Below are 45,935 nucleotides of genomic sequence, written 5' to 3' on the forward strand. Positions count from 1 at the left end.
ACCCGCGTAGCTGGACTCGATGACGCCCGCCGGGGGGATGGTCGGATGCAGGTAGATCGGCGCCTGCAGGGCGGCCGCGCGGTCCAGGATGGGCTCGAAGAACGGGTCGTCCAGATAGCGGCCGCGGCTGTGTCCGTTGATCACCGCGCCGGGGAAGCCCAGCCCGCGCACCGCGCGCTCGAGTTCGTCGGCCGCCTGGTCGGGTGCGCTGGTGGGCACGGTGGCAAAGCCCGCCAAGCGGTCGGGGTAGCGCTGCACCGCCGCCGCGAGCTGGTCGTTGCAATCCCGGGCCAGCCGCACCGCCTCGTTCGGATCCAGCTGCTCAACCCCGGGCGCGGCCAGCGACAGCACGGCCAGGTCCACCCCGGCCTCGTCCATCGCCGCGATGCGGCCGTCGCCGAGATCGCTGGCGGGTTCGACGATGCCGGCTCGCGACGCCAGCCAGGTGCCCGGGCCCTGCAGGAATTCCATTGTGGCGTAATGCTCTTCGAGGGCGATGACACGCATCTGGGTTATCCTTCGAGGACTCGGGCGGCCGCGCTCCAGTACGGCAACTCGTCACGGTTGGCGGCCAGGCGGATGGTTTTGGTGTAGCCGTACTCGGCCAGCGTCTCCTGGGCGTGCTCGCGGCCGAACCCGCTGTGGCCCACGCCGCCGAATCCGCTGCCGATGGCCACCCGCGCGTAGTTGTTGACGAAGACGGCTCCGGCCCGGATCTGCCGGCTCACCCGCAGCGCCCGGTCGCCGTCGGCGGTGAACACCGCGGCGACCAGCCCGTAGGGGGTGCCGTTGGCGATCCGCACCGCCTCGGCCTCGTCGCTGAACCGGATCAGGGCGACCACCGGACCGAAGATCTCCTCCTGGGCCACCCGCATGTCCGGCGTGACGCCGGTCAGCACGGTCGGCGCGACGTAGAAGCCGTCCGCGAGCCGCGGATCCTGCGGCAGCGGTGCCTGGGCGGCGATGCGGGCGCCTTCGGCGACGCCGATGTCGAGGTACTCCAGGACCTGCTTGCGCTGCGCCCGGGTGACCTGCGGCCCCACGTCGGTGGCGGGATCGGCGCCGTCGCCCACCCGCAGCCGGCGCACGGCGGCGCACAGCTTCTCCTCGAACTCGGCATAGACGTTGTCCTGCACCAGGATTCGCGACGATGCGGTGCACGCTTCGCCCTGGTTGAAGAAGCCGCCGTCGATGGCGGCCAACAGCGCCTCGTGCAGGTTGGCATCGTCGAACACCAGCAGCGGGTTCTTGCCGCCCAGTTCCATCAACGCCGGCGTGAGGTTGCCGGCCGCGGTGCGCAGCACCGCCGAACCGGTGAGCGGGGACCCGGTGAAGGAGATCTTGCCCACCAGTTGATGCTCGGCCAGCGCGGCGCCCACCTCGCCGCCGCCGGGCACGGCGTGCACCACCGGGTCGGGCAGCACCGACTGGATCAGCTCGACCAGTCGCAGCACCACCGAGGGCGTCTGCTCCGGCGGTTTCAGCACGACGGCGTTCCCGACGGCCAGCGCGGGAGCGACCTTGCCGGCGGTGTGGATCGGCGGCCAGTTGAAGGGCACGATGCCGGCGATCACGCCGTAGGGCTCCAGCGTGGTCACGTCGAACACCGGCCCGTAGTCGCGTGCCTGGCTGGGCAGCACCTCGACCATGCCGGCGAAGTAGTCGAAGATCCCGATCGCGGCTTCCACGTCGAAGCTGCGGGCCTGGCTGATCGGCTTGCCCATCTCTCGCGACTCGAGGGCGGCGATCTCGTCGGCGTGTTCGCGAATGACGTCGGCGATCTGCCGCAGGTAGCGGCCGCGTTCGCGGGCCGGAAGAAGCTTCCAGTGCAGGTGCGCCGCGTGCGCGGTCCGCACGGCCCGATCCACCTCCGCGGTGCCGGCCCCGTGCACGACGGTGACGACCTGTCCGGTGGCGGGGTTGTCCACGACGAAGCGGTCGTCGGGCGACGCCGACGACCAGGGGGTGCGGATCGTGGTGGGGGCTTGCTGATCCATGGGCATTGTCACGGTATGCCCCGCGGTTTGATCAGCACCAACGATATCTTCTGATGGTTCTCATCACCGGCGGTGATAATCGCTGGTGTGGAGCTTCGTCACCTCGAGTACTTCCTGGCCGTGGCGGATAGTCGAAGCTTCACCGGGGCGGCCCAGCGGCTGCACGTCGTGCAGTCAGGAGTGTCGGCCACCATCAAGGCGCTCGAGCGCGAACTGGGCGCCGAGTTGTTCGTCCGGGGCCCGGCCGGCGTGGCGCTGAGCCCCGCCGGCGAAGCGCTGCGACCCCACGCCCGGACCACTTTGGACGCCGCCCGCGCGGCCAAGGACGCGGTGAGCGCCGCCCGGGGCACGGTGCGCGGCACCGTCACGGTGGGGACGTTGACTTCGGTGAGCGTCATCGACGTGCCGACCGTGCTGGCCGAACTGCACGCCCGTCATCCCGACGTCGTGGTCCACCTGCGCGCGGCCAGCTCCGGGTCGGCCGGGCTGGCGGCCCAATTGCGCGACGGGGATCTCGACGTCGCCTTCCTGGTTTTCACCGGACCGCCCCCGGCCGACCTACACACCCGGCTGGTGGCCTCGGTGCCGCTGCTGCTGGTCGTCCCCGAGGGCCACCCGCTGGCCCGGCGCACGGCGGTTTCGCTGGCCGAGCTCGCGGGCATGCCGTTCGTCGACGGGCCGCCGGGCTACGGGAACCGCGCCGTGGTGGACACCGCGTTCGCGGCTGCCGGGGTCGAGCGGACCGTCGCGGTGGAGGTCGCCGACATCGGCACGGCGGCGGTCTGCATCCGCAAGGGGCTGGGGATCGGTTTTCTGAGTTGGTCCATCCTCAAGGGCATCGACAGCTCGGGTTTGGTGAGCCTCCGGATCACCGGGCACGACCTGCAGTGGCGGCTCTACGTCGCGACCTCGGCGAACCGGCAGGCCAGCGCGGCCACCCGGGCACTGCTGGCGCTGATAGAGGAGGTTGCCGGGGGCGCCCAGAATTCTTCGGCGACCCGGGAACAAGGCGGGACCGACCGCCGTTAGCATTATCGACAAGTTGAGCGAACCACACTCAATACTGGGTTGACAGCCCATCGCCCCAGGGGCAGGCTTGAGCGGGGTTCACTCAGCATAGTGGCACCAGACAAGCTCTACATATTCAGGAGGAATCACTATGGCTCGTGCGGTCGGTATCGACCTCGGGACCACCAACTCCGTCGTCGCAGTCCTCGAGGGCGGTGACCCGGTCGTCGTCGCCAACTCCGAGGGTTCGCGGACCACGCCGTCCATCGTCGCGTTCGCGCGCAACGGGGAGGTGCTCGTCGGCCAGCCCGCCAAGAACCAGGCGGTCACCAACGTCGACCGCACCATCCGTTCGGTCAAGCGGCACATGGGCACCGACTGGTCCATCGAGATCGACGACAAGAAGTACACCGCTCAGGAGATCAGCGCCCGCGTGCTGATGAAGCTGAAGCGCGACGCCGAGGCGTACCTGGGTGAGGACGTCACCGACGCGGTCGTCACCGTGCCGGCGTACTTCAACGACGCCCAGCGTCAGGCCACCAAGGAAGCCGGCCAGATCGCCGGCCTCAACGTCCTGCGGATCGTCAACGAGCCGACCGCGGCGGCGCTGGCCTACGGCCTGGACAAGGGCGAGAAGGAACAGACCATCCTGGTCTTCGACCTCGGTGGCGGTACGTTCGACGTCTCGCTGCTCGAGATCGGCGAGGGTGTGGTCGAGGTCCGCGCCACCAGTGGTGACAACCACCTCGGTGGGGACGACTGGGATGACCGCGTCGTCGAATGGCTGGTCGATAAGTTCAAGGGCACCAGCGGAATTGACCTGACCAAGGACAAGATGGCGATGCAGCGGCTGCGTGAGGCCGCCGAGAAGGCCAAGATCGAGCTCTCGAGTTCGCAGAGTACCTCGATCAACCTGCCCTACATCACCGTCGACGCGGACAAGAACCCGCTGTTCCTCGACGAGCAGCTGACCCGCGCCGAATTCCAGCGCATCACACAGGATCTGCTGGACCGCACCCGCAAGCCCTTCCAGTCCGTGATCAAGGACGCCGGCATCTCGGTGTCCGAGATCGACCACGTGGTCCTGGTGGGTGGTTCCACCCGGATGCCCGCGGTGACCGACCTGGTCAAGGAACTCACCGGTGGCAAGGAGCCCAACAAGGGCGTCAACCCCGATGAAGTTGTAGCCGTGGGAGCGGCTCTTCAGGCCGGGGTTTTGAAGGGTGAGGTGAAAGACGTTCTGCTGCTTGACGTTACGCCGCTGAGCCTGGGCATCGAGACCAAGGGCGGCGTGATGACCAAGCTCATCGAACGCAACACCACGATCCCCACCAAGCGGTCGGAGACCTTCACCACGGCCGACGACAACCAGCCGTCGGTGCAGATCCAGGTCTACCAGGGTGAGCGCGAAATCGCTTCGCACAACAAGCTGCTCGGCTCCTTCGAGCTGACCGGCATCCCGCCGGCTCCGCGCGGCGTCCCGCAGATCGAGGTCACCTTCGACATCGACGCCAACGGCATCGTGCACGTCACGGCCAAGGACAAGGGCACCGGCAAGGAGAACACGATCAAGATCCAGGAGGGCTCCGGCCTGTCCAAGGAGGAGATCGACCGGATGATCAAGGACGCCGAGGCGCACGCCGAGGAGGACCGTCAGCGTCGCGAAGAGGCCGACGTTCGCAACCAGGCCGAATCGCTGGTCTACCAGACGGAGAAGTTCGTCAAGGACCAGCGCGAGGCCGAGGGCGGCTCGAAGGTCCCCGAGGACACGCTGTCCAAGGTCGACGCCGCGATCGCCGAAGCCAAGACCGCCCTGGGCGGCACCGACATCGCCGCGATCAAGGCGGCGATGGAGAAGCTGGGCCAGGAGTCGCAGGCGCTCGGACAGGCGATCTACGAGGCCACCCAGGCCGCCGGCGAGCAGGCCGGTGGCGGCGCGGCGGGCGACGGGTCTGGCTCCGCTGACGACGTCGTGGACGCGGAGGTGGTCGACGATGACCGGGAGTCCAAGTGACGGAAAGCAATCCACACGAACAGGTGACGGTTACCGACAAGCGGCGAATCGACCCTGAGACCGGTGAAGTGCGGCAGGCCCCTCCCGGCGACACGCCGGGAGGGGCCCCGGCCGGCGAACCGGCGGAGCAAGGCGACGGCAAAGTCGCCGAGCTCACCGCCGATCTGCAACGGGTGCAGGCCGACTTCGCCAACTACCGCAAGCGGGCGCTGCGCGATCAGCAGGCCGCGGCGGACCGGGCCAAGGCCGCCGTCGTCAACCAATTGCTGGGCGTGCTCGACGATCTCGACCGCGCCCGCAAGCACGGCGATCTGGAGTCCGGACCGCTGAAGTCGGTCGCCGACAAGCTGGAAAGCGCACTGAACGGCCTTGGCCTGACGGCGTTCGGCGAGGAGGGCGAGGACTTCGACCCGGTGCTGCACGAAGCGGTGCAGCACGAGGGCGACGGGTCCCGGCCGGTGATCGGCACCGTCATGCGGCAGGGTTACAAGCTGGGTGATCAGGTGCTGCGTCACGCCCTGGTCGGTGTCGTCGACACGGTCGCCGACGAGGATGGAGCGGCTGCCGCACCCGAGTCCGCCGAAAGCGAACCGGCCGACACGGACGACAACGCTGACGCGTCCGGTGAATAAGGCAGACAATCAACACAACAGAAGAAAGGTGAGGGGGTGACGCGACATGGCCCAGCGTGAATGGGTCGAAAAGGACTTCTATAAGGAGCTGGGCGTCTCCTCTGACGCCAGCCCAGAAGAGATCAAACGCGCCTACCGCAAGTTGGCGCGCGATCTGCACCCGGACGCGAACCCCGACAACCCGGCCGCCGGTGAACGCTTCAAAGCGGTCTCCGAGGCGCACAACGTCTTGTCGGATCCGGCCAAGCGCAAGGAATACGACGAAACCCGAAGGCTGTTCGCCGGCGGTGGATTCGGCGGGCGCCGGTTCGACAGCGGCGGGTTCGGGGGCTTCAACGTCGGTGGCGATGGCGCCGAGTTCAACCTCAACGATTTGTTCGACGCGGCCGGCCGAAGCGGCGGCACCAACATCGGTGACCTGTTCGGCGGGCTGTTCGGGCGCGGTTCGGGTGCCCGGCCCAGCCGGCCCCGCCGCGGTAACGACCTCGAGACCGAAACCCAGCTGGATTTCGTCGAGGCCGCCAAGGGCGTGGCGATGCCGCTGCGGCTGACCAGCCCGGCGCCGTGCACCAACTGCCATGGCAGTGGCGCGCGGCCGGGCACCAGCCCGAAAGTGTGTCCCACCTGCAACGGTTCCGGCGTGATCAACCGCAACCAGGGCGCGTTCGGATTCTCCGAGCCCTGCACCGATTGCCGGGGCAGCGGCTCGATCATCGAGCACCCCTGCGACGAGTGCAAGGGCACCGGCGTCACCACCCGGACCCGCACCATCAACGTGCGGATCCCGCCGGGCGTCGAGGACGGACAGCGCATCCGGCTGCCCGGCCAGGGTGAGGCGGGGTTGCGCGGTGCGCCCTCGGGTGACCTGTACGTGACGGTGCATGTGCGCCCGGACAAGGTGTTCGGCCGCGACGGCGACGACCTGACGGTGACGGTGCCGGTCAGCTTCACCGAGTTGGCTTTGGGCTCAACCATTTCGGTGCCCACCCTGGACGGCAAGGTCGGTGTCCGGGTGCCCAAGGGCACCGCCGACGGCCGCATCCTGCGGGTGCGCGGGCGTGGCGTTCCCAAGCGCAGCGGCGGCAACGGCGACTTACTGGTGACCGTAAAGGTCGCTGTACCACCGAATTTGGAGGGGGCCGCCCAGGAGGCGCTGGAGGCGTACGCCGCCGCCGAGCGCGCCAGCGGCTTCGACCCCCGGGCCGGATGGGCAGGCAATCGCTGATGGCCAAGGGCTCGAGCAATTCACGAAAAGAGGACGCCCGGACCTTCATGATCTCGGTGGCCGCCGAGCTGGCCGGCATGCACGCCCAAACGCTGCGCACCTACGACCGCCTCGGGCTGGTCAGCCCGCGCCGGACTTCCGGTGGGGGACGGCGGTATTCGGAGCACGACGTTGACCTGCTGCGCGAGGTGCAGCGCCTGTCGCAGGACGAGGGCGTCAACCTCGCCGGCATCAAGCGGATCATCGAGCTGACCAATCAGGTCGAGGCGCTGCAGGCCCGGGTCAAGGAGTTGACCGAGGAGCTTTCGCAGGTCCGCGCCAGCCAGCGCCGCGACGTGGCGGTGGTGCCCAAAAGCACCGCGCTGGTGGTGTGGCAGCCGCGCCGGGGACGCTGACTTTCGGTCGGTTTCCCTTGCGCCCCAAGGGGTCTGTCTCCGACACGCATACGACCTTCGCAAAAGCGCTAGCAGATGTGCTAGCGCTTTTTGCAATCACCTGATGACCACCAGACAGCGGCAGTGACCCGAGTGGTCACGGTGAGCCCACCCGGATCGAAAATTGCGTGACGGCCCGCTCGCCCGGTAGCGCGCAGCGGTAGCCGCCCCGGCGCAGCGCGTCGGTCGGTGCGGTCATCGGCTCGAAGCACACGATCGTCTTCGTGGGGTCGTCGGGCGCCGGCGCGAAAATCTGCGCCGCCGGATAACCCTGCTCGTAATGCACCTCGATGCGCCGACCGCCGCCGGACACCGCGAACACCGCGCCGTCGGCCACCCCGTCGTAGGCGTCGTCGAACGTGTTGTCGCCCAATGCCTCTCGCCGGGCCGGCTGGGGCTCGGAAGCGCCGGTGGGCAGCCCGATGTCGTCGAGGCCCAAATGCCGCAACGGCGGTGTCTCGATGACCCAGTCGGCCCGCGGGGCGTCGGGCAGTTGCAGGTAGGGATGAAACCCGAAGCACAGCGGCACGGCCCGATCCCCGGTCGCGTCCACCGTGGCCCGAACCGTCAGCGTCCGGTCGGCCAGCCACACCGCGACCGTCAGCACGTGCGGATACGGAAAGCTGGCCAGCAATCGGGGATCGGCCCCGAAATCCAGTTCGGCGGTCAGCTCGCTGGCGGTCTCGGCGGTCACCCGCCAACCCGGGTAGGCGGCCAGGACGCCGTGGATGGGTAGCCCGTTGGGGTCGGCGCGCACGCCGTTTTCTCCCGGGGTCAGGGTCACGGTGACTTCCTGGGCGGTATAGGTGTTCTCGCCCAACCGATTTGCCCACGGGTACAGGATCGGGATCCCCATCGTCTTGCCATCGGAGACGTAGGCGTCCAGGCCGCGGCGCTGGCCCAGCAGCTCCACACCGGCGTCGCGCAGCGACGTGCCGATCATCCCCGCCTCGGGAACGAACTGCGCGACCAGCGGCGACGACGGATCGCGCAGAGTGACGACGTGCATGGCTACCTCCATAGCGGGTCATGCTGAATGCGTTCGGGCGGAGCGCCTTTGGCGATCAGGGCATCCTTGGTGGCGCTGACCATCGCCGGCCCCCCGCAGACCAGGATCTGCCGGTCACCCCAGCCGCCGTACTTGGTCACCACGTCGGGCAGCCGCCCGATCTGATGCACGTGCAGGCCGCGCGGCGGCGTGACGTCGGGATAGTCCGCGGCCCAGGACGGGTCGCTGTTGTACTCGGAGACGGGAGACACCGACAGCCACGGATTGTGCGAGGCGACCTGCCACAGGGTCGGCAGATCGTAGAGTTCGCAACGGTATCGGGCGCCGAAGAACAGATGGATGCGCGGGTTCACCGCGAACCGGGACAGGTCCATGATCAGCGCCCGCAGCGGCGCCAGGCCCGTGCTGCCGGCGACCATCAGCACGTCGCCGCCCTCGCGGTCGACCCGCAGGCCGCCGTGCGGGCTGGACAGCCGCCACCGGTCGCCGATGCGGGTTTCGCCGACGATCGCGGTGCTGACCAGGCCGCCGGGAACCAGGCGGACGTGGAACTCGATGCCGCCGCCCGGGTCGGCCGGAATGGCGGGACTCAAATACCGCCAGCGGTGCGGGCACTGCGGCACGTGGACGTCGACGTACTGGCCGGGGTGGTAGTGCATCGGCTGGTCGAGTTGCAGCCGCACGACCGCGAGATCGCGCGACACCCGCATGTGTTCGATGACGGTGCCGTCCCACCAGGCGGGGCCCTCCTCGGCGTCCGCGGCGCCGCTCATCACCCCGGTGATCAGGTTCAGCGACTGCCGGGCCGCCGCCTCCACGGCGTCGGTCCACGCCGCACCGACGTGCGCGCGCAGCGTCGAGAGCAGCGCGCGCCGCAGGGTCTCGTAATGGGCCGGCAGCACACCGTATTTGCGATGGTCGCGGCCGAGCTGGGCCAGAAAAGCCACCGGCTCCTGCGCGCGCCGGGCGACCAGCTCGCCGAACACCCAGTGCAGCGCGCGCCCGAAAGCGAGCCGCTGGGCGGCCATTTCGGGCGGGAACAGATCACGCACCGAGCCGTCGAGGGCGAACCACTGGGTGTAGAAGCGATGGACGAGCGCGGAGTCACCGGCCGAGTCCGCGGGCGCGAAGGCGTCATGCAGCACCCGCAGCGCTTCGGCGTCCTCCAGGCTCACGGGCCCCGATTGTAGGCTCGGCCGCCGCCGGGTCAGCCCTGTCGGACGACGTTGGCCGTCCCGACGTTGGCGATCTTGGGTGAACCCCAGTGGTAGAGAACGACGTTGTCGTTCCCCGACGCGCTGACCGCGTCGGTGCTGTCGACGGCGACGTGGTTGCCGCTGCCGGAGACGCTGACGCTGGTGCAGTGCCCGGTGAGGGTGACGGTGTTCTGCTGCCCGCTCACCGACAAATAACCGGCGTGGCAGGGCAGCGTCTTCGTCATGCCCGTCCCGCTGACCTGCAGCGTCCCGGCCTGCGGGACCGCCGACGGGCTACCGCCGCTGAGATCGGTGTGGAACCCGACCGCCAGCAGGCCGGCGCACGCCAGGGCGGCGGCCACGGCGGCCAGCCACACGCCGGCGCTGCGGCGCGGCCGTGTCTCCGGGTCGGGGTCGGCCTGGTCGGGGGGTTGCATCGTCTGCGTCATCGCTACGGGGGTACCCCCTACGCCGCAGTGCTCAAAACTCGTTAGACTTGAGCGGAACAGACTCAACCTTGACGGCGTTGAACAAGCCGAGAAGCATTTTCCCTACCGACGAACGGAGGTGTCGTGGACTCTTTCAACCCGACAACCAAGACCCAAGCGGCACTGACTTCGGCACTCCAGGCCGCCTCGGCGGCGGGTAACCCGGAGATCCGGCCCGCCCATCTGCTGATGGCGCTGTTGACGCAGGCCGACGGCATCGCCGGTCCGCTGCTGGAGGCTGTCGGCGTCGAGCCCGCCACCATCCGCTCCGAGGCCCAGCGCCTGCTGGACCGGCTGCCCCAGGCCAGCGGGGCCAACTCGCAGCCGCAGTTGTCCCGCGAATCGCTGGCCGCGATCACCACCGCCCAGCAGCTCGCGACCGAGATGGACGACGAATACGTGTCCACCGAGCACCTGCTGGTGGGCCTGGCCACCGGGGATTCCGACGTCGCCAAGCTGCTGACCGGTCACGGCGCCTCACCGCAGGCCCTGCGCGAGGGCTTCGTCAAGGTGCGCGGCAGCGCCCGGGTCACCAGCCCGGAGCCCGAGGCGACCTACCAGGCGCTGGAGAAGTACTCCACCGACCTGACGGCCCGCGCCCGCGACGGCAAACTCGACCCGGTTATCGGGCGGGACAACGAGATTCGCCGCGTCGTGCAGGTGCTGAGTCGGCGCACCAAGAACAACCCGGTGCTGATCGGCGAGCCCGGCGTCGGCAAGACCGCGATCGTGGAGGGCCTGGCCCAGCGCATCGTCGCCGGCGACGTGCCCGAGAGCCTGCGCGACAAGACCGTCATCAGCCTGGACCTGGGCTCGATGGTGGCCGGCGCGAAGTACCGCGGCGAGTTCGAGGAACGGCTCAAGGCCGTCCTCGACGACATCAAGAACTCCGCCGGGCAGATCATCACCTTCATCGACGAGCTGCACACCATCGTCGGCGCCGGCGCGACCGGCGAGGGCGCGATGGACGCCGGCAACATGATCAAGCCGATGCTGGCCCGCGGCGAGCTGCGGCTGGTCGGCGCCACCACGCTCGACGAGTACCGCAAGTACATCGAGAAGGACGCCGCGCTGGAGCGCCGCTTCCAGCAGGTGCTGGTCGGCGAGCCCTCGGTGGAGGACACCGTCGGCATCCTGCGCGGGCTGAAGGACCGCTACGAGGTGCACCACGGCGTGCGCATCACCGACTCGGCGCTGGTCGCCGCGGCGACGCTGTCCGACCGCTACATCACCGCGCGGTTCCTGCCGGACAAGGCCATCGACCTGGTCGACGAGGCCGCCAGCCGGCTGAAGATGGAGATCGACTCCCGGCCCGTCGAGATCGACGAGGTCGAGCGCTTGGTGCGCCGCCTCGAGATCGAGGAGATGGCGCTGGCCAAGGAGGAGGACGAGGCGTCCAAGGAGCGGCTGGAGAAGCTGCGCTCCGAGTTGGCCGACCAGAAGGAGAAGCTGGCCGAGCTGACCACCCGCTGGCAGAACGAGAAGAACGCCATCGACGTCGTCCGCGAGCTCAAGGAGCAGTTGGAGGCGTTGCGCGGGGAGTCCGAGCGCGCCGAGCGCGACGGCGACCTGGCCAAGGCCGCCGAGCTGCGCTACGGCCGCATCCCCGAGGTCGAGAAGAAGCTCGACGCGGCGCTGCCCCAGGCCGAAGCGCGGGAGAACGTCATGCTCAAGGAGGAGGTTGGGCCCGACGACATCGCCGAGGTGGTGTCGGCGTGGACCGGCATCCCCGCCGGCCGGATGCTCGAGGGCGAGACCGCCAAGCTGCTGCGCATGGAGGAGGAGCTGGGCAAGCGCGTCATCGGGCAGAAGAGGGCCGTGACGGCCGTCTCCGATGCCGTACGGCGTTCCCGGGCCGGCGTCGCCGACCCCAACCGGCCCACCGGCTCGTTCATGTTCCTCGGGCCGACCGGTGTCGGTAAGACCGAGCTGGCCAAGGCGCTGGCGGAGTTCCTGTTCGACGACGAACGCGCCATGGTGCGCATCGACATGAGCGAGTACGGCGAGAAGCATTCCGTCGCGCGGCTGGTCGGCGCCCCGCCGGGATACATCGGCTACGACCAGGGCGGTCAGCTGACCGAGGCGGTGCGGCGGCGTCCCTACACGGTGATCCTGTTCGACGAGATCGAAAAGGCCCACCCGGACGTGTTCGACGTGCTGCTGCAGGTGCTCGACGAGGGCCGGCTGACCGACGGGCAGGGCCGCACCGTCGACTTCCGCAACACCATCCTGATCCTGACTTCCAACCTGGGATCGGGTGGCAGCGAGGAGCAGGTGATGGCCGCGGTGCGCTCGGCGTTCAAGCCGGAGTTCATCAACCGGCTCGACGACGTCATCATCTTCGATGGCCTCGAGCCCGGCGAGCTGGTGTCGATCGTCGACATCCAGCTGGCCCAGCTGCAGAAGCGGCTGGCGCAGCGTCGCCTCACGCTCGAGGTGTCGCTGCCGGCCAAGCAGTGGCTGGCACATCGCGGATTCGACCCGGTCTACGGCGCGCGGCCGTTGCGCCGGCTGGTGCAGCAGGCCATCGGTGACCAGCTGGCCAAGATGTTGCTGGCCGGCGACGTGCACGACGGCGACACCGTTCCGGTGAACGTCAGCCCCGACGGTGACTCGCTGATTCTGGGCTAAGCGCGCAGAGGCGTCGACTTGTTGCGGGTATTTCGCACCAACCGCCGCAACAAGTCGACGTTCGGCGCTTATGCGCCCGGGCGGGCGCAGCAAACCTTGATTGGGTTGTGACCTGGTCGCCTTCTGTGTTCCGGGCCAATAGCAGATACCCTGTTTTGGATGGTCCCCCTCTGGTTCACGCTCTCCGCGCTGTGCTTTGTCGGTGCGGGGGTGTTGCTGTACGTCGACATCGATCGGCGGCGCGGGCGCAGCAGGCGCCGCAAGTCGTGGGCGCGATCGCACGGATTCGACTACGAGCCTGAATCGACCGACATCCTCAAGCGCTGGAAGCGCGGCGTGATGTCGACGGTGGGCGACGTCGCCGCCCAGAACGTGGTGCTGGGCCAGATTCGCGGTGAGGCCGTCTACATCTTCGACCTCGAAGAGGTCGCCACCGTCATCGCGCTGCACCGCAAGGTGGGCACCAACGTGGTGGTGGACCTGCGCCTCAAGGGGCTCAAAGAGCCACGGGAGAGCGACATTTGGCTGTTGGGAGCGATCGGGCCGCGGATGGTGTACTCCACCAACCTCGACGCCGCCCGCCGGGCCTGCGACCGCCGGATGGTCACCTTCGCGCACACCGCACCGGACAGCGCCGAGATCATGTGGAACGAACAGAACTGGACGCTGGTGGCCTTGCCGATCACCAGCACGCGCACCGAGTGGGACGAGGGCCTGCGCACCGTACGCCAGTTCAACGACCTGTTGCGGGTGCTGCCGCCGCTGCCGGAGGAGGCCCCGCAGGAGGCCGGGCCGCCGTCCGGACTGCGCAACGCCTCACCCAGCCGGCCGCTGGCGCCCGCGGGCCGCGCGGAGCTGCCGCCCCGGCGCGCGCAGCAGGACGTGGCGGGGCTGCTCGGCCCCGACCTGCCGCCGGGTCGCCGCGCCGCCGAGCCGCTGCGCCGCGACCAGCCCCAGCCCGCCGACGGGCGTTCGGAGACCATCCGCCGCCCACCGCCGTCCGGGCGCAACGGCCAGCAGGCCAGCAACTATCAGCGCTGACGGCGGGCCCCGGGTGGCCGCAAGGCCGGTGCTGCCGACGTCATTAGGATGTCGCTCATGCCTCGCCCCGTCGCCCTGATCACCGGGCCTACGTCCGGAATCGGCGCCGGGTTCGCGCGACGCTATGCCAGCGACGGTTACGACCTGGTCCTGGTCGCTCGCGATGTCGACCGCCTGACCAGACTGGCCGAGGAACTGCAGCAACACTCCGGTTCCGTCGAGATCCTGCCCGCCGACCTGGCCGATACGGCCGGCCGTCAGCGCGTCTGTGACCGGCTCGCGGCCGGGGGAGTGCGCGTCCTGGTCAACAATGCCGGCTTCGGCACCTCCGGCGACTTCTGGTCCGCCGACCCCGCGCTGCTGCAGTCCCAGCTCGACGTCAACGTCACCGCGGTCATGCACCTGACCCGCGCCGCGCTGCCCGCCATGCTGGCGGCCGGCGCGGGCACCGTCGTCAACATCGCCAGCATCGCCGGGCTGGTGCCCGGGCGCGGGTCGACGTATTCGGCGTCCAAGGCGTGGGTGATCTCGTTCAGCGAGGGCCTGTCGGTGGGCCTGCAGGGCACCGGGGTGTCCGTGCACGCCGTGTGCCCGGGCTACGTGCACACCGAATTTCACGACCGCGCTGGGATCGACATGGCCAAGTCGCCGTCGTTCATGTGGCTCGAGGTCGACGATGTGGTCAGCCAGAGCCTGGCCGATATCGCCCGCGGCAAGGTGATCAGCATTCCGGGCCTGCAGTACAAGGCGATCATCGCCGCCGAGCGCCTGCTGCCGCGGACCCTGATGCGGGCCGTCACCAAACGAATCGGGAGTGGCCGTGGCCGGACCTGACCTCGAAGAGCTGGCGGAGCTGGTGCGGCGCCTGTCGGTGGTGCACGGGCGGGTCACGCTGTCCTCCGGCAAGGAGGCCGACTACTACGTCGACCTGCGCCGGGCCACCCTGCACCACCGCGCCTCGGCATTGATCGGCACGCTGATGCGCGACCTGACCAGCGACTGGGACTACGCCGTCGTCGGCGGCCTGACGCTGGGTGCCGACCCGGTGGCCACCGCCGTCATGCACGCGCCGGGCCGGCCGATCGACGCCTTCGTGGTGCGCAAGTCCGCGAAAACCCATGGGCTGCAACGCCTTATCGAAGGCTCCGAGGTATCCGGCAAGCGGGTGCTGGTCGTCGAGGACACCAGCACCACCGGCAACTCGGCGCTGACCGCGGTGCGCGCCGTACAGGAGGCGGGTGGCGACGTGGTGGGGGTGGCCACGGTGGTGGACCGCGCCACCGGCGCCGCCGAGGCCATCGAGGCCGAGGGGCTGCCCTATCGAAGCGTGCTCGGGCTCGCCGATCTGGGGCTGAGCTAGTTGCCGGCTGATCTTCGTAGCCCGAGCCGCTGAATCATGCGTAGCGCCCTCGCGATGCTCGCGTGCGTGGTGGCCTGCCTGGCCGGCTGCTCGTCCTCCAGCCAGCCGGTGCGTCCCTACGGCGCCCAGGGCGCGCGGCTCGGTGAATCGCTGGCGCTGCTGGGCTGGAACATGTCGGTGTCGAATCTGCGCTGGGACGGCGACTACGTGCTGGTCGACGTCGACGCCAGCCCGGCCTCGGCCAAGGACCCGCACGCCAAAGCCGAGGACATCCGCTTCGGGCTCTACGGCGCGCTGGCCCACCCCCTCGAGACCGCGGGCCTGGGCAGCTGTGACAAATCCTTTCAAGCGAAGACCACCAATGTGCGCGACGTCCCCGCGCCGCTCTCGGCGTCCCGCGACCGGCTTACCGGCACGGTTTGCCTTGGGCCGCTGAAGGATCGAAGCCAGGTGCGCGGCGTCTACGGCTACTCGCCGCGCGACCGGATCCCGGACAGCTCGTCGGCCTACCCGGTCGCCTTCCCGGTGGGGCTGCTGCCCACCAACCCCAACGACAGCGGCGGGTTGGCGGTCAAGACCGCCAGCCTGTCGGCATGGCGCGCCGACGGCAAGCCGGTGACCAAGATGCAGCTGGGTGATCCGGGAGCGTTCACCGGCAACGGCTACATGCTGTTGGGGTTGGAGGCCACCGCCGTCGCGGCCCGCTACCGCGACGAGTCCGTCAAGCGCGGCGGGCCGATGATGCTGCTGGCCTCGCCGACCCTGCCCGCCCCGGGACTGAACCCGGCCTGCTCGACCTACGGGTCGTCGGTGCTGATCCTGCCCGACGCGTCGTTGGATGCGGTGCACGTCAACGCGTCGCTGTGCACCCAGGGCGAGATCAACGACGCGCTGCTGTACGCGACGCTGGCCATCGACGGCACGCACGCCGGGGTGTGGACGCAGCGATGAGCGGACCTGGGCCCACCGAATGGTCCGCGACCCCGCCCGCTGGCGTCGGCCCGTGGCGGGGCGAGCTCCCCGAAGACCCGCGCTATGACCCAATCCTGTTGCGCGAGGGCGACACTCGCAACGTCGTCGACGCCTACCGGTACTGGACGCGCGAGGCGATCATCGCCGACATCGACCGGCGCCGGCATCCCCTGCACGTCGCGATCGAGAACTTCGGCCACGACGCCAATATCGGTTCGGTGGTGCGCACCGCCAACGCCTTCGCGGTGCACACCGTGCACATCGTGGGGCGGCGGCGATGGAATCGCCGGGGCGCCATGGTCACCGATCGCTATCAGCGGTTGTGCCATCACGACAGCACCGCCGAGCTGCTCGCCTTCGCGGCCGACGCCGGCCTGACGGTGGTGGCCGTCGACAACGTGCCGGGCGCCGCGCGCCTAGAGGAGGCCACGCTGCCACGCGAGTGCCTGCTGGTGTTCGGTCAGGAGGGCCCCGGCATCACCGACGACACCCGCACGGGCGCAACGCTGACGGTGTCGATCGCGCAGTTCGGCTCGACGCGCAGCATCAACGCCGGCGTCGCCGCCGGCATCGCCATGCACGCCTGGGTCAAGCAGCACGCCGATCTGTCCCAGGCCTGGTAGCCCGACGCCGTACGCGCACAGGCAACCGGGTGCGGCAGGATCGACAGGTATGGATCAGCTCTGGGTCAACCGCGCGGCCAGCAGCGAAGCCGCTGTCACGCAACGACACCTGAAACGCCTCTGGGGACTTCCCGCGACGCAGCTGGGGGTGGTCGCCTGGCCGGCGACGCGGCGCGACCGCTGGTTCGGCACCTGGCACTACTGGTGGCAGGCGCATCTGCTCGATTGCCTGGTCGACGCCCAGCAGCGGGATCCGCAGCCGCACCGCCACACCGAGATCAACCGGCAGGTCCGCTCGCACCGGCTGCGCAACAACTTCTCCTGGGTCAACAGCTACTACGACGACATGGCCTGGCTGGCGCTGGCGCTCGAACGCGCCGCCCGGATCGCCGGCGTGCAGCGCCGCCGCGCCCTGCCCAAGCTCGCCGCGCAGTTCGTCAAGGCCTGGGCGCCCGAGGACGGCGGCGGGATCCCCTGGCGCAAGTCCGACCAGTTCTTCAACGCCCCGGCCAACGGCCCGGCCGGGATTTTCCTCGCGCGTTACGGCGACCACCTGAAACGCGCTGAGCAGATGGGGAATTGGATCGACCAGACGTTGATCGACCCGGAGACCCACCTGGTGTTCGACGGCATCAAGGCCGGTTCGCTGGTGCGCGCGCAGTACACCTACTGCCAGGGCGTGGTGCTCGGGCTGGAGACCGAGCTGGCCGCCCGCACCGCGGTCGAGGTCAGGCAGCGTCACGCCGCCCGGGTGCACCGCCTGGTCGCGGCGGTGGACGAACACATGGCGCCGGCGGGCGTGCTGGCCGGGGCCGGCGGCGGGGACGGCGGTCTGTTCGCCGGGGTGACCGCCCGCTACCTGGCGCTGGTGGCCACCACGCTGCCGGGGGAGTCGGCCGACGACGCGCTGGCGCGCGACACCGCCCGGCGGATCGTGCTGGCCAGCGCGAAGGCGGCCTGGGACAACAGGCAGGCGGTGGACGGGCTGCCGGTGTTCGGCCCGTTCTGGGACCGCGACGCCCAGCTGCCCACGGCGGGTGGCAAAGAAGCGGAATTCGTCGAGGGCGCGGTGATGGCCTCCGAGGTCGCCGAGCGGGACCTGTCGGTGCAGCTGTCGGGGTGGATGCTCATGGAGGCCGCCTGTAACGTCTCCGCCGAGTCGAAGAACGGGAGCACCCTGTGAGCAATAAGGTTCACCACGACGCAGAGTCGGCTCTGCACGGCCTGCTGAAGGACGGCATCACCATCGCCGCTGGCGGATTCGGTCTGTGCGGCATTCCGGAGAAGCTGATCCAGGCCCTGGTCGACAGCGGCATCAAGGACCTCACCATCGTCGGAAACAACGCCGGCGTAGACGATTTCGGCATGGGACTGCTGCTCAAGGGACGCCAGGTGAAGAAGGTGATCGCGTCCTACGTCGGCGAGAACAAGGAATTCGAGCGCCAGGTGCTGGCCGGCGAGCTGGACCTGGTGCTGACGCCGCAGGGCACGCTGGCCGAGAAGCTGCGCGCCGGCGGCGCGGGCATCCCCGGCTTCTACACCCGCACCGCGTTCGGCACCAACCTCGCCGAGGGCAAGGACACCCGGGTCTTCGACGGCATCGAATACGTTCTGGAAGAAGGCATCCGGGCCGACGTCGCGATCGTCAAGGCGTGGAAGGGCGACACCGCCGGCAATCTCGTGTACCGCAAGACGGCGCGCAACTTCAACCCGATGATCGCCACCTGCGGCGCGGTCACCGTCGCCGAGGTGGAGGAGCTGGTCGAGGTCGGCGAGCTGGATCCCGACCTGATCCACACCCCCGGCATCTACGTCGACCGCATCATCGAGGGCACCGGCTACGAGAAGCGCATCGAGTTTCGCACCACCAGCGGCGGCGCCGCGCTGAAAAGCGACAGCCCCCTTCGCGAGCGAATGGCCCAGCGCGCCGCCCAGGAACTGCGCGACGGCTTCTACGTCAACCTGGGCATCGGCATCCCGACGTTGGTGGCCAACTTCATTCCCGACGGCATCAAGGTCACCCTGCAATCGGAGAACGGCCTGCTCGGCATCGGGGCCTACCCGAGCGAGGACACCGTCGACCCCGATCTGATCAACGCGGGCAAGCAGACCATCACCAGCCTGCCCGGGTCGAGCTTCTTCTCGAGCGCCGATTCCTTCGCGATGATCCGCGGCGGCCACATCGACCTGTCCATCCTGGGCGCGCTCGAGGTCGCCGAAAACGGCGACCTGGCCAACTGGATGGTGCCCGGCAAGATGGTCAAAGGCCCAGGCGGCGCAATGGATTTGGTGTCGGGGGTCAAGCGCGTGATCGTGCTGATGGATCACACCGCCAAAGACGGCAGCCCGAAGATCCTCAGCCAGTGCACGCTGCCGCTCACCGGCAAGAACGTGGTCGACATGATCATCACCAACCTGTGCGTCTTCGACGTCGAACCGGGACAGGGGCTGGTGCTCACCGAATTGCAGCCCGGCGTCACGGTCGAGGACGTCCGCGCCAAGACGGGCTGCGACTTCAAAGTCGCGCTCTGATCCCGCGCCGGCGGTGGCCGGCTATTCGGCCGCCGGCAGCCGCTCGGGTTCGCGGTCCTCGGCGCTGTGCGCGTGGCGGCGTCCCCGATAGCTGCGCCAGGCGGCGACCAACGCCGGCATCAGCGAGACGAGCAGGATGGCCAGCAGGATCTTCTGCAGGTTGTGGTGCACGAACGGCACGTTGCCCAGAAAGTAGCCGGCCAGCGTCACGCCGCCGCCCCAGAGGATGCCGCCGACGATGTCGAAGCCCAAAAACACCGGGTAGCGCATGTAGGACACCCCGGCGACCACCGGTGTGAACGTCCGGATGAACGGCGCGAACCGGGCCAGGATGATCGCCCAGGGGCCGTACTTCTCGAAGAACGCGTGCGACTCGGTCACATGGTGCTTCTTGAAGAACCGCGAGTCTTCCTTCTTGAACAGCGCCGGGCCGATGCGCCGGCCGATGAAATACCCGGTCTGGTCGCCGAGGATCGCCACGGTGGCGACGGCGGGGGCCAGCACCCAGATGCTGGCCGGCGGATTGGGGTGCGCCGCCAGCAGGCCGCCGGTGAACAGCAGCGACTCGCCCGGCAACAGCGGAAACAGCAGCCCGGTCTCGATGAAGACGATGATCAGGATGCCGGGCAGCACCGCCGAACCGAAGACGCCGTTGGCGCCCAACCAGTACATGGGGTCGAAGATGTCGGGCAGGGCCGTCACGGCGGTGCTCATGATTCCTCAACATACCGGCGAAACGACCCCGGCCCGCACGGACCGGACCTTAAGGCCCGTACTAACCCGCGCCGCGCTTCGCCGGGTAGCTGTCGACCACGCATCCGTGGTTGGGTAGGACCAGCCGTCAGGAGGTGTCTGATGCCCATCGCCACGCCCGAGGTCTACGCCGAGATGCTGCGACGCGCCAAGGAGGATGCCTATGCCTTCCCGGCGATCAACTGCACGTCGTCGGAGACGGTGAACGCGGCCCTCAAAGGCTTCGCCGACGCCGGCAGCGACGGAATCATCCAATTCTCCACCGGCGGTGCGGAATTCGCCTCGGGGCTGGGTGTCAAGGACATGGTGGCCGGTGCGGTGGCGCTGGCCGAGTTCACCCGCTGCATCGCCGACAGATATCCGGTCAACGTTGCGCTGCACACCGACCATTGCCCTAAGGACAAGCTGGACACCTATGTCCGCCCGCTGCTGGCCATCTCGGCCGAACGGGTCGCGGCGGGCAAAGACCCGCTGTTCGGGTCACACATGTGGGACGGCTCGGCCGTGCCGATCGACGAGAACCTGGTGATCGCGCGCGACCTGCTCAAGGACGCGGCGGCCGCCAAGATCATCCTCGAGATCGAGATCGGCGTGGTGGGCGGCGAAGAGGACGGCGTCGCCAACGAGATCAACGACAAGCTCTACACCACCCCCGACGACTTCGAGAAGACCATCGACGCGCTGGGCCACGGCGAGCACGGCAAGTACCTGCTCGCCGCCACCTTCGGCAACGTCCACGGGGTCTACAAGCCCGGCAACGTCAAGCTGCGCCCCGACATCCTGGCGCAGGGCCAGCAGGTGGCTGCGGCCAGGCTGGGACTGCCCGCCGAGGCCAAGCCGTTCGACTTCGTCTTCCACGGCGGGTCCGGGTCGCTGACGTCGGAGATCGAGGAGGCGCTGCGCTACGGCGTGGTCAAGATGAACGTCGACACGGACACCCAGTACGCGTTCACCCGCCCGATCGCCGGTCACATGTTCGCCAACTATGACGGCGTGCTCAAGGTCGACGGCGAGGTCGGCGTCAAAAAGGTCTACGACCCCCGCAGCTACCTCAAGAAGGCCGAGGCGTCGATGTCCGAGCGGGTGGTGCAGGCCTGCACCGACCTGCATTGCGCCGGAAAGTCGGTGGGCTGATCAATCGCCGAGCGTGAAGTTAGTTTCACGCTCGGCGCCCAATGTGAAGCTAGTTTCACGCTCGCGGAGCGACCTGGCCTGCCTAGCCGCTGGCGGACTGGCAGACCTTCCATTGGTCGTCGCGGTACTGCAGATCCAGGCTGCGGGTCGAGCGCAGCTGCGGGTCATAGGCCATGAACGTGGTGACGTTCGCCTCGGCGTGCTGGCCGTTGACCACCACCTGGTCGATGCTGGCGATCACCGGATACTGCTTGGCCGCCGACACCCGTCGGTAGGTCTCGTCCCACGCGTGCTCGTCGTAGTCGGCGTAGCCGTCGCGGGTGGTGCCGCAGGTGATGGTGCGCAGCGTGGTCAGGTCACCGCGCTGGATCGCGACGTCGAAATTCTGGATGGTGTGACGAACCTGGTCTTCCTGCGAGACGCCGGCGTGCTTGCCGCGGGTCAGCAGCACCGTGCCCAGGATCGCGATCGCCGCCAGCGCCAGCACGATCACCACCAGCGCCAGTATCCAGCCCCAGTTGAACTGCCGCGAGGTGCGCAGCTTCCCCCCGAACCGCGGCGGAATCGATTGCGGGACAGCGGCTTTGGGCGGTGCGCCGAACTGCGTGGTGGCGTCTCCCGGCGGCGTCGCGAACACCTCGGTGGCGGGTTCGGCGGTGGTGTTGATGATCGCGGTCTCTTTGGCGTCGAAGCCGGGCGCGGTGAAGCGCCGTTCGCGCTGCGGCCCATCCGCGATTTCTTCGGGGCCGCTCTGCGGGTCGGGCCTGTTGATCACCACGGTCTCCGTCTCGGAGTCGGTGGGGACCATGGGGACGCTCTCGGTGGCGTCTTCTCCGGTGTCGAAGCCGGACTCGGCCCCCCATTCGTCGCTCGGTTCGGTGCGCGAATCGCGTGGGTCGAACCCGGGCCGTTTCGGCGCGCCGCCGCGGTCGGGTTCGGATGGGTTGGGCATGAGTACTACTGTCCTCCCGCTTCGTGGGGTAGTTGCAGAGCTTAGCGACCGAGTACCCGGCTCGCGGCGATGGCCGAGGTGCGTCACGCGGGCAAAACGAGCGAGCTGCAGAATAGAGCCATGACGCCGATGGGAGATCTTCTAGGGCCCGACCCGATCCTGCTGCCCGGAGATGCCGATGCCGAGGCGGAACTGCTCGCCGGTGAAAAGGCGGGCATCGTCGCCGCCGCGCATCCGACCGCGTCGGTGGCCTGGGCGGCACTGGCCGAGCAGGCGCTGGCCGACGACCAGGCCATCACCGCCTACGCCTACGCCCGCACCGGCTACCACCGCGGCCTGGACCAGCTGCGCAGAAACGGCTGGAAGGGCTTCGGCCCAGTGCCCTATTCGCACGAACCCAACCGCGGCTTCCTGCGGTGTGTGGCGGCCCTGGCGCGCGCCGCCGACACCATCGGCGAAACCGACGAATACTCGCGCTGCCTGGATCTGCTCGACGATTGCGACCCCGAGGCGCGCCCGGCGCTGGGGCTGTGACGCCTTAGAAGCTGTCCGAACAATCGCTGTCGTCGGGGCAGTCGATCTGCACGGTGGCGTGCTCGAGCCCGCGAGCCGACAGCACCGCCCGCGCGTCGTGCAGAACCCGGGCCGAGTCGCCGGCGCTGATCAGGTGTGCGGTGCACATGTCCTTGCCGGGGGAGAGCGTCCACACGTGCAGGTCGTGCACGTCGATCACGCCGTCGACGGCCTCGAGCGCGGCGCGCAGTTCCTCGACGTCGATGTGGGTAGGCGACGATTCGGAGAGGATCCGCAGCGCGTCGCGGGCCAGCGCGACGGCGCGGGGCAGCACCCACAGCGCGACCAGCACGGCCACCACCACGTCGGCGTAGGGCCAGTGCGTCGTCACCGTCACCACACCGGCGATCAGCACGCCCAGGCTGCCCACGGTGTCGGCGACCACCTCCATGTAGGCGCCCTTGACCGCCAGGCTGCCCGACGAGTGCGAACGCAACAGCAGCGCGACGACGAGGTTGGCGGCCAGCCCCGCCAGCGCGACCACGATCATCGGCACGCCGGGCACGGTCGGAGCTTCGCTGAGCCGCCGGATGGCCTCGTAGAGGATGAACACCGCGACGCCGATCAGCAGCGCCGCGTTGGCGACGGCGGTGAACACCTCGGCGCGATGCCAGCCGTAGGTGCGGGCGGGTGACGAGCTGCCGCGGCGGGCCAGCGTGACCGCGGCCAGCCCCATGAACACCGCGACGACATCGGTCAGCATGTGGCCGGCGTCGGCCAGCAGCGCGATCGAGTTGATCAGCAGCGAGGTGGCCAGCTCCACCACGAAGAACGCCGCCAGAATCGCTGCGGCCGCGACCATGCGCGGGATCACCCGAGCGTCGTCGGTCTCGGCCGGGGTGTGGTTGTGGCCTGCGCCCATGGCGCGAAATATATGCGCAATAGCGCATATATGGCAAGGGTCAGAACCAGCGGCTCCAGAACCGGGTCAGCGCGTTGCCCCAGGCCACCAGCACGTCCGGCACACCGGACAGGTCGAACAGCGACAGCACCAGCCCGAAGAACCACTGGTTGAGCACCGGGGCCAGCAGCAGGAACAGCAAGATGACGAAGCCCCACTGCTTAGCCGGCGCCAGCGCCCGCTGGGTGTCGCGGCTCAGGTGCGGCTCCAGGGCGTCGTATCCGTCCAGGCCCGGGATGGGCAGCAGGTTGAGCAGCACGGCGGTGAGCTGAAGGAACGCGAGGAAGGCCACGCCGGACCACAGCACGACGTGCCTTGGGTCGAAGAACAACCGCGTCACCACCAGCAGCAGCACCGCGAGCGCGAGGTTGGCCGCCGGGCCGGCAAGGCTGACCAGGGTGCGCCGGGCCGGCGTCATGAACCAGGTCCGCACGTAGACCGCCGCGCCGGGCAGGCCGATTCCGCCCAGCAGGATGACGACCATGGGTAGCGCCAGCGACAACCCGGGATGGGCGTAGCGGCGCGGGTCCAGGGTCAGGTACCCGCGCACGGAGTCATCGTGATCGCCGAACCGCCAGGCGGTCAGCGCGTGCCCGAATTCGTGCAGGCACAGCGACACCAGCCAGCCGGCGATGACGAAGACGAAGACCCCGGCGTAGGCCAGCGGCCGCGCGCTGGCCCCGGCCGACCAGGCCAGCGCGCCGCCGCCGGCCGTCAGCCCGAGCAGGCCTAGAAAGATCGGGCTGGGCCGTACCGATTCGTGTTGGGAGGCAGGGAAGCTCACCGATCGAAACTAGCGGACCAGCAGCCAGCCTTCGATGTGGCGGTAGAACGCCGATCGCCGCGCGGTGCGGCGCGCGAAGACACCGTCGCGCAGCACGGCGACGCCCGTGCTGCCCAGTTGGGCCGCGCGGCCGGTGACCCAGTGGCGCCACGGCCGGCCGACGATCGCCGCGCGCAGCCCCGGCATGGCCAGCGTTGGCTCGATCCACACCCCGGCGACGTCCCCGTCGAACAGCGTGGTGTCGTCGACCACCGCCTCGCCATGGATGGACCGTGCGTCATCCGGCGGCACCCAGCCGGCCCGCCCGACGATCACCGACCCGGTCTCGTCGCGGATCAGCGGCACCCGCCGCGGCGCACCACGCCCGGCGCGGCGCGCCGCCCGGCGCCCGGCCGGCAGGCGATAGATCCGGGTCGCGCGGGTGCGCCGGCACGGCACGTAGGCCACCTCGATGTCGAGGCGCTCGGCACGCAACAGTCGGGTCAGCACAGCGGCCAGCTCGGCGTCGCCGCCCAGCACGACCAGCCGCCGATACGGGCCGATGGCGGCGTCGACGTCGGTTTCGCCGGTGACCCGGTGGGTGTGCATGTCCCGCAGTGGTCGGTAGAGGGGCCGTCCGCCGAACACCAGGACCGCGGCGCCCCGATCTCCTTGCGTCACAGCCCATCCAATCGCGCAGTAGCCAATGTCATTGGCTCCCAACGTCTCTGGCCACATACGCACCGCGACGCCGGAAGTGCTCGTCATAACGACACAGTCACAACATGGTGTCGACTACGAAAGTTGTTGCAACGCTGCCGGTAAACAACCGGATACTTTACTCCTGCCACAGGGCCGACGTTGCGCGGAATCCCGCCACGAGTGGTTGAGGGAACGGAGAACTACCATTCGCCGATTTACCGTCGTCTTGTCAACCGCGCGAACCGCATTGGTCGCGTCGGGTGCCGGCCCCACCCGCCTCCGTTGCTGACGGGGCAGTTCCGCCGCGTCGGCGCCGTGTGGCTTTCAATTGTTCTGCTGTGCAACGGATCTGCGAAGGCCTCGGCCGACGAATCGATCGTTATCGACCTGGTGCGGCATGGGCAGTCGACGGCCAATGCGGCGGCCCTGATCGACACCGCGCCGCCCGGAGCGTCGCTCACCGCGCTTGGTCAGCAACAGGCTCAGACCGTCGCCGGCGTGCTCGCGGCGAAGGGCCCGGTCGCCGCGATCTTCGCGTCGCAGTTGATCAGGACGCAGCAGACCGCGGCGCCGTTGGCTGCCGCGTTGGGGGTGAATGTGCAGGCGCTGCCGGGGCTCAACGAGATCGACGCCGGCGCCTTCAACGGCCAGCCGCAGGTCAGCCTCGGCGGGCTGGCCTATCTGCTGGCACCGGTCGCGTGGATGCTCGGGCTGCGGATCGTGCCGATGCTGGCCCCCGGATCCACCGACGCCAACGGGTACGAGTTCCGCAGGCGTTTCAACGGCGCGCTGCAAACCGTGTACGGCAATGCCGCGACCAACGCGGGCGGCTTCAACGACGTGCTCCAGACGATGTATGCCAGTGCGGTCGCCAACCCGGTCCGCGCCGCGAACGGCAGTATCACCGAGGTGGCGTTCTCCAGCGAATTCGCCATCGGCGTCGGGACGATGATGACCGTCAGAAACCCCGATCCGTTGCTCCTGCTTTTCGATCCGCTGCCCAACACGGGCATCGTCGTGATCCAGGGCAGCCCCCGCGATGGCTGGACGCTGATCAGCTGGAACGGGAAACCGGTGCACCCGGGTTGGTCGGGCACTAAGAACGCTCGCGGCGCCAACGGCCTGTGCCTGATGTTGGACCCGTCGACCAGGACCGGCGTATGCGCGACCAAACCGCCCGCGACGGCAAGTGCGCCGGTCGCGACGTCTCCTGGCTTAAGCTGATTTGCCCGGCTCAGTCGGCCACCGGCGGCCCGCGCGGCCGCCAGGCTATGGTGGGTCACCGGCTGGACCACAATACGCAGGCGAGATCAGGTGGGAGCGTGTCATGCCGGCAATCGTCCTCATCGGCGCCCAATGGGGCGACGAGGGCAAAGGGAAGGCCACCGATTTGCTCGGTGGGCGAGTGCAGTGGGTGGTGCGCTACCAGGGCGGCAACAACGCCGGACACACCGTCGTCTTGCCCACCGGCGAGAATTTCGCGCTGCACCTGATCCCGTCGGGGGTGCTCACGCCCGGCGTCACCAACGTCATCGGTAACGGAGTGGTGATCGACCCCGGCGTGCTGCTCGAGGAGCTGAAGGGGCTCGAAGACCGGGGCGTCGACACCTCCCAGCTGTTGATCTCAGCCGATGCCCACCTGCTGATGCCCTACCACGTGGCCATCGACAAAGTCACTGAGCGCTACATGGGCAACAAGAAGATCGGTACCACGGGCCGCGGTATCGGCCCCTGCTACCAGGACAAGATCGCCCGGCAGGGCATTCGGGTCGCCGACGTGCTCGACCCCCAGGAGCTCACCCACAAGATCGAGGCCGCGCTGGAGTTCAAGAATCAAGTGCTGGTCAAGATCTACAACCGCAAGGCCCTGGACGCGACGCAGGTCGTCGACAACTTGCTGGCGCAGGCCGAGAGCTTCAAGCACCGCATCGCCGACACCCGGCTGCTGCTCAACACCGCGCTGGAGGCCGGCGAGACCGTCCTGCTGGAGGGATCGCAAGGCACCCTGCTCGATGTCGATCACGGCACGTATCCCTATGTGACGTCGTCGAATCCGACCGCCGGCGGCGCGGCCGTGGGTTCGGGCATCGGCCCGACCCGGATCACCACCGTGCTCGGGATCCTGAAGGCCTACACCACCCGCGTCGGGTCGGGCCCGTTCCCCACCGAGTTGTTCGACGAGAACGGCGAATACCTGTCCAAGACCGGCGGCGAATTCGGTGTCACCACCGGACGGCGCCGGCGCTGCGGCTGGTTCGACGCCGTCATCGCCCGCTACGCCACCCGGGTCAACGGCATCACCGACTTCTTTCTGACCAAGCTCGACGTGCTGTCCAGCCTGGAGACGGTTCCGGTGTGTGTGGGCTACCGGATCGACGGGGCACGCATCCACGAGATGCCGATGACGCAAAGCGATTTGGCGCGCGCCGAGCCCGTTTACGAGGAGTTGCCCGGTTGGTGGGAGGACATCTCGCACGCCAGGGAATTCGACGATCTGCCTGCCAAGGCGCGCGACTACGTACTGCGACTGGAAGAGCTTGCCGGAGCGCATATTTCGTGCATCGGCGTGGGCCCCGGGCGCGAACAGACCATCGTGCGCCGCGACGTGCTGGCAGCCCGCCCGTGACGGATGCGGCCCAGGATCCCAAAGACCTCGACCCCGAATACGAACACCACGGCGGCTTCCCGGAATACGGGGTGGCCTGCCCGGGCCCGGGCTTCGGGCGGTTCGTGGCGGCCATGCGGCGCTTGCAGGACCTCGCGGTGTCGGCCGACCCCGACGACGACGTGTGGGACGACGCGGCCGACCGTGTCACGGCGCTGACCGAGCTGCTCGGTCCGTTCCAGGCCGCCGTGGAGGGACAGGCGCCCGCCGGGCGCACCCCCGACCTGCCCGGCATGGGCAGCCTGTTGTTGCCGCCGTGGACGCTGACGCGCTACGAGCCCGACGGCTGCGAGATGCAGGGCCGCTTCACCCGGTTTCACGTCGGTGGCAACTACGCGGTGCACGGCGGCGTGCTGCCGCTGCTGTTTGACCACATGTTCGGGATGGTCTCGCACGCCTCGAACCGCCCGATCAGCCGCACGGCGTTCCTGCATGTGGACTACCGCAAGATCACCCCGATCGATGTGCCGCTGGTGGTCCGCGGACGGGTCACCGGCACCGAGGGGCGCAAGGCGTTCGTGTCGGCGGAATTGGTCGACACCGACGGCGCGCTGCTGGCCGAGGCCAACGGCCTGATGGTGCAGTTACTCCCAGGCCAGCCCTAGGCTAGGTGGCCCGCTTCCTCAGCACCCCGCTACGCGGGCCGCATCGTCAGCAGGCGGCTCGACCGGCGCACCACAGGAACCGACCTATCCTTGAGCCGTGACTGACGGCCTGACCGACGGACGGGACGACGAGACGACGGCGCTCGTGGTGCCCCAGCAAGCGCCGGCGCGCGCCGAAGCCCCGCCCGCGGCGCCCGCCGACGGCAGGCCCACAGTGGTGCTGCTGGGTGCCGGCGAGATCGGCCGGGAGTTGGCGATCGACCTGGGGCGCCTCGGGGCGCGGGTGATCGCCGTCGACGCGCGCCCGCACGCGCCCGCCCACGGCGTGGCCGATCAGGCGCTGGTGCTGCCGCTCAGCGACGCCGCCGAGCTGTCCGCGGCGCTGCAACGGCTGCAACCCGACTTCGTGGTGACCGCGACCGACACCGTCGCCGCCGAGGCCCTCGACCGGATCGCCACCGGATCCGGTGCCGAGCACCCCGTGCTGGTGCCCAGCGCTCGCGCCGTGCGCCTGAGCGCGGACCGCGAGGGCCTGCGCCGGTTGGCCGCCGACGAGCTGGGGCTGCCGACCGCGCCGTTCTGGTTCGTCGGGTCGTTGGGCGAACTCGAGGCGGTGGGCGCGCACGCGGGATATCCGCTGTTGGTCAAGCCGGTGGCCGGGCCCAGCGGGTCGGGCCAGTCGGTGGCGGCGCGCCGCGAGGACCTCGGCCCCGCCTGGCAGCGGGCGGTGGGCGGTCATGCGGGCCCCGGCCAGCCCCGGGTGCTGGCCGAAACCGTGGTCGAAGTGGAGTTCTACGTGACGCTGCTGGCGGTGCGCAGCGAAGGCCCGGCGGGCCCGTCGATCGAATTCTGTTCGCCCATCGGTCATCGCGGCTCCGGCGGGCAGGTGCTGGAATCCTGGCAGCCGCAGAAGTTGAGCGCTGCGGCGACCGACGCCGCGAGGTCGATCGCCGCACGGATCGTCAAGGCGCTGGGCGGCCGCGGCGTCTTCGCGGTCGAACTGATGATCAACGGCGACGAGGTGTACTTCGTCGACGTCACCGCATACCCGACCGACAGCGCCTGGGTGACGCTGCGCAGCCAGCGCCTGTCCGCGTTCGAACTGCAGGCCCGCACGGTCTTGGGCCTGCCGGTGGACACCATGATGGTGTCGCCGGCCGCCACCCGCGCGATCGAGCCGGCCGACTCCCATGACCCCGCCGCGCTGAGCGGCGCGCTGAGCGTGCCCGAAAGCGACCTGCGTGTCCTCGGACGCGGTTACCGCGCCCTGGCCACCGCGCCCGAGGTGACGGCCGCGCGGGAGCGCGCCGGCCAGGTCGCCGGCCGGCTGGCCGCGCCGCAGTCACCCGCCTGAGCGGGCCGGTACTTCGCGCGAATCCACCGCCGCCAAGCGGGTACCGCGTAGGCCTCGATACCATCTCAGGTCAGGTAATCGCTGTGGGTCCGGGGGAATCCGGCCGGGGCTTGAGCGCCCGGGCGCGGATAGTGTGGCTGACAACGCGTACGAAGAACGAGGGATACGAGCATGAGCACAGAGCGCGCACACTCCTACGCGGGCGACATCACGCCGCTGGAGGCATGGAAGCTGCTCAGCGACAACCCCAACGCCGTGCTGGTCGACGTGCGCACCGACGCCGAATGGCGATTCGTCGGTGTGCCCGATCTGTCCAGCCTCGGCCGCGAGGTGTTGTTCCTGGAGTGGAATTCGTCCGACGGACGGCGCAACGAGAATTTCGCCGAGCAACTGCGCGAGCAGGTTGCGTCGGCGCAGGCCGACGCGGAACGCCCGGTGCTGTTCCTGTGTCGCTCGGGAAATCGCTCCATCGGCGCCGCCGAGGTGGCCACCGAGCTGGGCATCACACCGGCCTACAACATCCTGGACGGCTTCGAGGGTCAACTCGACGCCAACGGTCACCGGGGCGAAACCGGTTGGCGGGCCATCGGATTGCCTTGGAAACAGGGCTGAACAGGGCTGAAACGGCGATGAAACCGGCCGACGACGGCTCCATTCGCACGCCCGCGGCGCTGCCCGACGGAGTCAGCCAGGCGACCATCGGCGTGCGCGGCGGGCTGTTGCGTTCGGGTTTCGACGAGACCGCCGAGGCGATGTATCTGACGTCGGGCTATGTCTACGAGTCCGCGGCGGTGGCGGAGCAGTCGTTCACCGGCGAGGTGGATCACTTCGTCTACTCGCGCTACGGCAACCCGACCGTGACGATGTTCGAGGAGCGGCTGCGCCTGTTGGAAGGGGCGCCCGCGGCCTTCGCCACCGCGAGCGGCATGGCGGCGGTGTTCACCTCGCTGGGGGCGTTGCTGGGGGCGGGGGACCGGCTGGTGGCATCGCGCAGCCTGTTCGGTTCCTGTTTCGTGGTGTGCAACGAGATCCTGCCGCGGTGGGGGGTCGAAACCGTCTTCGTCGACGGTGACGACCTGGCGCAGTGGGAGCAGGCATTGTCGGTGCCCACCACGGCGGTGTTCTTCGAGACGCCGTCGAATCCGATGCAGTCACTGGTGGATATCACCGCGGTGTGCGAGCTTGCCCACGCCGCGGGCGCAAAGGTGGTGCTGGACAATGTTTTTGCCACACCACTTCTGCAGCAGGGCATTCCGCTCGGCGTCGACGTGGTGGTGTATTCCGGCACCAAGCACATCGACGGCCAGGGCCGGGTGCTCGGCGGGGCCATCCTGGGCGACAAGGAGTACATCGACGGCCCGGTGCAGAAGCTGATGCGGCACACCGGCCCGGCGATGAGCGCGTTCAACGCCTGGGTATTGGTGAAAGGGCTTGAGACGCTGGCGGTCCGGGTGGAACACAGCAATTCGTCGGCGTTGCGGATCGCCGAATTCCTGGAGAGCCATCCGGCCGTGAGTTGGGTGCGCTACCCGTATCTGTCCTCGCACCCGCAATACGACTTGGCGAAGCGCCAGATGTCCGGCGGCGGAACGGTGATCACCTTCGCGCTGGACTGCCCGGACAGCGTGGCCAAGCAGCGGGCGTTCGAGGTGCTGGACAAGCTGGCGCTGATCGACATCTCGAACAACCTCGGTGACGCCAAATCCCTTGTGACGCATCCCGCGACGACCACGCACCGGGCGATGGGCCCGGAGGGGCGCGCGGCGATCGGGCTCGGCGACGGCGTGGTGCGCATCTCCGTCGGGCTGGAGGGCACCGACGATCTGATCGCCGACATCGACCGGGCGCTGAGTTAGCCGGCCTGTTTTTCGGCGGAGTCGACGTGCTCGGCGGCCGCCAGCGTCCCGTCCTGCGCTTGCCGCTCCAGCCAATCCACCACCGGGCGGGCGTAAATCATCTGGCTGGTGATGGCCATCTGGCCGCGGGTACGGCCGAGGAACGAGATGCCCCAGGCGAACATGGCGGCGATGCGGTTGCGGTGGCCGATCAGGTAGTACAGGTGCAGCACCAGCCATGCCAGCCAGGCGATGAACCCGGCGAACTCCACCTTGCCGACCTGCGCGACGGCGCTGTAGCGCGAGATCAGCGCCATGCTGCCCTTGTTGACGTACTTGAACGGCTTGCGTTCGGCCGGGTCGTCGTCGCCCTTGACCGCGCGCTTGATGACAGTCGCCGCGTATTTGGCGCCCTGGATCGCGCCCTGCGCCATGCCGGGGACGCCCGGCACCGACATCAGGTCGCCGACGACAAAGACGTACGGGTGGCCCTTGACGGTGAGGTCGGGTTCGACGATCACCCTTCCGGCGCGGTCGGTTTCGGTTCCGCTGGACTGCTCGGCGAGCATCGCGCCCAGGGAGCTGGCCTGCACCCCCGCCGCCCACACCTTGCACGCGCATTCGATGCGGCGCTCGCCGCCGTCCTGCTCCTTGACCGTGATGCCCATGTAGTCGACCGCGGTCACCATCGCGTTCAGCTGCACCTCGACGTCCATCTTCTCCAGCCGGCGTTGCGCCTTGAGGCCGAGTTTCGGCCCCATCGGCGGCAGCACCGCGGGCGCCGCGTCCAGCAGGATGACGCGGCATTCGCTGGGGGTGATGGTCCGGAAGGCCCCGGCCAGGGTGCGCTCGGCCAGCTGCACGATCTCGCCAGCCAGTTCCACCCCGGTGGGCCCGGCCCCGACCACCACGAAGGTCAGGCGGCGTTTGCGCTCGGCCGGATCCGTGGCGACCTCGGCCGCCTCGAAGGCGCCCAGGATGCGGCCGCGCAACTCCAGGGCGTCGTCGATGCTCTTCATCCCGGGCGCGAAGGCGGCGTATTCGTCGTGGCCGAAGTAGGACTGCTGTGCGCCGGCGGCCACGATCAGGCTGTCGTAGGGCGTCACCGTCTCCATGCCCATCAGGTGGGATGTGACCGTCCTGGCGGTGAGGTCGATGGCCGAGACTTCGCCCCACAGCACCCGGACGTTGCGCTGGCGGCGCAGGATCAGCCTGGTGGTCGGCGCGATGTCGCCCTCGGACAGGATGCCGGTGGCCACCTGATACAGCAGCGGCTGAAAAAGATGCGTGGTGGTCTTCGAGATCACGGTGATGTCGACGTCGGCGCGCTTGAGCGCCTTGGCCGCGGACAGTCCGCCGAAGCCGCTTCCGATGATGACGACACGATGGCGCGACATGCCTGTCCCTTCTGCGTGGGCCTGGGTGTCGATCTTCCCAGCGCATGTCCACCGTACGACGCCACCCCGCGGAAAGGCGAGCATCCGAAGGAACGGCAGCGCCCCGCACGACAGTCACACCTGACCGGCGGGCGCCGTATGACCAGACCCGTTGCAAGGCAACGGGTCTGGAGAACCTCCGGGTGTCGACGCGCGTCAAGGCGCCGCGCACCTTCCCGAAATGCTTTGTGTGGTGCAGGATCCCGGCCGGAGTCGCGCCGAGCCAGCGACCCGTGTCGCGGCCCCGGCCGGTCACCCGTTGGTCTTCGCTATGCGAAGTGTTATGCGAACGAAAAGCCACAAATTGCTTTGTGGCTTTTCGGTTACTGAGCTGCTATCCGGTGCAGGTCAAACCGGGTCCGCAGTCGATAACTAGCGGAACCGTACAAGCCGAGGTCATCGGTGCTGCGAATGCGAGGACCAAGGCGAGGACGATTTTGCCGGTACGACGTGACATAAGAACCCCCTTCGTCTGGGAGACGATTGTCTGATGCCCGACGCGGGCGAGTTTACGCGGTCAACCGCTTGGAGCTAACGGATTTCGTGAATATTGCGGCACGATTCGTCATACGGATGATTCGGCGTCACGAGCGGTATGCGGCCGCCTTGGCGGCAATGGAATTTCAGCAAAATCCGGCGGCGGTGAGAAATGGAAATATTCTGCGCCGCTATCCCGGCGAGGCTATATTGGAGCGCTATTCAACCGCTGCTCGGGGCCGGTGCGCGCACACTGGATATGAATTCAAAAGCGCGCCCAAACCGGCGGTGTCCGGGTCGCGGCGAAACCGTCGCGCCGACAATTGGTTTCACCGCCGGGCGGCGGCACCCGCGTCGGCCTAGAACGGCCACGCGTTGGCGTCGGTCTTGTACTTGGCGTTGAGGTCGCTGCAGAAGTCGGCGGCGGTGCCGGCCAGCAGGATGTAATACGTCTCGCCACGGCGGCTTTCGTACGACGTGGGCGTGGTCCAGCCGTTGTTGCACATCGCGGCTTCACCGCCCGCCGCCGACCTGCGCCAGTTGGTCTTGGCACAGGCGATCAGGCCGTCGACGTTGGGTGTGGCGCTCTTGGCCGCGACCAACATCGCGCCTCCCCACTGCCCGTCGTTGCGCCGGTAGGCGCGTGCGCCGAATCCGGCGTTGTTGGTCTGGCAGGTCAACGCCCGGCGCAGCAGCGAGAAGGGGCCCGCCAGCTGCTGGTTGGCGACCCCGGCCGCGGCGTTGATGAACTGCGCCGCGTCCGAGCCGTCCACCTCCTGCACCACGTCAGGCTTGCCAAAGCTGAAGAGCTGCTGGGAGATTCCCTGCCCGGCCGTCGAGCCGCCGCCGATGATCGGCCCGCTGCCGCTGGAGGTCATCGCCGGCAGGGCCGCGGCGGGATCGGCGCCCGCCGCGGGCAGGCCGGTGGCGGCGCCCAGGGTCAGCAGCGCGATCGTGCTGCGAAGCCGGCGCGCGGTGAGTTTCATGACTTGTATTTCAGCACGTCCGCGTAGTCGGCGCGGCGGTCGTCGGCAATCAGTCCGGTCAGCAGGTGGCGCGTCTGCAGCGCGATGTACTCATCGAGGCTGTAATTCGTCCCGAAATGCCAGTGCTTGAGCGCCCAGCCGTGGGCGAGCAGCATGACGTCGAACACGGTGAGATCGACGTCGACGTCGCGGAAGGCGCCCCGGGCGATGCCGGCCTCGATCACCGTGCGCAGCGGTGCGGCGGTGGCGATTTCGAGGTCCTTGATCTGCGTGCGACCTGGTCCCCCGAGGGTGCGGCTCTCCCGGTAGGTCAGCACCACGCCGTCGAGGTTCTCGTCGACGATCTCGATATAGCGGCGCACGCCCGCGGTCAGCTGGTCGACGACGTCGTCGCCGGCGGCCGCGATGACCGGTGCCAGTTGGTCGCGGAACGCGTCGAGGATCCGCACGATCGTCGCGAGCAGCAGGTCCTCCTTGCCGCCGAAGTACTTGTAGATCAGGCCGACGGAGACCTTGGCCTCGCGCGCCAGGTCCTGCATGGACATCTGGTGAAACCCGTTGCGGCCCATGACCTTGACCGCGGCGTCGAGCACCTGGCGGCGTCGCGAGTCGGCCCGGGCCGCGCGCACCGCCTCCTCGACGGGCAGCTCGCTGTAGTCGACGGCCATCAGATGCCCAGGTCCTTGGCGATGATCGTCTTCATGATCTCGTTGGTGCCGCCGTAGATGGTTTGGATGCGGGCGTCGACGAAGGCGCGCGCCACGCCGTATTCGCGCATGTAGCCGTAGCCGCCGTGCAACTGCAGGCAGCGGTCGGCGGTGCGCACCTGCAGGTCGGTGGTCCACCACTTGAGCCGCGCGGCGCGCGCGGCGGTCAGCTCGCCGGCCAGGTGCTGGGCCAGGCAGTCGTCGAGATAGGTGCGGGCGATGTCGATTTCGGTGGCCAGTTCGGCGAGGACGAATTGGCTGTTCTGGAAGCTGGCGATCGGTGAGCCGAACGCGGTGCGGTCCCGCACGTAGTCCAGCGTCTGGGCGAGGATGCCTTCCGCTGCGGCCACCGCCCCCACCCCGAGCGCGAGCCGCTCCTGGGGCAGGTTCTTCATCAGCTGGTAGAAGCCCTTGCCCTCGTCCTCGAGCAGATTGGCCCTGGGCACCCGCATGTCGGTGAAGGTGAGCTCGCTGGTGTCCTGGGCGTGCAGGCCGATCTTCTCCAGGTTGCGGCCGCGGGAGAACCCCGGTGTGGTGGGGTCGACGACCAGCAGCGACAGGCCGTGGTGACGGTCCGGCGAGGTGCGCACCGCGACGACGAAGAGGTCGCCGATCTGCCCGTTGGAGATGAAGGTCTTGGCGCCGTTGACGACGTAGTCGTCACCGTCGGGCACCGCCGTCGTGCGGATCCCGGCCAGGTCGCTGCCGGTGCCGGGCTCGGTCATCGCGATGGCGAGCACCGTCTCGCCGGTGACCACGCCGGGCAACCAGCGCCGTTGCTGTTCTGGGGTGGTCAGGTCGGTGAGGTAGGGCAGCACCACGTCGTTTTGCAGCGTGAAGGCGATGGCCTCGGCGGCCGCGCCCGCCCGCTGCAACTCGTCGATGACGATCGCGTTGTAGCGGAAGTCGGCCACGCCCGGGCCGCCGAGGCGCTCGGGTACGGAAAAGCCCAGCAGTCCGAGCTTTCCGGCTTCGATGAACAGCGCGCGATCCCACTGGCCGTCCCGTTCCCACTTCTCGTGATTGGGCACGACCGTCCGGTGCACGAAATCGCGTACCAATTCCCGGAACTGGTGATGCTCGGACGTGTACTCGAGGCGTGCGGCCATGGGTCTGTCGTCAGCGGAAGGCGTCGCTGCCGGTGAACGCCTGGCCGAGGACGAGCTGGTGCATCTCCGGTGTGCCCTCGTAGGTCAGCACCGATTCCAGGTTCACCATGTGCCGGATCACGGGGTATTCCAGCGATATCCCGTTGCCGCCCAATATGGTTCGTGCGGTCCGGCAGATCTTGATCGCTTCGCGGGTGTTGTTGAGTTTGCCGAAGCTGACCTGCTCGGGGCGCAGGCCCACGCTGTCCTTGAGGCGGCCGAGGTGCAGCGAGAGCAGCTGGCCCTTGTGCAGCTCGACCGCCATGTCGACGAGCTTGGCCTGGGTCAGCTGAAATCCGGCGATGGGCCGGCCGAACTGGGTGCGCTGCGTGGCGTAATCCAATGCGGCCTGCCACGCCGAGCGCGCCGCTCCCATGGAGCCCCAGATGATTCCGTACCGGGCCTCGGACAGACAGGACAGCGGCCCGCGCAGCCCCTTGGCCTCGGGCAACATCGCCTCGGCGGGCACCCGCACGTCGTCGAGCACCAACTCGCTGGTAATCGAGGCCCGCAGCGACAGCTTGTGATGAATCGTGTTGGCGGAAAAGCCCGGTGTCTTGGTGGGCACGATGAAGCCGCGAATCCCATCGTCGGTGGTGGCCCACACCACCGCGACGTCGGCCACCGAGCCGTTGGTGATCCACAGCTTGCGGCCGTTGAGCACCCAGTCCGAACCGTCTTGGCGCGCCCGAGTTTTCATCGCGGCGGGGTCGGAGCCGACGTCGGGTTCGGTCAACCCGAAGCAACCGAGCAGCTCACCGGTGGCCATGCCGGGCAGCCATTCCTGCTTCTGCTCCTCGGACCCGAAATTCCAGATCGCGAACATGGCCAGCGAACCTTGCACCGAGACCATCGACCGAAGACCGGAGTCGGCGGCCTCCAGCTCCACGCACGCCAGCCCGTAGTGCACGGCCGAGGCGCCGCCGCAGCCGTACCCCTCCAGGTGCATGCCCAGCAGCCCGAGCTGACCGAAGCCCTTGGCCAGTTCGCGCACCGGGAGGTCGCCGATCTCGAACCACTCCGCCACGTGCGGCAGCACGTTCTCGGCGCAGAATTCCCTGACGGTGTCGCGCACCGCCAGCTCGTCGCTGGATAGCGAGGCGTCGAGGCCGAGCGGGTCGTCGCGGTCGAAGGCGGGCGGTGTCTGAGTGCTCATGTCCTCAGCCTGCCACCGTCGGGCCGCCGGTTACCACCGCCGGACCGGCGGAGTGAATGGGGATTCATTGCTGACGAATCTAGGTTCACCGCGGCTGCGCGGTCAAGGATCATGCGACGTCCCGGTAGTCTCGCTGCATGCTTAGGCTCCGGCGGCCGGCCTGGCTCGCGGTGGATGTCATCGGCGTGCTGGTGTTCTGCGCCGTGGGTCGCCGCAGCCACGACGAAGGTCTCAACATCACCGGCGTCGCCGTGACGGCGTGGCCGTTTCTCACCGGCACCGTCGTCGGGTGGCTCGTCTCCCGCGCGTGGCGCCGGCCGGCCGCGGTGGCGCCGACCGGGGTCGTCGTGTGGCTGTGCACGGTGCTCGTCGGCATGCTGTTGCGCAAGGCGACCTTCGCGGGCGTGGCGGTGAGTTTCGTGGTGGTGGCGACGACGGTCACCGCGCTGTTGTTGTTGGGCTGGCGAGTGGCCGCCGGGCTGGCCCTGCGGCGGCGCTCCGGCGTCTGAGGCGACCATGGCGCAGACGGTTGACGTGGCGGTGACCGCAACTTTCGGCGCGGCCGCGCGGGCGGTGGCCACCCACCAGGGCCTGCTGAACGATCCCTTCGCCGAGCCGCTGTTGTGCGCCGTCGGGATCGACTACCTCACCCGCGCGATCACCGATCACGTGTTCGCGGCCGACGAGGGCGACGACCCGGCCATGACGGCGCTGATGGACGCGCTGGCGGCGCACACGCGGTTCGTGGACGAATTCCTGGCCGACGCCGGGCGGGCGGGCATCCGGCAGGTGGTCATCCTGGCGTCGGGCCTCGACACCCGGCCGTACCGGCTGTGGTGGCCCAAGGGCACCACGGTCTACGAGATCGATCGGCCGGAGGTGCTCGACTTCAAAGCCGAGGTGCTGCGCGGGCTGGACGCCACATTGGCCACCCACCGCTGTGCGGTCGGCATCGAGCTGCGCCAGGATTGGCCGGCGGCGCTGCGCCGGGTCGGGTTCGACGCCGCCCAGCCCACGGTCTGGGTCGCCGAGCAGCTGCTCGTCGGCTACCTGCCGCCCGACGAGCAGAACCATGTGCTCGACGCCGTCACCGCCTCGAGCGCCGCCGGTAGCCGGTTCACCGCCGATCACATGCCCACCTGGAATCCGTTGCAGCTCGGGGCCGAGCGTGCATTCGTCGACGGCTGGCGACAGCGCGGTCTAGACGTCGACCTGGCCAGCCTGACCTATCCGGGCGAATACCATTACGTGCCAGAGTATTTGGCGTCCAATGGCTGGGAGACCGCCGGGCGCGGCCTCACCGAACTGCTGGGTGCGCTGGGCCTGGGCAGGCGGCGAAGCGCCGGAGCCGGCGACTCGGAGTTCATCCCGGAATACGTCACCGCGACACGCGTTTGAGCCTTGGTGATGCCGGAATCAACCACGCCCCGCGGCCGACTGCGGTTCGTGTCGGCCACTCACGACGACCCGCTGGCGCAACCGCTGCTGGCCGAACTGGCCGTCGAGTATGCGCAACGGTACGGCGGGACACCGAGCACCCACCTGACCTGGCTGCCCGTGCCGGAGGCCGAGTTGGCGCCGCCGGATGGCGGACTGCTGATCGGCATGGTGGACGGCGAGCCGGTGACCGGCGGCGCGTTTCGCCGGTACGACGCCGAGACCGCCGAGCTCAAGCGGATTTGGACCGACGCCAGGCACCGGCGCCGCGGTTACGCCAAGGCGCTGCTGGCGGCGCTGGAGGCCGAAACCCTGGCGCGTGGGTATCGGCGGCTCTACCTGATCACCGGGAACCGGCAGCCGGAGGCCGAGGCGCTCTATGACGCGACGGGATACACCCGGATAACACCGGATCCACTGCCGTCGTGGGGCCCGTTCATTCCGATCGCCTTCGAGAAGTGGCTGGCTTGAGTTGAGTTCGGCGCCTTCGCCGTCCTCGCCTTCGCCGGTCGACGCCTTCGCCGGTCGAGTGTGAATCGTCGGTTTTCAGTGTGAATCCTGGGCGGCGACACGCCGACAACACCCGCCGTAGGTTCACACTGAAGACCCAGGATTCACGCTCAAAGCCCGATGCGACCGATTTAGCAACCGGCACAACGCCTCTCCACTACTGAGCCAGCGAGATGGCGCGCGCAGTCGCTTCCCGGATCGGGCCGCGCCACACGTCGCCGTGACCGGGTAGCAGCACCTCGGTGTCCAGCAGTGCCAGCGCGTCCAGGCTGCGCAGCGAGTTCTGCTGGCTGTGGCTGAACACCGCGGGCAGCAGCTGCGGCCCACCCCGACGCAGCAGTGGGTGCCCGGTGATCAGCGCGTCGCCGCTGACCAGCACCCCGTCCACCACGTACGAGCAGTGCCCGCTGGTGTGCCCGGGGGTGAACACCGGCCGCGGGTGCCCCGGCAGCCCGGCGGCCACCTCGGCGGTCAGCGGCCGGGTGGAGGGGATGCCGTCGCGGATCAGGCCGCCGCTGCGCAACACGTGCAGGCCCCACGCCGCCCAGCGCGGCCGCCAAATGCGCAGGGCCACATCGAAAACCGACGCCTGTTCCAGGTATTCGCGTTTGGCGTGGCCCACTTCCTCGGCGTGGCAGTACACGGCGGTGCCGTATTCGTTGGCGAGCCAGATCGCCGAACCCAGGTGGTCGATGTGGGCGTGCGTGAGCAGGACGGCCCGCACGTCACCGGGGCCGTAGCTCAGCTCCCGCAGCGACGACAGCACGTCCTCGCGGTCGCCGGGATATCCGGCGTCGATCAGCAGCACGCCGGTGCCGTCGACGACCAGCGTCCAGTTAACGGCCTCGCCCCGGGCGAGGTAGACCGTGTCGGTCACTTGGACGAGGGTTGGCGCCGATCCCATGCCCGCGAGTGTAGAAGCCGGGGCGTAGCGGGTCGCGACCATCAGCACAGGAGCGATCGCAAGCGCGGCGAAGCCGGGCGCAGCGGGTCGCGACCGTCAGCACAGGAGCGATCGCAAGCGCGGCGAAGCCGGGCGTAGCGGGTCGCGACCGTCAGCACAGGAGCGATCGCAAGCGCGGCGAAGCCGGGCGTAGCGGGTCGCGACCATCAGCACAGGAGTAGAAAGAACGAGTGGCTGAACTGAAACTCGGATACAAAGCGTCCGCTGAACAATTTGCACCGCGCGAGCTCGTCGAACTCGCTGTCGCCGCCGAGGGGCACGGCATGGACAGCGCAACCGTCAGTGACCACTTCCAGCCGTGGCGGCACGAGGGCGGACACGCGCCCTTCTCGCTGGCGTGGATGACCGCGGTCGGCGAGCGCACCAAGAGGCTGGTGCTGGGCACCTCGGTGCTCACCCCGACCTTCCGCTACAACCCCGCCGTCATCGCGCAGGCGTTCGCCACGATGGGATGCCTGTACCCGGACCGCATTTTCCTGGGCGTCGGCACCGGCGAGTCGCTCAACGAGATCGCCACCGGTTACGAGGGCGAGTGGCCGGAGTTCAAGGAACGCTATGCCCGGCTGCGCGAATCGGTGCGGCTGATGCGCGAGCTGTGGCTGGGCGACCGGGTGGACTTCGAGGGCGAGTACTACCACACCAAGGGCGCCTCCATCTACGACGTGCCCGAGGGTGGCATCCCGATCTACATCGCCGCGGGGGGTCCCCAGGTGGCCAAGTACGCGGGCCGCGCCGGCGACGGCTTCATCTGCACCTCCGGCAAGGGCGAGGAGCTGTACAAGGACAAGCTGATGCCGGCCATGAAGGAGGGCGCGGAGGCGGCCGGCAAGAATCCCGACGACATCGACCGGATGATCGAAATCAAGATCTCCTACGACACCGACCCGGACAAGGCGCTGGAGAACACCCGGTTCTGGGCGCCGCTGTCGCTGACGGCCGAGCAGAAGACCAGCATTCACGACCCGCTGGAAATGGAGAAGGCCGCCGACGAGCTGCCGATCGAGCAGGTGGCCAAGCGCTGGATCGTGGCGTCGGATCCCGACGAGGCGGTCGAAAAGGTCGGCCAGTACGTGAAATGGGGCCTCAACCACCTGGTGTTCCACGCGCCCGGCCATGACCAGCGCCGGTTCCTGGAGCTCTTCGAGAAGGACCTGGCGCCGCGGTTGCGGCGGCTGGCCTGAGCGGTCTGCGGCGCCGTGCCCGTCCAGTGACAGCGATCTATATCGCGGCCCCCGAGCCGGAGACCGGCAAGTCGACGATCGCGCTGGGGCTGCTGCACCGGTTGACCGCCACGGTCGCCAAAGTCGGTGTGTTCCGCCCGATTACGCGCTCCGACGACGGCGAGGACCGCGACTACATCCTGGAATTGCTGCTGTCGCGGACCACCGCGGGTCTGACCTACGAGCAATGCGTCGGCGTCACCTATGCGCAGCTGCACGCCGACGGTGACGCGGCCATCGCCGCCATCGTCGACGCCTACCACGCGGTGGCCGAGGCGTGCGACGTGGTGGTGATCGTCGGCAGCGACTACACCGACGTGACCCGGCCCGCAGAGCTTTCGACCAACGCGCGCATCGCGGTCAATCTCGGTGCGCCGCTGTTGCTGACGGTCAGTGGCAAGGGGCGCACGGCCGCCGAGGTCGCCAGCGTCGTCGAGGTCTGCCTCGCCGAGCTGGACGCCCAGCACGCCCACACCGCCGCCGTGGTGGCCAACCGCTGTGAGCCGGCCGAGCTGACCGAGGTCGCGCAGGCCCTGCGCAAATTCGCCCAGCGCAGCTACGTGCTGCCCGACGCGCCGCTGCTGTCCGCGCCGACGGTGGCCGAGCTGGAAAAGGCCGTCGGCGGGGCGCCGGTCAGCGGCGAAGAGTCACTGCGCGAACGCGAGGTCACCGGCGTGCTGGTCGCCGGGATGACCGCCGACCACGTCCTGGAACGCCTGCGCGACGGCATGGCGGTCATCACCCCCGGCGACCGCTCGGACGTAGTACTGGCCGTGGCCAGTGCCCATGCGGCCGAAGGCTTTCCGTCGCTGTCGTGCATCGTGCTCAACGGCGGTTTCCAGCTGCATCCGTCTATCGCCGACCTGGTCGCCGGGCTTCGGCTGCGCCTGCCCATCGTCGCCACCGCGCTGGGCACCTACGACACCGCCAGCGCGGCGGCGTCGGCCCGGGGCCGGGTCACCGCGACCTCGCAGCGCAAGATCGACACCGCGCTGGAGTTGATGGACAGCCACGTCGACGTCCCCGATCTGCTTGCCCAGCTTGCGATTCCGATTCCCACCGTGGTCACGCCGCAGATGTTCATTCACCAGCTGACGCTGCAGGCACGCGCGGACCGCAAGCACATCGTGCTACCCGAAGGCGACGACGACCGCATTCTGCAGTCGGCGGGCCGGGTGCTGCAGCGCCGCGTCGCCGACCTGACCATCCTGGGCGACGAAGCCCAAATCCGCCAGCGCGCGGGAGAACTCGGGGTGGACCTGGGCGACGCGACCGTGATCGATCCGCGCAGTAGCCCGCTGCGCGACGAGTTCGCCGACCAGTACGCGCAGTTGCGCAAGGCCAAGGGTGTCACGGTCGAGCAGGCCCGCGAGGCCATGCGCGACGCCACGTATTTCGGCACCATGCTGGTGCAGAACTCCCATGTCGACGGCATGGTGTCCGGCGCCGCGCACACCACGGCGCACACCGTTCGGCCGGCATTCGAGATCATCAAGACGGTCCCGGACGTCTCGACGGTGTCCAGCATCTTCCTGATGTGCCTGCCGGATCGGGTGCTGGCCTACGGTGACTGCGCGATCATCCCGAACCCGACGCCCGAGCAGCTGGCCGACATCGCCATCTCCTCGGCACGCACCGCCGCCCAGTTCGGCATCGAACCGCGGGTGGCGATGCTGTCCTACTCGACCGGCGACTCCGGCACCGGTGCGGACGTCGACAAGGTCAGGACGGCAACGGAATTGGTGCGCAAACGCGACCCCGACCTGCCGGTGGAGGGGCCCATCCAATACGACGCCGCGATCGAACCGTCGGTCGCGGCCACCAAATTGCGGGACTCGCCGGTGGCCGGTCGGGCCACGGTGCTGATCTTCCCCGACCTCAACACCGGCAACAACACCTACAAAGCGGTGCAGCGCAGCGCCGGCGCGCTCGCCATCGGGCCGGTGCTGCAGGGCCTGCGCAAGCCGGTGAACGACCTGTCGCGGGGCGCGCTGGTCGAAGATATCGTCAACACCGTGGCCATCACCGCGATCCAGGCGCAGGGGCGGCCGTGACGGCAACGAGTGGCTCCCGCCTGGTGCTGGTGATCAACTCCGGCTCGTCGTCGCTGAAATACCAAGTGGTCGACCCGGATTCGGGCACAGCCCGGGCGACGGGCCTGGTGGAGCGGATCGGAGAGGAATCGTCGTCGGTTCCCGATCATGACGCCGCGCTGCGCCGCGCGTTCGACGCGTTGGCCGATGACGGTATCGACCTGAAGACGAGCGGCATCGTCGCGGTGGGGCACCGAGTGGTGCACGGCGGCAACGCCTTTTATCAGCCCACGCTGCTGGACGACGCGGTGATAGGCCGGCTGCACGAGTTGTCGGAGTTGGCCCCGCTGCACAATCCGCCCGCGCTCAAGGGGATCGAGGTCGCGCGCAAACTGCTGCCCGACATCGCCCACATCGCGGTCTTCGACACCGGATTCTTCCACGACCTGCCGCCGGCGGCAGCCACCTACGCGATCGACCGCGACCTCGCTCAGCGGTATCAGATCCGCCGATACGGGTTCCACGGCACGTCGCACCGCTACGTCAGCGAGCAGGCCGCCGCCTTCCTGGAGCGGCCCGTCGGCGACCTGAAACAGATCGTGCTGCATTTGGGTAACGGTTGCTCCGCCTCGGCGATCGCCGGTTCCCGGCCGTTGGACACCTCGATGGGGCTGACCCCGTTGGAGGGGCTGGTGATGGGTACCCGCAGCGGCGATATCGATCCCAGCGTCGTCGGCTACCTGTCGCACACGGCCGACATGGGCGTCGACGACATCGAGTCCATGCTCAACCAGCGGTCGGGCGTGCTGGGCCTGTCCGGTCAGCGCGACTTTCGCCGGCTGCGGACCATGATCGAATCCGGTGACCAGGCAGCGCAATTGGCCTACAGCGTGTTCACCCACCGGCTGCGCAAGTACGTCGGCGCCTACCTGGCGGTGCTGGGGCACACCGACGTCATCAGCTTCACCGCCGGGATCGGCGAGAACGACGCCGCGGTGCGCCGCGACGCGATGGCCGGCATGGAAGAACTGGGCATCGTGCTCGACGAGCGCCGTAACCTCGGCGGCGGCAAGGGGACGCGGCAGATCTCGACCGACGATTCACCGATCGCGGTGCTGGTGATCCCGACCAACGAAGAACTGGCCATCGCCCGCGACTGCGTGAGCGTGCTAGGCGGATAAGTAGCCGATACCGTGCGCTCCGGGCCTGTGCACAGACGCGCCCGCGGACCGCGTTCGACGTGAGATGGTTCGCGGCATGAGGCAAGTGCCGTTTATCGGCAGCGAGGAGCTGGCGTCGGGAAGGCTGAGTCGCCACCAGCTGCGGGCGGCCTACCGCGCGGTGTTTCCGAACGTGTACGTGCCCGCACACGTGGAGCCGTCGCTGCGGGTGCGCATCCGCGCGGCCTGGCTGTGGTCGGGCCGCAGGGCGGTCATCGCGGGAGCGGCCGCGGCGGCGCTGCACGGCGCCGAATGGATCCCCGACGGCGTGCCTGTTGAGCTGATCCATCCCAACACCCGTCCCCCGAACGGCGTGTTGACGCATCGGGAAACGCTGTATGCCGGTGAGACTCAGCGCCAGGACGGTCTGCCCGTCACCACACCGGAGCGAACCGCCTTCGACATCGGGCGGCGGGGCGCGGTGCGGTCCGCCGTGGTGCGGCTCGACGCCCTCGCGCGCGCAACGGGTTTCAAGGTCGACGACGTGCTGCGGGTCGCGATGGCGCACCCTCGCTCGCCCGGGCTGCGGGCGTTAGAGGCCGCGCTCGAGCTGGTCGACGCGGGCGCGCAGTCGCCCCGGGAAAGCTACCTGCGGCTGTTGCTCATCGACGCGGGACTGCCGCGGCCGCAGACCCAGATCCCGGTGCTGGGGGCCGACGGCCTGCCGATCGCCTACCTGGACCTGGGCTGGCCGGACGCCATGGTCGGCGTCGAGTATGACGGCGACCAACACCGCACCGACCGACGCCAGTACGCCAAGGACATTCGCCGGATCGAAACGCTGGAGCGGCTGGGGTGGATCGTCGTCCGGGTCGTCGCGGAGGACCGGCCCGCCGCGATCATCCACCGGGTGCGTGCAGCGTTGACGAAATCGACTGTGAAATAGCGGCTTTCAGTGTGAAACCACGGTGTGGTTTGTCGGCGTGTCGCCGCCCAGGGTTCACACTCAACGCCCACGATTCACACTCGACGGGACGCGGGCCGGATGCCGCGCCCAACCGGGCGCCCAACCGGGCCCCGAGTCGCGCCCACCCAGCGGCACCGCTACGCGCTGGTGGACATGGCGAACCGGGTTCGCCCCACCAGCACGTTCTAGCGGTTCGTGTTGGGCGCGACTCGGGGCCCGGTTGGGCGCCCGGTTGGGCGCGGCATCCGGCCCGCGTCCCGTCGCGGATGTCCTCCTCGGTGATCTCGCTCTTGGTGCGGCCGGATAGCAGCGTCACCGCGCTGGTCAGCCGCGCG

The 45,935-nt window shown here is 68.9% G+C and carries 44 protein-coding genes and 2 pseudogenes; 29 read left to right on the plus strand and 17 right to left on the minus strand.

Features of this window, described 5'->3' with window-relative positions:
- A partial coding sequence (locus tag A9W96_RS13505) for an amidohydrolase family protein (protein ID WP_156752982.1) occupies positions 1–507 on the minus strand: 507 nt, incomplete at its 3' end.
- 5 nt (positions 508–512) lie between these two features.
- Complete coding sequence (locus tag A9W96_RS13510) at positions 513–1,997, minus strand: aldehyde dehydrogenase (protein WP_067140427.1); 1,485 nt, start codon at positions 1,995–1,997, stop codon at positions 513–515.
- 87 nt (positions 1,998–2,084) lie between these two features.
- Between A9W96_RS13510 and A9W96_RS13515 the strand changes: the two genes are divergently transcribed.
- From A9W96_RS13515 to A9W96_RS13535, 5 genes are all read left to right on the plus strand, one after another.
- Positions 2,085–3,026 carry a LysR family transcriptional regulator gene (locus A9W96_RS13515; RefSeq protein ID WP_067140372.1) on the plus strand — a complete coding sequence of 314 codons (942 nt, stop codon included), beginning with the start codon at positions 2,085–2,087 and terminating at the stop codon, positions 3,024–3,026.
- A gap of 130 nt (positions 3,027–3,156) precedes the next feature.
- Positions 3,157–5,019, plus strand: a complete 1,863-nt coding sequence (gene dnaK / locus A9W96_RS13520; RefSeq protein ID WP_066872307.1) for a molecular chaperone DnaK — start codon at positions 3,157–3,159, stop codon at positions 5,017–5,019.
- Positions 5,016–5,651, plus strand: coding sequence for a nucleotide exchange factor GrpE (gene grpE / locus A9W96_RS13525; protein WP_067140375.1), 636 nt, complete (start codon positions 5,016–5,018; stop codon positions 5,649–5,651). Before dnaK ends, grpE begins: the two co-directional genes overlap by 4 nt.
- A 46-nt stretch (positions 5,652–5,697) precedes the next feature.
- Positions 5,698–6,876 carry a molecular chaperone DnaJ gene (dnaJ, locus tag A9W96_RS13530; protein WP_066872313.1) on the plus strand — a complete coding sequence of 393 codons (1,179 nt, stop codon included), beginning with the start codon at positions 5,698–5,700 and terminating at the stop codon, positions 6,874–6,876.
- A complete protein-coding gene (locus A9W96_RS13535) occupies positions 6,876–7,271 on the plus strand; it encodes a heat shock protein transcriptional repressor HspR (protein ID WP_066872316.1) in 396 nt (131 codons plus the stop codon). Before dnaJ ends, A9W96_RS13535 begins: the two co-directional genes overlap by 1 nt.
- Before the next feature lie 136 nt (positions 7,272–7,407).
- Here A9W96_RS13535 and A9W96_RS13540 read toward each other — a convergent pair whose 3' ends face one another.
- From A9W96_RS13540 to A9W96_RS13550, 3 genes are read right to left on the minus strand one after another with little or no spacing between them, the layout of a single operon-like run.
- Positions 7,408–8,319, minus strand: a complete 912-nt coding sequence (locus A9W96_RS13540; RefSeq protein WP_067140378.1) for an aldose 1-epimerase — start codon at positions 8,317–8,319, stop codon at positions 7,408–7,410.
- Positions 8,320–8,321: 2 nt separating this feature from the next.
- Complete coding sequence (locus tag A9W96_RS13545) at positions 8,322–9,494, minus strand: FAD-binding oxidoreductase (RefSeq protein WP_067140382.1); 1,173 nt, start codon at positions 9,492–9,494, stop codon at positions 8,322–8,324.
- A 32-nt stretch (positions 9,495–9,526) separates the two neighbouring features.
- Entirely contained in the window at positions 9,527–9,964 is a 438-nt protein-coding gene (locus A9W96_RS13550; RefSeq protein ID WP_231999679.1) for a DUF3060 domain-containing protein, read from the minus strand.
- 123 nt (positions 9,965–10,087) lie between these two features.
- On the opposite strand from A9W96_RS13550, the gene clpB reads away from it, so the two are divergent.
- From clpB to A9W96_RS33140, 8 genes are all read left to right on the plus strand, one after another.
- Entirely contained in the window at positions 10,088–12,634 is a 2,547-nt protein-coding gene (gene clpB, locus A9W96_RS13555; RefSeq protein WP_067140385.1) for an ATP-dependent chaperone ClpB, read from the plus strand.
- A 159-nt stretch (positions 12,635–12,793) separates the two neighbouring features.
- Positions 12,794–13,675: a trehalose monomycolate transport factor TtfA gene (ttfA, locus tag A9W96_RS13560; protein ID WP_067140388.1), complete on the plus strand. Its 882-nt coding sequence runs from the start codon at positions 12,794–12,796 to the stop codon at positions 13,673–13,675.
- Positions 13,676–13,732: 57 nt separating this feature from the next.
- The gene (locus tag A9W96_RS13565) at positions 13,733–14,509 is read left to right on the plus strand and encodes an SDR family oxidoreductase (protein WP_067140391.1); all 777 of its coding nucleotides are present in this window, start codon (positions 13,733–13,735) and stop codon (positions 14,507–14,509) included.
- On the plus strand, positions 14,496–15,035 hold the full coding sequence (gene pyrE / locus A9W96_RS13570; RefSeq protein ID WP_066872534.1) for an orotate phosphoribosyltransferase: 540 nt from the start codon (positions 14,496–14,498) through the stop codon (positions 15,033–15,035). The genes A9W96_RS13565 and pyrE overlap by 14 nt, the downstream gene beginning before the upstream one ends.
- Before the next feature lie 36 nt (positions 15,036–15,071).
- Positions 15,072–15,986: a hypothetical protein gene (locus A9W96_RS13575; RefSeq protein ID WP_067140393.1), complete on the plus strand. Its 915-nt coding sequence runs from the start codon at positions 15,072–15,074 to the stop codon at positions 15,984–15,986.
- Positions 15,983–16,630 carry an RNA methyltransferase gene (locus A9W96_RS13580; protein ID WP_066872333.1) on the plus strand — a complete coding sequence of 216 codons (648 nt, stop codon included), beginning with the start codon at positions 15,983–15,985 and terminating at the stop codon, positions 16,628–16,630. Before A9W96_RS13575 ends, A9W96_RS13580 begins: the two co-directional genes overlap by 4 nt.
- Before the next feature lie 49 nt (positions 16,631–16,679).
- Positions 16,680–17,813, plus strand: coding sequence for a glycoside hydrolase family 76 protein (locus A9W96_RS13585; protein ID WP_067140396.1), 1,134 nt, complete (start codon positions 16,680–16,682; stop codon positions 17,811–17,813).
- Complete coding sequence (locus A9W96_RS33140) at positions 17,810–19,162, plus strand: 3-oxoacid CoA-transferase (protein WP_066872339.1); 1,353 nt, start codon at positions 17,810–17,812, stop codon at positions 19,160–19,162. The genes A9W96_RS13585 and A9W96_RS33140 overlap by 4 nt, the downstream gene beginning before the upstream one ends.
- Before the next feature lie 21 nt (positions 19,163–19,183).
- Here A9W96_RS33140 and A9W96_RS13595 read toward each other — a convergent pair whose 3' ends face one another.
- Positions 19,184–19,876: a DedA family protein gene (locus tag A9W96_RS13595; RefSeq protein ID WP_067140399.1), complete on the minus strand. Its 693-nt coding sequence runs from the start codon at positions 19,874–19,876 to the stop codon at positions 19,184–19,186.
- Positions 19,877–20,017: 141 nt separating this feature from the next.
- Here A9W96_RS13595 and fbaA point away from each other — a divergent pair, with 141 nt between their 5' ends.
- The gene (gene fbaA / locus A9W96_RS13600) at positions 20,018–21,049 is read left to right on the plus strand and encodes a class II fructose-bisphosphate aldolase (RefSeq protein ID WP_066872344.1); all 1,032 of its coding nucleotides are present in this window, start codon (positions 20,018–20,020) and stop codon (positions 21,047–21,049) included.
- An 82-nt stretch (positions 21,050–21,131) separates the two neighbouring features.
- Here the strand turns inward: fbaA and A9W96_RS13605 are convergent, their stop codons facing one another.
- Positions 21,132–22,001 carry a hypothetical protein gene (locus A9W96_RS13605; protein ID WP_066872347.1) on the minus strand — a complete coding sequence of 290 codons (870 nt, stop codon included), beginning with the start codon at positions 21,999–22,001 and terminating at the stop codon, positions 21,132–21,134.
- A 120-nt stretch (positions 22,002–22,121) separates the two neighbouring features.
- Between A9W96_RS13605 and A9W96_RS13610 the strand changes: the two genes are divergently transcribed.
- On the plus strand, positions 22,122–22,535 hold the full coding sequence (locus tag A9W96_RS13610) for a DUF3151 domain-containing protein (protein ID WP_066872538.1): 414 nt from the start codon (positions 22,122–22,124) through the stop codon (positions 22,533–22,535).
- 4 nt (positions 22,536–22,539) lie between these two features.
- Here A9W96_RS13610 and A9W96_RS13615 read toward each other — a convergent pair whose 3' ends face one another.
- Genes A9W96_RS13615 through A9W96_RS13625 form a run of 3 tightly spaced genes read right to left on the minus strand, consistent with a single transcriptional unit; the run spans position 22,540 to position 24,847 of the window.
- The gene (locus A9W96_RS13615) at positions 22,540–23,436 is read right to left on the minus strand and encodes a cation diffusion facilitator family transporter (protein ID WP_066879941.1); all 897 of its coding nucleotides are present in this window, start codon (positions 23,434–23,436) and stop codon (positions 22,540–22,542) included.
- Positions 23,437–23,476: 40 nt separating this feature from the next.
- A complete protein-coding gene (locus A9W96_RS13620; protein ID WP_067140402.1) occupies positions 23,477–24,259 on the minus strand; it encodes a site-2 protease family protein in 783 nt (260 codons plus the stop codon).
- A 9-nt stretch (positions 24,260–24,268) separates the two neighbouring features.
- A complete protein-coding gene (locus tag A9W96_RS13625; protein ID WP_231999680.1) occupies positions 24,269–24,847 on the minus strand; it encodes a peptidase M50 in 579 nt (192 codons plus the stop codon).
- Between the two features lie 408 nt (positions 24,848–25,255).
- Between A9W96_RS13625 and A9W96_RS13630 the strand changes: the two genes are divergently transcribed.
- The 6 genes from A9W96_RS13630 to A9W96_RS13655 all read left to right on the plus strand — a co-directional run bounded on the left by A9W96_RS13630 (position 25,256) and on the right by A9W96_RS13655 (position 31,420).
- Positions 25,256–26,164, plus strand: coding sequence for a histidine phosphatase family protein (locus tag A9W96_RS13630; protein ID WP_067140431.1), 909 nt, complete (start codon positions 25,256–25,258; stop codon positions 26,162–26,164).
- A 103-nt stretch (positions 26,165–26,267) separates the two neighbouring features.
- A complete protein-coding gene (locus A9W96_RS13635; protein ID WP_067140408.1) occupies positions 26,268–27,566 on the plus strand; it encodes an adenylosuccinate synthase in 1,299 nt (432 codons plus the stop codon).
- A complete protein-coding gene (locus tag A9W96_RS13640) occupies positions 27,563–28,210 on the plus strand; it encodes a PaaI family thioesterase (protein WP_067140411.1) in 648 nt (215 codons plus the stop codon). Before A9W96_RS13635 ends, A9W96_RS13640 begins: the two co-directional genes overlap by 4 nt.
- Positions 28,211–28,307: 97 nt before the next feature.
- Complete coding sequence (gene purT, locus A9W96_RS13645; RefSeq protein ID WP_066879949.1) at positions 28,308–29,564, plus strand: formate-dependent phosphoribosylglycinamide formyltransferase; 1,257 nt, start codon at positions 28,308–28,310, stop codon at positions 29,562–29,564.
- Between the two features lie 171 nt (positions 29,565–29,735).
- Positions 29,736–30,176 (plus strand): rhodanese-like domain-containing protein, encoded by a 441-nt coding sequence (locus A9W96_RS13650; protein WP_066879951.1) that lies wholly within the window; start codon positions 29,736–29,738, stop codon positions 30,174–30,176.
- 17 nt (positions 30,177–30,193) lie between these two features.
- Complete coding sequence (locus A9W96_RS13655; RefSeq protein WP_067140414.1) at positions 30,194–31,420, plus strand: O-succinylhomoserine sulfhydrylase; 1,227 nt, start codon at positions 30,194–30,196, stop codon at positions 31,418–31,420.
- Here A9W96_RS13655 and A9W96_RS13660 read toward each other — a convergent pair.
- The 5 genes from A9W96_RS13660 to A9W96_RS13680 form a co-directional block, all read right to left on the minus strand.
- Positions 31,417–32,796 (minus strand): NAD(P)/FAD-dependent oxidoreductase, encoded by a 1,380-nt coding sequence (locus A9W96_RS13660; RefSeq protein WP_066872376.1) that lies wholly within the window; start codon positions 32,794–32,796, stop codon positions 31,417–31,419. The two genes, A9W96_RS13655 and A9W96_RS13660, sit on opposite strands and share 4 nt — an antisense overlap.
- 875 nt (positions 32,797–33,671) lie before the next feature.
- On the minus strand, positions 33,672–34,298 hold the full coding sequence (locus A9W96_RS13665; RefSeq protein WP_066872379.1) for a hypothetical protein: 627 nt from the start codon (positions 34,296–34,298) through the stop codon (positions 33,672–33,674).
- Positions 34,295–34,966 carry a TetR/AcrR family transcriptional regulator gene (locus A9W96_RS13670; RefSeq protein ID WP_067140417.1) on the minus strand — a complete coding sequence of 224 codons (672 nt, stop codon included), beginning with the start codon at positions 34,964–34,966 and terminating at the stop codon, positions 34,295–34,297. Before A9W96_RS13670 ends, A9W96_RS13665 begins: the two co-directional genes overlap by 4 nt.
- Positions 34,966–36,114, minus strand: coding sequence for an acyl-CoA dehydrogenase family protein (locus tag A9W96_RS13675; RefSeq protein WP_066872384.1), 1,149 nt, complete (start codon positions 36,112–36,114; stop codon positions 34,966–34,968). The genes A9W96_RS13670 and A9W96_RS13675 overlap by 1 nt, the downstream gene beginning before the upstream one ends.
- A 10-nt stretch (positions 36,115–36,124) precedes the next feature.
- On the minus strand, positions 36,125–37,309 hold the full coding sequence (locus A9W96_RS13680; RefSeq protein WP_067140420.1) for an acyl-CoA dehydrogenase: 1,185 nt from the start codon (positions 37,307–37,309) through the stop codon (positions 36,125–36,127).
- A 137-nt stretch (positions 37,310–37,446) separates the two neighbouring features.
- Between A9W96_RS13680 and A9W96_RS13685 the strand changes: the two genes are divergently transcribed.
- Genes A9W96_RS13685 through A9W96_RS13695 form a run of 3 tightly spaced genes read left to right on the plus strand, consistent with a single transcriptional unit; the run spans position 37,447 to position 39,217 of the window.
- The gene (locus tag A9W96_RS13685; RefSeq protein WP_067140422.1) at positions 37,447–37,818 is read left to right on the plus strand and encodes a DUF3054 domain-containing protein; all 372 of its coding nucleotides are present in this window, start codon (positions 37,447–37,449) and stop codon (positions 37,816–37,818) included.
- Between the two features lie 7 nt (positions 37,819–37,825).
- A complete protein-coding gene (locus tag A9W96_RS13690; RefSeq protein ID WP_067021790.1) occupies positions 37,826–38,707 on the plus strand; it encodes a class I SAM-dependent methyltransferase in 882 nt (293 codons plus the stop codon).
- Positions 38,708–38,713: 6 nt separating this feature from the next.
- Complete coding sequence (locus tag A9W96_RS13695) at positions 38,714–39,217, plus strand: GNAT family N-acetyltransferase (protein WP_066877862.1); 504 nt, start codon at positions 38,714–38,716, stop codon at positions 39,215–39,217.
- A 196-nt stretch (positions 39,218–39,413) separates the two neighbouring features.
- Here the strand turns inward: A9W96_RS13695 and A9W96_RS13700 are convergent, their stop codons facing one another.
- Positions 39,414–40,160, minus strand: coding sequence for an MBL fold metallo-hydrolase (locus A9W96_RS13700; protein ID WP_066872395.1), 747 nt, complete (start codon positions 40,158–40,160; stop codon positions 39,414–39,416).
- 230 nt (positions 40,161–40,390) lie between these two features.
- Between A9W96_RS13700 and fgd the strand changes: the two genes are divergently transcribed.
- The 5 genes and pseudogenes from fgd to A9W96_RS33320 all read left to right on the plus strand — a co-directional run.
- Positions 40,391–41,401 (plus strand): glucose-6-phosphate dehydrogenase (coenzyme-F420), encoded by a 1,011-nt coding sequence (gene fgd, locus A9W96_RS13705; RefSeq protein WP_007768513.1) that lies wholly within the window; start codon positions 40,391–40,393, stop codon positions 41,399–41,401.
- Between the two features lie 26 nt (positions 41,402–41,427).
- Positions 41,428–43,494, plus strand: coding sequence for a phosphate acetyltransferase (gene pta, locus A9W96_RS13710; RefSeq protein WP_066872398.1), 2,067 nt, complete (start codon positions 41,428–41,430; stop codon positions 43,492–43,494).
- Positions 43,491–44,654 carry an acetate kinase gene (locus A9W96_RS13715; RefSeq protein ID WP_156765236.1) on the plus strand — a complete coding sequence of 388 codons (1,164 nt, stop codon included), beginning with the start codon at positions 43,491–43,493 and terminating at the stop codon, positions 44,652–44,654. The genes pta and A9W96_RS13715 overlap by 4 nt, the downstream gene beginning before the upstream one ends.
- A gap of 76 nt (positions 44,655–44,730) precedes the next feature.
- A complete protein-coding gene (locus A9W96_RS13720; RefSeq protein WP_067140424.1) occupies positions 44,731–45,579 on the plus strand; it encodes an endonuclease domain-containing protein in 849 nt (282 codons plus the stop codon).
- A gap of 132 nt (positions 45,580–45,711) precedes the next feature.
- Positions 45,712–45,789: pseudogene (locus A9W96_RS33320) on the plus strand (tetratricopeptide repeat protein); the annotation flags it as partial.
- 28 nt (positions 45,790–45,817) lie between these two features.
- Here A9W96_RS33320 and A9W96_RS33325 read toward each other — a convergent pair.
- Positions 45,818–45,935: pseudogene (locus tag A9W96_RS33325) on the minus strand (hypothetical protein); the annotation flags it as partial.

It is taken from the genome of Mycobacterium sp. 1245852.3, from assembly GCF_001669335.1.
GTDB classification, from domain to species: Bacteria; Actinomycetota; Actinomycetes; order Mycobacteriales; family Mycobacteriaceae; genus Mycobacterium; species Mycobacterium europaeum_A.

Coding starts and splice junctions, on each gene's coding strand:
- A9W96_RS13605 (WP_066872347.1), bottom strand. CDS start 22,001: ATGCCCAACCCATCCGAACCCGACCGCGGCGGCGCGCCGAAACGGCCC.
- A9W96_RS13575 (WP_067140393.1), top strand. CDS start 15,072: ATGCGTAGCGCCCTCGCGATGCTCGCGTGCGTGGTGGCCTGCCTGGCC.
- A9W96_RS13670 (WP_067140417.1), bottom strand. CDS start 34,966: ATGGCCGTCGACTACAGCGAGCTGCCCGTCGAGGAGGCGGTGCGCGCG.
- fbaA (WP_066872344.1), top strand. CDS start 20,018: ATGCCCATCGCCACGCCCGAGGTCTACGCCGAGATGCTGCGACGCGCC.
- A9W96_RS13720 (WP_067140424.1), top strand. CDS start 44,731: ATGAGGCAAGTGCCGTTTATCGGCAGCGAGGAGCTGGCGTCGGGAAGG.
- dnaJ (WP_066872313.1), top strand. CDS start 5,698: ATGGCCCAGCGTGAATGGGTCGAAAAGGACTTCTATAAGGAGCTGGGC.
- A9W96_RS13535 (WP_066872316.1), top strand. CDS start 6,876: ATGGCCAAGGGCTCGAGCAATTCACGAAAAGAGGACGCCCGGACCTTC.
- A9W96_RS13540 (WP_067140378.1), bottom strand. CDS start 8,319: ATGCACGTCGTCACTCTGCGCGATCCGTCGTCGCCGCTGGTCGCGCAG.
- A9W96_RS13625 (WP_231999680.1), bottom strand. CDS start 24,847: ATGCACACCCACCGGGTCACCGGCGAAACCGACGTCGACGCCGCCATC.
- A9W96_RS13595 (WP_067140399.1), bottom strand. CDS start 19,876: ATGAGCACCGCCGTGACGGCCCTGCCCGACATCTTCGACCCCATGTAC.
- A9W96_RS13635 (WP_067140408.1), top strand. CDS start 26,268: ATGCCGGCAATCGTCCTCATCGGCGCCCAATGGGGCGACGAGGGCAAA.
- A9W96_RS13685 (WP_067140422.1), top strand. CDS start 37,447: ATGCTTAGGCTCCGGCGGCCGGCCTGGCTCGCGGTGGATGTCATCGGC.
- A9W96_RS13610 (WP_066872538.1), top strand. CDS start 22,122: ATGACGCCGATGGGAGATCTTCTAGGGCCCGACCCGATCCTGCTGCCC.
- A9W96_RS13580 (WP_066872333.1), top strand. CDS start 15,983: ATGAGCGGACCTGGGCCCACCGAATGGTCCGCGACCCCGCCCGCTGGC.
- A9W96_RS13615 (WP_066879941.1), bottom strand. CDS start 23,436: ATGGGCGCAGGCCACAACCACACCCCGGCCGAGACCGACGACGCTCGG.
- A9W96_RS13550 (WP_231999679.1), bottom strand. CDS start 9,964: ATGACGCAGACGATGCAACCCCCCGACCAGGCCGACCCCGACCCGGAG.
- A9W96_RS13650 (WP_066879951.1), top strand. CDS start 29,736: ATGAGCACAGAGCGCGCACACTCCTACGCGGGCGACATCACGCCGCTG.
- dnaK (WP_066872307.1), top strand. CDS start 3,157: ATGGCTCGTGCGGTCGGTATCGACCTCGGGACCACCAACTCCGTCGTC.
- A9W96_RS13585 (WP_067140396.1), top strand. CDS start 16,680: ATGGATCAGCTCTGGGTCAACCGCGCGGCCAGCAGCGAAGCCGCTGTC.
- A9W96_RS13690 (WP_067021790.1), top strand. CDS start 37,826: ATGGCGCAGACGGTTGACGTGGCGGTGACCGCAACTTTCGGCGCGGCC.
- A9W96_RS13565 (WP_067140391.1), top strand. CDS start 13,733: ATGCCTCGCCCCGTCGCCCTGATCACCGGGCCTACGTCCGGAATCGGC.
- A9W96_RS13675 (WP_066872384.1), bottom strand. CDS start 36,114: ATGGCCGCACGCCTCGAGTACACGTCCGAGCATCACCAGTTCCGGGAA.
- A9W96_RS13700 (WP_066872395.1), bottom strand. CDS start 40,160: ATGGGATCGGCGCCAACCCTCGTCCAAGTGACCGACACGGTCTACCTC.
- A9W96_RS13680 (WP_067140420.1), bottom strand. CDS start 37,309: ATGAGCACTCAGACACCGCCCGCCTTCGACCGCGACGACCCGCTCGGC.
- A9W96_RS13660 (WP_066872376.1), bottom strand. CDS start 32,796: ATGTCGCGCCATCGTGTCGTCATCATCGGAAGCGGCTTCGGCGGACTG.
- A9W96_RS13510 (WP_067140427.1), bottom strand. CDS start 1,997: ATGGATCAGCAAGCCCCCACCACGATCCGCACCCCCTGGTCGTCGGCG.
- ttfA (WP_067140388.1), top strand. CDS start 12,794: ATGGTCCCCCTCTGGTTCACGCTCTCCGCGCTGTGCTTTGTCGGTGCG.
- A9W96_RS13655 (WP_067140414.1), top strand. CDS start 30,194: ATGAAACCGGCCGACGACGGCTCCATTCGCACGCCCGCGGCGCTGCCC.
- A9W96_RS13665 (WP_066872379.1), bottom strand. CDS start 34,298: ATGAAACTCACCGCGCGCCGGCTTCGCAGCACGATCGCGCTGCTGACC.